Source organism: Rudanella lutea DSM 19387 (assembly GCF_000383955.1).
Taxonomy (GTDB): domain Bacteria; phylum Bacteroidota; class Bacteroidia; order Cytophagales; family Spirosomataceae; genus Rudanella; species Rudanella lutea.
The window spans coordinates 3061194-3118864 of the sequence record NZ_KB913013.1 but is presented as its reverse complement, the minus strand read 5'-3'; the positions used below and the strand labels follow the sequence as shown (position 1 = coordinate 3118864).

Annotated in this window: 49 protein-coding genes and 1 tRNA gene (2 of these 50 cut by a window edge); 28 read left to right on the top strand and 22 right to left on the bottom strand. The window is 54.3% G+C overall.

All coding sequences use genetic code 11. The features are described from left to right. The 3 genes from RUDLU_RS0112850 to RUDLU_RS0112840 form a co-directional block, all read right to left on the bottom strand. A protein-coding gene (locus RUDLU_RS0112850; RefSeq protein WP_019988796.1) for a hypothetical protein crosses the window boundary here: on the bottom strand, nt 1-4873 show its 5' portion. The gene continues 320 nt to the left of window position 1, outside the view; the window shows 4873 of its 5193 coding nt (coding positions 1-4873); the start codon lies at nt 4871-4873; the stop codon falls past the left edge of the window. Between the two features lie 16 nt (nt 4874-4889). After that, nucleotides 4890-5723 (bottom strand): 50S ribosomal protein L11 methyltransferase, encoded by an 834-nt coding sequence (gene prmA / locus RUDLU_RS0112845; RefSeq protein ID WP_019988795.1) that lies wholly within the window; start codon nt 5721-5723, stop codon nt 4890-4892. A 103-nt stretch (nt 5724-5826) separates the two neighbouring features. Next, nucleotides 5827-8505 carry a valine--tRNA ligase gene (locus RUDLU_RS0112840; protein WP_027303015.1) on the bottom strand — a complete coding sequence of 893 codons (2679 nt, stop codon included), beginning with the start codon at nt 8503-8505 and terminating at the stop codon, nt 5827-5829. A gap of 429 nt (nt 8506-8934) precedes the next feature. Here RUDLU_RS0112840 and RUDLU_RS0112835 point away from each other — a divergent pair, with 429 nt between their 5' ends. From RUDLU_RS0112835 to RUDLU_RS0112810, 6 genes are all read left to right on the top strand, one after another. Next, nucleotides 8935-9873: a DUF72 domain-containing protein gene (locus RUDLU_RS0112835; protein WP_019988793.1), complete on the top strand. Its 939-nt coding sequence runs from the start codon at nt 8935-8937 to the stop codon at nt 9871-9873. Nucleotides 9874-10064: 191 nt separating this feature from the next. Beyond that, nucleotides 10065-10415 (top strand): hypothetical protein, encoded by a 351-nt coding sequence (locus RUDLU_RS0112830; protein ID WP_019988792.1) that lies wholly within the window; start codon nt 10065-10067, stop codon nt 10413-10415. A gap of 145 nt (nt 10416-10560) precedes the next feature. Then, complete coding sequence (gene queA, locus RUDLU_RS0112825) at nt 10561-11604, top strand: tRNA preQ1(34) S-adenosylmethionine ribosyltransferase-isomerase QueA (protein ID WP_027303014.1); 1044 nt, start codon at nt 10561-10563, stop codon at nt 11602-11604. A gap of 130 nt (nt 11605-11734) precedes the next feature. Then, nucleotides 11735-12382 carry a 2-C-methyl-D-erythritol 4-phosphate cytidylyltransferase gene (locus RUDLU_RS0112820; protein WP_019988790.1) on the top strand — a complete coding sequence of 216 codons (648 nt, stop codon included), beginning with the start codon at nt 11735-11737 and terminating at the stop codon, nt 12380-12382. Nucleotides 12383-12541: 159 nt separating this feature from the next. Beyond that, entirely contained in the window at nt 12542-14038 is a 1497-nt protein-coding gene (gene glpK, locus RUDLU_RS0112815) for a glycerol kinase GlpK (protein ID WP_019988789.1), read from the top strand. A 260-nt stretch (nt 14039-14298) separates the two neighbouring features. Further along, nucleotides 14299-15489: a hypothetical protein gene (locus RUDLU_RS0112810; protein WP_019988788.1), complete on the top strand. Its 1191-nt coding sequence runs from the start codon at nt 14299-14301 to the stop codon at nt 15487-15489. Here RUDLU_RS0112810 and RUDLU_RS0112805 read toward each other — a convergent pair. Continuing rightward, nucleotides 15479-16237, bottom strand: coding sequence for a copper homeostasis protein CutC (locus RUDLU_RS0112805; protein ID WP_019988787.1), 759 nt, complete (start codon nt 16235-16237; stop codon nt 15479-15481). The two genes, RUDLU_RS0112810 and RUDLU_RS0112805, sit on opposite strands and share 11 nt — an antisense overlap. Before the next feature lie 172 nt (nt 16238-16409). Here RUDLU_RS0112805 and RUDLU_RS0112800 point away from each other — a divergent pair, with 172 nt between their 5' ends. Further along, a complete protein-coding gene (locus RUDLU_RS0112800; protein WP_015329640.1) occupies nt 16410-16631 on the top strand; it encodes a DUF2795 domain-containing protein in 222 nt (73 codons plus the stop codon). Nucleotides 16632-16790: 159 nt separating this feature from the next. Here the strand turns inward: RUDLU_RS0112800 and RUDLU_RS0112795 are convergent, their stop codons facing one another. Both RUDLU_RS0112795 and RUDLU_RS0112790 read right to left on the bottom strand, forming a co-directional pair. Continuing rightward, a complete protein-coding gene (locus RUDLU_RS0112795) occupies nt 16791-18452 on the bottom strand; it encodes a glycerol-3-phosphate dehydrogenase/oxidase (protein WP_019988786.1) in 1662 nt (553 codons plus the stop codon). A gap of 22 nt (nt 18453-18474) precedes the next feature. Beyond that, on the bottom strand, nt 18475-18948 hold the full coding sequence (locus RUDLU_RS0112790; RefSeq protein ID WP_027303013.1) for a sterol desaturase family protein: 474 nt from the start codon (nt 18946-18948) through the stop codon (nt 18475-18477). A gap of 209 nt (nt 18949-19157) precedes the next feature. Between RUDLU_RS0112790 and RUDLU_RS0112785 the strand changes: the two genes are divergently transcribed. Beyond that, nucleotides 19158-19811 (top strand): AlbA family DNA-binding domain-containing protein, encoded by a 654-nt coding sequence (locus tag RUDLU_RS0112785; RefSeq protein ID WP_019988784.1) that lies wholly within the window; start codon nt 19158-19160, stop codon nt 19809-19811. A 70-nt stretch (nt 19812-19881) separates the two neighbouring features. Here RUDLU_RS0112785 and bioA read toward each other — a convergent pair whose 3' ends face one another. Next, complete coding sequence (gene bioA, locus RUDLU_RS0112780; RefSeq protein ID WP_027303012.1) at nt 19882-21153, bottom strand: adenosylmethionine--8-amino-7-oxononanoate transaminase; 1272 nt, start codon at nt 21151-21153, stop codon at nt 19882-19884. A gap of 59 nt (nt 21154-21212) precedes the next feature. Here bioA and RUDLU_RS0112775 point away from each other — a divergent pair, with 59 nt between their 5' ends. The 4 genes from RUDLU_RS0112775 to RUDLU_RS0112760 all read left to right on the top strand — a co-directional run bounded on the left by RUDLU_RS0112775 (nt 21213) and on the right by RUDLU_RS0112760 (nt 23938). After that, the gene (locus RUDLU_RS0112775; RefSeq protein ID WP_019988782.1) at nt 21213-22280 is read left to right on the top strand and encodes a bifunctional heptose 7-phosphate kinase/heptose 1-phosphate adenyltransferase; all 1068 of its coding nucleotides are present in this window, start codon (nt 21213-21215) and stop codon (nt 22278-22280) included. Nucleotides 22281-22426: 146 nt separating this feature from the next. After that, a complete protein-coding gene (locus RUDLU_RS27420; RefSeq protein ID WP_019988781.1) occupies nt 22427-22981 on the top strand; it encodes a hypothetical protein in 555 nt (184 codons plus the stop codon). A gap of 208 nt (nt 22982-23189) precedes the next feature. Next, on the top strand, nt 23190-23426 hold the full coding sequence (locus tag RUDLU_RS0112765) for a hypothetical protein (RefSeq protein WP_157580182.1): 237 nt from the start codon (nt 23190-23192) through the stop codon (nt 23424-23426). A gap of 80 nt (nt 23427-23506) precedes the next feature. Then, nucleotides 23507-23938, top strand: coding sequence for a YybH family protein (locus RUDLU_RS0112760; RefSeq protein WP_027303010.1), 432 nt, complete (start codon nt 23507-23509; stop codon nt 23936-23938). A gap of 4 nt (nt 23939-23942) precedes the next feature. On the opposite strand, the gene RUDLU_RS0112755 is transcribed toward RUDLU_RS0112760, so the two are convergent. Further along, nucleotides 23943-25157 (bottom strand): acyltransferase family protein, encoded by a 1215-nt coding sequence (locus RUDLU_RS0112755; RefSeq protein WP_027303009.1) that lies wholly within the window; start codon nt 25155-25157, stop codon nt 23943-23945. Between the two features lie 103 nt (nt 25158-25260). Next, entirely contained in the window at nt 25261-26304 is a 1044-nt protein-coding gene (locus tag RUDLU_RS0112750) for an isoaspartyl peptidase/L-asparaginase family protein (RefSeq protein WP_019988777.1), read from the bottom strand. 66 nt (nt 26305-26370) lie between these two features. Between RUDLU_RS0112750 and RUDLU_RS0112745 the strand changes: the two genes are divergently transcribed. Further along, nucleotides 26371-26784: a MaoC family dehydratase gene (locus RUDLU_RS0112745; protein WP_019988776.1), complete on the top strand. Its 414-nt coding sequence runs from the start codon at nt 26371-26373 to the stop codon at nt 26782-26784. 82 nt (nt 26785-26866) lie between these two features. Here RUDLU_RS0112745 and RUDLU_RS0112740 read toward each other — a convergent pair whose 3' ends face one another. Beyond that, nucleotides 26867-27049, bottom strand: coding sequence for a hypothetical protein (locus RUDLU_RS0112740; protein WP_019988775.1), 183 nt, complete (start codon nt 27047-27049; stop codon nt 26867-26869). Between the two features lie 144 nt (nt 27050-27193). Beyond that, on the bottom strand, nt 27194-28498 hold the full coding sequence (locus RUDLU_RS0112735) for an aminotransferase class I/II-fold pyridoxal phosphate-dependent enzyme (protein ID WP_027303008.1): 1305 nt from the start codon (nt 28496-28498) through the stop codon (nt 27194-27196). A gap of 263 nt (nt 28499-28761) precedes the next feature. On the opposite strand from RUDLU_RS0112735, the gene accC reads away from it, so the two are divergent. The 4 genes from accC to ggt all read left to right on the top strand — a co-directional run bounded on the left by accC (nt 28762) and on the right by ggt (nt 34271). Beyond that, on the top strand, nt 28762-30258 hold the full coding sequence (accC, locus tag RUDLU_RS0112730; protein ID WP_019988773.1) for an acetyl-CoA carboxylase biotin carboxylase subunit: 1497 nt from the start codon (nt 28762-28764) through the stop codon (nt 30256-30258). A 174-nt stretch (nt 30259-30432) separates the two neighbouring features. After that, nucleotides 30433-31650, top strand: coding sequence for a pyridoxal phosphate-dependent aminotransferase (locus tag RUDLU_RS0112725; RefSeq protein WP_019988772.1), 1218 nt, complete (start codon nt 30433-30435; stop codon nt 31648-31650). A 115-nt stretch (nt 31651-31765) separates the two neighbouring features. Further along, nucleotides 31766-32431, top strand: a complete 666-nt coding sequence (locus RUDLU_RS0112720) for a hypothetical protein (protein ID WP_019988771.1) — start codon at nt 31766-31768, stop codon at nt 32429-32431. Nucleotides 32432-32558: 127 nt separating this feature from the next. After that, a complete protein-coding gene (gene ggt / locus RUDLU_RS0112715; RefSeq protein ID WP_027303007.1) occupies nt 32559-34271 on the top strand; it encodes a gamma-glutamyltransferase in 1713 nt (570 codons plus the stop codon). Between the two features lie 114 nt (nt 34272-34385). Here ggt and RUDLU_RS0112710 read toward each other — a convergent pair. After that, nucleotides 34386-34461, bottom strand: a tRNA-Gly gene (locus RUDLU_RS0112710). A gap of 144 nt (nt 34462-34605) precedes the next feature. After that, the gene (gene rocD / locus RUDLU_RS0112705) at nt 34606-35853 is read right to left on the bottom strand and encodes an ornithine--oxo-acid transaminase (protein WP_019988769.1); all 1248 of its coding nucleotides are present in this window, start codon (nt 35851-35853) and stop codon (nt 34606-34608) included. 118 nt (nt 35854-35971) lie between these two features. Here rocD and RUDLU_RS30020 point away from each other — a divergent pair, with 118 nt between their 5' ends. The 3 genes from RUDLU_RS30020 to rpmB all read left to right on the top strand — a co-directional run bounded on the left by RUDLU_RS30020 (nt 35972) and on the right by rpmB (nt 38312). Beyond that, nucleotides 35972-36139: a C1orf53 family protein gene (locus RUDLU_RS30020; protein ID WP_019988768.1), complete on the top strand. Its 168-nt coding sequence runs from the start codon at nt 35972-35974 to the stop codon at nt 36137-36139. 30 nt (nt 36140-36169) lie between these two features. Next, nucleotides 36170-37915, top strand: coding sequence for a DUF885 family protein (locus RUDLU_RS0112695; RefSeq protein WP_027303006.1), 1746 nt, complete (start codon nt 36170-36172; stop codon nt 37913-37915). Between the two features lie 136 nt (nt 37916-38051). Continuing rightward, nucleotides 38052-38312: a 50S ribosomal protein L28 gene (gene rpmB / locus RUDLU_RS0112690; protein WP_027303005.1), complete on the top strand. Its 261-nt coding sequence runs from the start codon at nt 38052-38054 to the stop codon at nt 38310-38312. A gap of 125 nt (nt 38313-38437) precedes the next feature. Here rpmB and RUDLU_RS0112685 read toward each other — a convergent pair whose 3' ends face one another. Next, complete coding sequence (locus RUDLU_RS0112685; protein ID WP_019988765.1) at nt 38438-39703, bottom strand: aspartyl protease family protein; 1266 nt, start codon at nt 39701-39703, stop codon at nt 38438-38440. Between the two features lie 146 nt (nt 39704-39849). Here RUDLU_RS0112685 and tpiA point away from each other — a divergent pair, with 146 nt between their 5' ends. After that, entirely contained in the window at nt 39850-40614 is a 765-nt protein-coding gene (gene tpiA / locus RUDLU_RS0112680) for a triose-phosphate isomerase (RefSeq protein ID WP_019988764.1), read from the top strand. Nucleotides 40615-40671: 57 nt separating this feature from the next. Continuing rightward, on the top strand, nt 40672-41169 hold the full coding sequence (locus RUDLU_RS0112675; protein ID WP_019988763.1) for a cupin domain-containing protein: 498 nt from the start codon (nt 40672-40674) through the stop codon (nt 41167-41169). Nucleotides 41170-41244: 75 nt separating this feature from the next. On the opposite strand, the gene RUDLU_RS0112670 is transcribed toward RUDLU_RS0112675, so the two are convergent. From RUDLU_RS0112670 to RUDLU_RS0112650, 5 genes are all read right to left on the bottom strand, one after another. Next, nucleotides 41245-42294, bottom strand: a complete 1050-nt coding sequence (locus RUDLU_RS0112670; RefSeq protein WP_019988762.1) for a DUF4097 family beta strand repeat-containing protein — start codon at nt 42292-42294, stop codon at nt 41245-41247. Next, complete coding sequence (locus RUDLU_RS0112665; protein WP_019988761.1) at nt 42278-42937, bottom strand: FlxA-like family protein; 660 nt, start codon at nt 42935-42937, stop codon at nt 42278-42280. The genes RUDLU_RS0112670 and RUDLU_RS0112665 overlap by 17 nt, the downstream gene beginning before the upstream one ends. 48 nt (nt 42938-42985) lie before the next feature. Beyond that, on the bottom strand, nt 42986-43570 hold the full coding sequence (locus RUDLU_RS0112660) for an RNA polymerase sigma factor (protein ID WP_019988760.1): 585 nt from the start codon (nt 43568-43570) through the stop codon (nt 42986-42988). A gap of 254 nt (nt 43571-43824) precedes the next feature. Then, nucleotides 43825-45474: a hypothetical protein gene (locus RUDLU_RS0112655; RefSeq protein WP_019988759.1), complete on the bottom strand. Its 1650-nt coding sequence runs from the start codon at nt 45472-45474 to the stop codon at nt 43825-43827. A gap of 21 nt (nt 45475-45495) precedes the next feature. Further along, complete coding sequence (locus RUDLU_RS0112650; RefSeq protein ID WP_019988758.1) at nt 45496-46062, bottom strand: Uma2 family endonuclease; 567 nt, start codon at nt 46060-46062, stop codon at nt 45496-45498. Between the two features lie 173 nt (nt 46063-46235). Here RUDLU_RS0112650 and RUDLU_RS0112645 point away from each other — a divergent pair, with 173 nt between their 5' ends. Genes RUDLU_RS0112645 through ybeY form a run of 3 tightly spaced genes read left to right on the top strand, consistent with a single transcriptional unit; the run spans nt 46236 to nt 49650 of the window. Further along, a complete protein-coding gene (locus tag RUDLU_RS0112645; protein WP_019988757.1) occupies nt 46236-48572 on the top strand; it encodes an ATP-dependent helicase in 2337 nt (778 codons plus the stop codon). A gap of 39 nt (nt 48573-48611) precedes the next feature. Beyond that, the gene (locus RUDLU_RS0112640; protein ID WP_019988756.1) at nt 48612-49217 is read left to right on the top strand and encodes a Uma2 family endonuclease; all 606 of its coding nucleotides are present in this window, start codon (nt 48612-48614) and stop codon (nt 49215-49217) included. A gap of 1 nt (nt 49218) precedes the next feature. Beyond that, nucleotides 49219-49650 carry an rRNA maturation RNase YbeY gene (gene ybeY / locus RUDLU_RS0112635; protein WP_019988755.1) on the top strand — a complete coding sequence of 144 codons (432 nt, stop codon included), beginning with the start codon at nt 49219-49221 and terminating at the stop codon, nt 49648-49650. A gap of 97 nt (nt 49651-49747) precedes the next feature. On the opposite strand, the gene RUDLU_RS0112630 is transcribed toward ybeY, so the two are convergent. Continuing rightward, nucleotides 49748-50260, bottom strand: a complete 513-nt coding sequence (locus tag RUDLU_RS0112630; RefSeq protein WP_019988754.1) for a KdsC family phosphatase — start codon at nt 50258-50260, stop codon at nt 49748-49750. Nucleotides 50261-50378: 118 nt separating this feature from the next. On the opposite strand from RUDLU_RS0112630, the gene RUDLU_RS0112625 reads away from it, so the two are divergent. The 3 genes from RUDLU_RS0112625 (at nt 50379) to RUDLU_RS0112615 (ending at nt 53705) form a co-directional block, all read left to right on the top strand. Beyond that, a complete protein-coding gene (locus tag RUDLU_RS0112625) occupies nt 50379-51749 on the top strand; it encodes a methyltransferase RsmF C-terminal domain-like protein (RefSeq protein WP_019988753.1) in 1371 nt (456 codons plus the stop codon). Nucleotides 51750-51757: 8 nt separating this feature from the next. Continuing rightward, nucleotides 51758-52786, top strand: coding sequence for an alpha/beta hydrolase (locus RUDLU_RS0112620; protein WP_019988752.1), 1029 nt, complete (start codon nt 51758-51760; stop codon nt 52784-52786). 103 nt (nt 52787-52889) lie between these two features. Then, the gene (locus tag RUDLU_RS0112615) at nt 52890-53705 is read left to right on the top strand and encodes an enoyl-ACP reductase FabI (protein WP_019988751.1); all 816 of its coding nucleotides are present in this window, start codon (nt 52890-52892) and stop codon (nt 53703-53705) included. Between the two features lie 84 nt (nt 53706-53789). Here RUDLU_RS0112615 and RUDLU_RS0112610 read toward each other — a convergent pair whose 3' ends face one another. Both RUDLU_RS0112610 and RUDLU_RS0112605 read right to left on the bottom strand, forming a co-directional pair. Then, entirely contained in the window at nt 53790-56867 is a 3078-nt protein-coding gene (locus tag RUDLU_RS0112610; RefSeq protein ID WP_019988750.1) for an AAA family ATPase, read from the bottom strand. Beyond that, nucleotides 56839-57671, bottom strand: the 3' portion of a protein-coding gene (locus RUDLU_RS0112605; protein ID WP_019988749.1) for an exonuclease SbcCD subunit D C-terminal domain-containing protein. Its footprint extends 424 nt past the window's final position; the window shows 833 of its 1257 coding nt (coding positions 425-1257); its start codon lies beyond the right edge, outside the window; the stop codon is at nt 56839-56841. The genes RUDLU_RS0112610 and RUDLU_RS0112605 overlap by 29 nt, the downstream gene beginning before the upstream one ends.

Genomic DNA, 57671 nt, shown 5'->3' with positions numbered 1-57671 from the left:
ACTGGCTCTGGTATAAAGAGACGAACTGATCTTTCTCGTCGGGGGTGGCTGATACAATCTCAACCGCCGATTTGGCCGAGTTTTTCGAGCCTGCCAACAACTTGTCGTTGATGGCCTGATCGGAGGTCGTGATGGCTAACTGACCACCACCATTACCTCGACTTTTAAACTCATAAAAAGCCCAGACCTCGTCCGACGACTCAACGTACACCGTAGCCTCGTCGCCGTTGGCCGTTTTGCGGATCTCGATAAAGCCGTTCATCATCGCGTTGATGTCGGTGGTACCCAGGTTCGAGACGCCCAACGGCCCGATACTGTAAAACGCATTGGTTTTTTCGGACCAGCGGAGTTCTACATTGGCAAACACCAGCGGAACCGCCAGCTTGGGCGAAGCCAACGCCAGCGACACGTGCTGATTCTGGGCTTTGGCCCGGTACGCATCTACCTCTTTCTGCCCAATCAGGGGCACCATTTTGTCGGAGAGGGCATTCAGGTCGTCGTCGGCGGGTTCGTCGTTTTGTTCTTCCAGATTGGCCTCGACCAGTTTTTTGCCAATCTCGGCGGTGATAGGCTCGGGTACCGGAAACGTGAAAGCCAGCAGGGTGTTGAGCCGGTACTTGGTGCTATCAATGTTGATATTGGCCGACCCCGACGCCAGCAGGTACTCGGCCGGGGCTGTGTTCATGAGTGTCAGCCGCCCTTTGTAGGTCATCGTGCCCTTCGGGTCGTTGAAGGTAAACGCGTTTTCGAGGTCTTCGAGTCCGTCGGCGCCTTTCTGCACAATCCGGAACACCTTGTCTTTCTCGTCGTACCGCATCAGGCCCTGCACCGTGAAAATATCATCGTCGCGCGGGTCTTCTTTGGGCGACAGGAACGTGGGGTATAGGCCGCCTTCACCGCCCCGGTAGTGAATACCGGCCACCAGCGGCTGATCGCCCTCATTCTTGAGGTTTTTGTCGACCTTGATTTCGATGCGCTCCACTACCTTCTCCTTGAACGGAATCCAGCCGCTAATCAAGTCCTGGCGTTTTTTGAGCGACGGCTTGATGAAGCCATCCAGCGCCAGGTCTTTGTCAGGGGCCTGCATCAGAATGTCGCCCTTAAACGTCATGCGCGGAGCCAGTTGAAGGTTGTCGCGCTCGTCGATTTCGGCCCGGGCTACCGTAAAGTACGTGAGTCCGGTCGATGCGGTGCCTTTCCGACGGTTTTTGGGGCCGGGTGTCGGCTGATTCGATGCCAAGGCGGCATTGGCCGGGGCTTCCTTCAGCTCGAAACTGCCCATTTTTATACTCGCTGTGTCGCCCGCAGCCGTGGCAAACTGATAGGTAGCGTCGCCCGTGAAGCGGGTGCGCGACAGAATCTGGATGTTGCCATTTTTGAGCTTGTGGTGCAGCGATACAGTATCGAGTTCGAGCCGGGCGTTTTTGAACGCCATCATTTCACCGTTTCGCTTCACCGACACCAGGCCCTTATCCGGGTAAATCCGGGCATCGGCCGATTTAACGTAGGGCACCCCGCTGATGTTGAGCGTCATTTTCTCCACATCGTACAGGGCCGCCCCGGCATTAAACGTCAGGCCCTCCTGCTCCTCGCCCGTTGCCGTAAAGGTAGAGGTGTTCACATCCCCGGCTTTCATGGCAATCGTTTTGGCGTTGATGTTCCACTGCGCCCGGTTGATGTTGGTCTTGTAGGCTGCGTATGGGAACTCCATGCTGGCGCTCAGGGTGTCGTCGATGGCCGCATTTTTGGTGGGCTTAATGGTCAGCCCTACTACGCCTTTCACCTGATTAAAGTCGACGTCGAGGCCCGTGCCGAGCAAAATAGGCTTGTTGGCCACACCTTTCTGCGCTACGTTGGAGATGATCTTGAACTGAGCATCTTCGGCCAGAAAACCGTCTTTGTTGAACTTAACACTGCGCGACAGGGCTTCTGAGTCGTTTCGGCGGAGGGTACCGTTGCCAAACAAACCACTACTACGGAGTACCAGGTTTCCTTCCAGTTTGGTACTGCCGTTATAAAAATTGAAGTTGCCTTTCTGGGTCATGATGACCATGCTATCGGCTTTGGGCCACCATTTAAGGCTGTAATCGTTCAGCTGCACGGCCGGATAGTACACCTGTTTAGGTGCCTTTCCCGACAGTCCCTCCTTGATTTCGCCCTTCGGCCCCGAGGCCAACAGCGAGTCGGTCATGAACAGAATACCGCCTGTGGTCAGGCTCGCGGTCAGGTGATTCAGCGTGCCCTCGGCGCGTAGCCCGCTTTGGTCCATGCGCAGGTCGCCCGTAAATTTCACATTTGAGCCGCCCGGAGTGGATGCTCCCGGAGTGGATGCTCCCGGAGTGCTCGTGGGCTTGCTGCTGTAAATAGGGTAGCCGCCCGGTGGGGCCTTGTGTACAAACCCAAGCGTGTTGTCGGGCATGGTTTTCAGCTCGGCCTTGAATGGCGGGAAAATACCATCGGAGTAAAACGTGCCGACGAACGAAATGTCGCCTTTGCCGAGGCTGTCATTATCGATGGCCGGGATCTTGAAATAGACCTTCTCGTTGTAGGTGATATTGCCCCGCACCGGCTGGTTGAAGTACACGGTCATGCCCTCGGGCATCACAAGCCGCTGCGTGGTTTTCTTGTCTTTCATCCGGCCCGATTTGTTGTCGGGCGTACCGAGGTACACCAGCCCCGGTTTGTCGTACTTAATGTCACCCCCAACTTCTTCGGTTCGGCCCTGAGCCGCCAATTGCTGGGGCGTAAAGGTGATCGAGTCAATTTTGTTGAGGTTCATGGCAAACTTGTCGTAATCGAAGGCCATGTCGCGACCCGAATACCGGAACGTGCCCGATTTCAGTTGCCCGTTGAGCGTAAAGGCCCGGCCTTTGCCAATGCGGAGGGTCTTGTCTGTCGGGGCTCCGTATATTTTGAGAGAGTCGCTGATGGTAAACGTTTTCACGCCCCGCACCGTCAGAAACTTATCGTTCAGGTTGATGGTGGCATTTTTTACGCTGTCGTTCGACACAAACTGCGACTGAATCTGGAAGTTGTCGTAGTCGCGCTGTTTGTTGTAGGCCAGTACGTACAGAATCCCTTTACGGCTCAGGCGCATCAGGCCGGTGTTGGCGTCTTTGTCCAGATACCCTTCGATCACCATACGGTCAAGAGCCCCGCCCAGTGTTTTGGGGTTCAGGCGGGCAAACTGCGCCAGGTCATCGGCCAGAAACGTCTGGGTTTTGTTTTTGGAGATGTAATTGGCGGCAATCTGCAACGGGTGAAACCCGTAGTCGAGGCTCAGGTCGGAGTAGCGCTCAGGCACAAAGTAATCGAACGATTCGAGCCGGACGGGTACTTCGCGTTTGGCCCCAATCTGGTAGAAATCAACTTTCCGGCGGGCTACATCCCAGCGCAGCACCTCCGGCTGAATGTAAAACTTATGGTACGTATCGGTAAACGGCACCCGCGCATACGGCGACCGTTCCTGCCGGTTCAGCCAGGCCACGCGACCCTCTTTGTCGTACCGAAACTGCACCGATGGGTGCGTGATGGAGTCGGTTTCAATATACCCCGAAAACTGAGCCGCAGCCGCCGTAATGAGCGAGGTAGGTTTGCCGGGTGCGCCCCCCAACGATTCGCCGGGTAGTAGCCCTCCGTTAAACGAGGAGTCGGCCGGGGTGGCCCGCCCGGTTGTGGTAGTAAACTCAAACCGATTACTACGCACCCGAAACGCAGGCTTGCCCCCATCGAGTACGGTAATCACGGCCGGTTGGCCGCTTGCCGACGCGCCCACAATGCGGGCACCCGCCAGCGCAAAGCCCCCTTTGTAGGTTACGTCTTTGCCCAGATCGGGGAGCGTAACATCGCTTTGCCACGACATAAAGCGGGGAAACTGAGCGGCCTGCGGGGTTCCTTTCTTTTTGCTGACGTATTCAAAAACCCCTTTGATGGGCTTGGGCGAAGCCGGGTGCGTGAGTGTCACGTCGTCGGCTGCCAGGCGGGGGTTCATGACCGAGAGGGTGTAGTCGGCGAGGGTGACGAAAATGTCGGGTCGCCCGGCGACCGTCCAGTCGAATTTGCCGCCTTTACCCACAAACACGCCGGAGTTGAGCATCAGGTCGCCCCCCGTGCCGGGAATCACGACCGAGTCGCCGTTGGCAACCATACCCAGAAACACGTCTTTGACCGTCAGCACGGGGCCAACCAGAGCGGGCATCGTTCGTTTTTGGGGAATGAACACCCGGCCGAGTGGCTTGGTCATGGTTGAGTCGCCGGGTAGCGGGTCGTCCCATCCGTCGAAGTTGCTGGCGGGGGCAGTGCTGGCGGTCGGGGCTACGGTTGTACCACTCGCCGGGGCTACGTCGGTTGCTCCGGCTGCCTGCGGTCCGTCGAGGTAGCGGAACGAGAACGTACCTCCTTCGGCGTAGAGCTTGTTATATGTACCGGCATACAGCAGCCGACGCTCCAGAAACTGCCGGGTGGCATTCATCACCTGCCCAAACGCTTTGGCGTCGCCGTTGGTAAACTGCTTTTCGGCCAGGGTCAGCAGTTCGTCCAGGTTGACGGGCTGGGCCGATGGCTTTTGGGTGTAGGCTGCGTTGTAGAACGTTTCGAACAGCGGGGCGAAGTGTGCTGCTGGTTGATACCGTTTTGCATTCATTTTGCGGCTCAGCGCCATCAGTCGGTCGCGTTGGGCGGGTGTAAGCCGATTCTCCGACCAGAGCGCCTGTAGGTTGGTACCGGCTTTGACCGCTGCCGGGCCTCCGGTGGCCATGAGTTTCTGCACATCGGCAATAAACTGATCCGGCGTTTCGGAAAGCTTCACCGCCTGCCCCATAACCGAGATTGTAGTGGCCAGGCTCAAAACCAGCAAAATAGAAATGCGTTTCATCGTATGTGTTGTTGACTTAGGCGGGGTTGGCAAAAACCAACGAGCACCACCCATTCTGTGTTTTTCGGCCAACCGAACGCAAGCCCGCTTCCCGCGCCTTAGCGTCGATATCGGCGGCATCGTGCTCGTAGAAGCCGCTCACCAGTAAGCAGCCGCCGGGATTCATCAGGGCCGCATACGTCGGGATTTCGGTCAGTAGCACGTTGCGGTTGATGTTCGCCAGCACAATATCGTACCGGTCGGCGGTATCAACATCGGCAATGGTGCCCTGAAACACCCGGATGGCTGCGCAATCGTTCAGAGCAGCGTTTTCCTGCGCGTTTTCTACGGCCCACTCTTCAATATCGAACGCAACTACGGGCGCGGCTCCCATGCGGGCAGCCAGAATTGCCAGAATTCCGGTGCCGCTACCCACGTCGAGCACCGATTTGCCTGCATGGTCGATGCTCAGCTGGTGTTCGAGCATCATGGCGGTGGTTTCGTGGTGCCCCGTTCCGAACGACATTTTCGGATTGATGACCAGATCGAATTGGAAAGCCGGGTCGGGTTCGTGAAACGACGCCCGCACCCGCACCGCCTGACCTACTTCAATCGGCTGATAACTCTGCTCCCATTCGGCATTCCAGTTACGCTTTTCTAACGATGTAACCTCATAGACTATTGCGGTTTGCAGCGCGTAGCGGTCAATAACTTCCTGCACGGCAGCCTCGTCGAAATCGGGCTCAATGATGTACGCATTGAGGCCCTCGTCGGTTTCCACAAACGACTCAAAACCCAGCTCGGCCAGCTCGGCTGTGAGGATATCGGCGTAGTCGGGTGAGAGGGTTAATTTTAGTTCGGTATAATTCATAATTGGGAAAAGCCCGAGCTGTCATCTCATTTGGAGAGATGACAGCTCTGAATAAGTCCACTAAAAAGAGCTGTCATCTCTCCAAATGAGATGACAGCTCCGCTTATTTAACCCGCTCTTCCAGCGCCTTGATTTTGGCTTCGGCATCGGCCAGTTTCTGGCGTTCGCGCTCCACCACGTCGGGCTTGGCGTTGGCTACAAACTTCTCGTTGGCGAGTTTTTTCTGTACCGAATCGCGGAAACCGGTGAGGTATTCCAGCTCCTTGCGCGCTTCGGCCAGTTCGGCTTCCTCGTCTACCTCGCCCGCTACGTTCACAAAAAATTCGTCGGACTTAATCAGGAAGGGCGTTCCGGGGGCTTTTTCGGTCACGTACTGAATATCGACCACGTTGGCCAGCTTCGCAAACAGCCCTTCGAGCGGCCGGTAGCGGTCGGGGGTTTCGGTCCGGATGGCCAACGGCAGCTCGATCCGGGGCGACAACCCTTTCGAGGAGCGCAGGTTGCGGATTGTGCTGACGGCCTCGGTCAGAATGGCAAAATCAGCGATGATTTGCGCGTCTACCTCACCGGCTTTCGGGTATGGAGCCACGCAAATGCTGGCACCGGTTTCGCGCTCACCCAGTTGCTGCCAGATTTCTTCCGTAATGAACGGCATAAACGGATGCGCCAACTGCAACAGTTGCTCGAAGAACCCGACCGTAGCCTCGTAGGTAGCCGCATCAATCGGCAGCGACCCATTGGCCTCCTGATCGTAGGCTGGCTTAATCATTTCGAGGTACTGCGAGCAGAAATCGTCCCAAATGAGCTTGTAAATGCTTTGCAGAGCGTCCGAAATCCGGAACTTGCTGAAATGGTCTTCCACCTCAGTCAGCGTCGCATTCAGCCGTGCCCCAAACCACTGAATTGCCATCAGTGCGTCGGACCGTTGCTCGTTGTTCGTTGTCCGTTGTTCGTTGTCAACCGTCCATCCCTTCACCAACCGGAAGGCGTTCCAGATTTTGTTGTTGAAGTTCCGGCCCTGCTCGCACAGTTTTTCGTCGAACAACAGGTCGTTGCCGGCCGCCGAGCTGAAGAGCATCCCCGTCCGGACGCCGTCGGCCCCGAATACTTCGATCAGGTCGAGCGGGTCGGGGCTGTTGCCCAGTTGTTTCGACATTTTGCGGCCCTGCTTGTCGCGTACCATCCCCGTGAAATACACGTTGCGGAACGGACGCTCCTGCCGGTACTCGTACCCAGCCATGATCATGCGGGCAACCCAGAAGAAAATAATGTCGAAGCCCGTAACGAGGTCGTTAGTTGGGTAGTAGTAGTTGATTTCGGCGTTGTTTGGCTCTTTCAGGCCGTTGAACACCGTGATGGGCCACAGCCACGACGAGAACCAGGTATCGAGTACGTCTTCGTCCTGCGTCAGGTCCTGCTCAGTAAGGGCAAACAGCTGATACTCGCGCTGCGCTTTGCGCAGAGCCTCGCGCTTGTTTTTGGCCACGATAATGGTGCCGTCTTTCAGGTAAAACGCCGGAATCTGTTGTCCCCACCACAGTTGGCGGCTAATGCACCAGTCGTGCGGGTTTTCCATCCAGGCCCGGTACATATTTTTGAACTTGGGCGGTACCAGCTGAATCGTGTCGTTCATCACGTTTTCGAGGGCGGGCTTCGCAATCTGATCCATTTTCAGGAACCACTGCAACGACAGCTTCGGCTCAATCACGGCGTTGGTCCGCTCCGAGTACCCTACGTTCGACTTGTATTCTTCGGTCTTTTCGAGGTGCCCCGCTTCTTCCAGCAACGCGATAATCTCTTTGCGGGCCGCAAACCGATCTTTCCCGACCAGAATCTGCGCTTTTTCGTTCAGCGTGCCGTTGTCGTTCAGAATGTCGATGACGGGCAGTTTGTGCTTAATCCCCAACTCATAATCGTTGGGGTCGTGGGCGGGCGTAACCTTGAGGCAACCCGTTCCGAAGTCCATCGTCACGTACTCATCGGCAATAATCGGGATGGGCCGGTTGATGAGCGGAATCAGGGCCTGTTTGCCAATCAGGTGCCGGTAGCGTTCGTCGTTCGGGTTCACACAGATCGCCGAATCAGCCATGATGGTCTCCGGCCGAACCGTAGCGATGGTGATGAAGGTAGAAGAAGGGCCTTCGCTCCCTTTTTCCATTTTCCCTTCTCCTTTTACCTCATATTTAATGTACACCAGCTTCTGCTGGATTTCCTTCATGATTACCTCCTCGTCGGATACGGCCGTGAGCCCTTGTGGGTCCCAGTTCACCATCCGGACGCCCCGGTAAATTTTGCCTTTCTGGTAGAGGTCGATAAATACATCAATGACCGAGTCGTACAGGTCGGGCTCCATCGTGAAGCGCGTCCGGTCCCAGTCGCAGGATGCGCCCAGCTTGCGCAGCTGTTTCAGAATAATGCCGCCGTATTTCTCTTTCCATTCCCAGGCATAGCGCAGAAACTCGTCGCGGGTAAGGTCGGTTTTCTTGATGCCCTGTTCTTTGAGCATGTTCACCACCTTCGCTTCGGTGGCAATACTGGCGTGGTCGGTGCCGGGCACCCAGCAGGCGTTTTTGCCTTCCATGCGGGCTTTCCGAATCAGCACATCCTGAATCGTATTGTTGAGCATGTGGCCCATGTGAAGCACGCCCGTCACGTTGGGGGGCGGAATCACGATGGTGTACGGCTCCCGCTCATCAGGAACCGACTTGAACAGCTGGTTGTCGATCCAGTATTGGTACCACTTTTCTTCGACGTCTCTGGGATTATACGTTTTAGCGATCATGCTGCGCGAAATTGTCCAGAAGCAACACCGGCTCACCGACCGGCCGCGTTCTGATTTACGAATATAAGGTGCAAAAATAACCCCCTCCGACAAATAACCGGCGGTACGGTCGCCCGCGAGGATATAAATGAGCGCAACAGCGGATGGTTGGGAGTTGTTCTTTACGGCCGTCAGACACAATCGCTTACGTAAAGCTCCCCGTACCGATGGATGACACGGGTAGCCCAAAGGCCCCGAGTCGGCCGGTTTTTAACCGATAATTGGTTTTGGAGCGTCGTTGCCGACACCCTAATTTTAGTTCGTAAACGGGCTGTTTTGTCAAAAACAAAAGGTGTAAATTTCTGATTCTTAATAGATGACATCGTTCTGAACGAGAGCGGGGCCGCCCGGTGGTCATCCAGTACGAGCAAACACTTCATCCTCAAAGTCATGGAATTCGGAAAAGCCGCCAACATTGATCAGATCAACTTCGCGTTGCCGCCCGGTCAGGCGTTCAATGCCCAGATCTGGAGTCAGGCCATGCCCGCGCCCCGACCCACGGTCTACATCGGCGGGCCTATCTGGGCCAACCGGCAGTACGTTGGGAAAATATACCCGACTACGGCTAAGGAGCGCGACTTTTTGCACCACTACACCCGGCAGTTCAATACCATTGAGCTAAACCTGACGCACTACCAGATTCCGACGCCCGCCATGATTACCAAATGGCGTACCGAGGCCATTGCCGGTGCCAGCACCCGTACGGCCGAGCAGGGAGGCTTCGTATATTGCCCTAAGTTCCCACAACTGATCAGCCACGAACGGATGCTGGTGGCGTCTGAAGCCCTCACCGATGAGTTTGTGAATGCCATCATGGGCCTGGAAGAAAACCTGGGGATGTCGTTTCTGCAATTGCCCCCTCAGTTTGCCCCCGACAAGTGGCCGATTCTGGAAACATACCTGACCAACCTCCCCGACGAACTCGATGTGGCCGTGGAGTTTCGGCACCCCGACTGGTTTAAAAAAGATGTCTGGCCAACCACGCTCGAAAAACTGCATGGCCTGCATCGGCATGTGGTTATCACCGACGTAGCGGGTCGGCGCGATGTGTTGCATATGGGGCTGAGTAGCCCCGTGCTTACGCTTCGGTTCATTGCTAACGAGGGGCACCCGTCTGACTACACCCGTACCGATGCCTGGGTGCAACGCCTAAAAACCTGGTTCGACAAGGGCCTGCAAACCGCCTACCTGTTTGTGCACGGCGGTGGTGACAACGATACCGCCCCCGAGCTGATCCGGTACTGGGTGCGGCAACTTAACGAATGTTGCGGGCTGAACCTCCGCGAGCCCCAAATTCAGCCGCAACTGGTACAGGGGAGTTTGTTTTAGATGCCTTTTGTAGAGATGTCATCTTTCCAAACAAGATGACATCTCTACAAAAGGCTAGTGAGCGAGTCGGTAAAACACAGAACTGTCATTCTTCTAAATAGGATGACAGCTCTGAAAAAGACCAGTCCGTAACCTTCAAAAACCATCTGGCAGGCTGGTGGTTAATCGGTAAACAACAACGTACCAACGTCATGAATTACTTCACCACCCTAACCGAAGCGATGGAAAACCTCCGCGCTCGGGGCTACAGCTACGAGTTTTCTCCCCATGCCGACTATCTGACCGTAGCCGGTACCGACATGCGTGTGCGGGGCGACGAATTTATGGTCGATGAGTTTCACCGATTTGAAGGCACCTCTGACCCCGGCGACGAAATGACACTATATGCCATTACGACCAAGGCAGGTCAAAAAGGGCTATTTGTATCGGCGCAGGGCACATATGCTAACGAGGTTTCGGCCGAGTTGATGGCTAAGTTCAACGTCGGTGAGCGGCCTACGGTCAATACGGAAGGATCTGTGCAGCCGCTTGGGCACGAGTAATTCCTATTTAAAAAAAGTGAGCGTTTAGAACATAATTGCGAAAATTGCAAGTAAAACCCGGAGAAAAAGAAGCATCCGGGTTTTTGCGTTGTATATTTGCAAACTTTTTGTTATAACGGGTTGATTATTTGGGGCTAATACGCTTATGAAGCTATCTGAATTTAGGTTCGACTTGCCTGAGAGCCTGATCGCAAAGTATCCGGCGGAGCGCGGTGAAGCACGCTTAATGGTAGTGCACCGCAAGACAAAGCAAATCGAACACAAAATGTTCTCTGATCTGCTGAGCTATTTCGACGACGGCGACGTCATGGTGATTAACAACACCAAGGTGTTTCCGGCGCGATTGTACGGCAATAAAGAGAAGACCGGGGCCAAGATCGAGGTGTTCCTGCTACGCGAGCTCAATCGCGAAATGAAACTGTGGGATGTACTGGTGGACCCTGCCCGCAAAATTCGTGTTGGTAACAAACTTTATTTCGGCGACAGCGATCTGGTGGCCGAGGTAATCGATAATACAACCTCTCGGGGACGCACGATCCGGTTTTTGTTCGATGGCTCGCATGAAGAGTTCATGAAAGCAGTTGACGAACTGGGCGAGATGCCACTGCCCCGCGAAATCAAGCGCGAAACCGAAGATGCCGACCGTGAGCGGTATCAGACCGTTTTTGCCGAACATGTAGGCGCTGTAGCGGCACCAACGGCTGGTCTGCACTTCACCAAAGCCATGATGAAGCGTATGGAGATCAAAGGCATTCATTTTGCCCCGATCACCCTGCACGTGGGCCTCGGTACGTTCCGGCAGGTCGATGTAGAAGACCTGACCAAGCACAAGACAGATTCGGAAAACTACGCTATCCCGTCTGACTCGGCTCAGATTGTCAACACCGCCCTCGATGCGGGTAAGCGGGTGTGTGCCATCGGCACTACGTCGCTCAAGGCAATTGAGTCGTCGGTGTCGGCCAATAGCCGGTTGAAGCCCGTTGAAGGCTGGACCGACCGGTTTATCTTCCCGCCTTACGATTTCAAGATTGCCAACGCCCTGCTGACCAACTTCCACCTGCCTGAGTCCATTCTGATTATGATGGCAAGTGCGTTTGGTGGCCATGAGTTCATGAAGGAGGTGTACCAAACGGCCATCAAAGAGAAATACCGCTTCTTCAGTTACGGCGACGCTATGCTGATTATCTAACGTTTAGGAGTGAGGAGATAGAAGTGAGGGCGGGGTCGCCCGGCGGTGAGGAGTTGCTGACGCGAAAGTAATGTTCAGGCGTCAGCAACTCCTCACTTCTCACTTCTATCTCCTCACTCCTTTTTTCCTTATGACCCACTACGCGATCATTGTTGCCGGGGGCAGTGGCAGCCGTATGCAGTCGGCAGTAGCCAAGCAATTTTTGCTGCTCAACGGCAAGCCTATCCTGCAGCATACCCTCGAACAATTTCGGGCCTATTCACCCGATCTGCGCATTATACTGGTGTTGCCCGCCCGCGACCTCGAAACCTGGCAGGCCCTGTGCGCCGAGCATGGGTTCGATGTACCGGTACAAACCGTTATTGGCGGGGCCTCGCGGTTCCAATCCGTACGGAATGGGTTGGCGGCTATCGATGCACCTGAGGGGTTTGTGGCCGTGCACGACGGGGTGCGCCCTTTTGTATCGACCGATATTATCCGCCGGGGCTTTGAAACGGCGGCCCAAACCGGGAGCGCGGTCACCTGCGTACCGGCCAAAGACTCGGTGCGGCTCGTTGATGAAGAGGGGCGAAGTGAGGCCGTAGACCGGAGCCGGGTAAGGCTCGTGCAAACTCCGCAGACGTTCCGGCTCGATTGGTTTCGGCAGGCGTTTGCCGTAGAGGAGCAGCCTTTCTTTACCGACTGCGCCAGCGTACTCGAATACGCTCATTTTCCGATCACCCTGATCGAAGGGGACTACGCCAACATCAAAATCACCACCCCCGACGATTTGCGGTAGCCAATCTGTTTCTTCTCATTCGTTTGGTTGTAACGATTCCCCGCCCACAACGGGTTAGGCGGCCGTGTGCGCATATTGCACGCACGCAACGGCCCGACACTTGATACAGTCCCAAACAATCGGCAAGTTTGTGGTTTAGCAATAAACCCTTACTGACTCATGTCTTACGTTGCCGCTATTGATCAGGGCACTACCAGTACTCGCTGCATTGTTTTCGACCGGCAGGGTACCATTGTGGCTCTGGCGCAGAAAGAACACAAGCAGATTTACCCGCAGCCCGGCTGGGTTGAGCATGACCCCGAGGAAATCTGGAAAAATACCCTCGAAGTAATTGCCCTCGCCCGCATCAAGGCCAAACTCCACGCCAACGATATTGAGGCAATCGGGATTACCAACCAACGCGAAACCACGGTGGTCTGGAACCGGAAAACCGGAAAACCCTATTATAATGCGCTGGTTTGGCAGGATACCCGCACCGGCGATCTGGTCAACTCGTTTTCGGCTACGGGTGGACAAGACCGGTTTCGGGCGCAAACCGGCCTGCCGTTGGCTACTTACTTCAGTGGCCTCAAGCTACGCTGGCTGCTCGATAACGTGGCCGGTTTGCGGGCCGATGCCGAGCGGGGCGATGCGCTCTTCGGGACAATGGACACGTTTGTTACCTGGAATCTGACCGGTGGCCCGCAGGGAGGGTTACACATTACTGATGTGACCAATGCCAGCCGGACCCAGCTGATGAACCTCCGCACCCTTGATTGGGACGATGACCTTCTGCGCGATTTCAATATTCCACGTGCCATGCTGCCGACTATCCGCTCAAGTAGCGAGGTCTACGGCATGGTGGCCTCGGAGGTAATGCCGGGTGTGCCTGTGGCCGGTATTCTGGGCGATCAGCACGCGGCTTTGGTGGGGCAAACCTGCTTTGAGCCCGGTCAGGCCAAAAATACGTACGGTACAGGATGCTTTTTACTGCTCAACACGGGTACTGAATTACGCGAGTCGACCTGCGGACTGCTTACAACCGTTGCCTATAAATTTGGCAATGAGCCAGTCAACTACGCTCTCGAAGGAAGCGTGGCTATTACAGGCGCGTTGGTGCAGTGGTTACGCGATAACCTGGGCATGATCAAAAACAGTGCTGACGTAGAAACGCTGGCCAAAACCGTCGACGATAATGGCGGGGCGTATTTTGTGCCGGCTTTTTCGGGCCTGTATGCACCCTACTGGAAAGCCAACGCGCGCGGGGTGGTGGCCGGCCTGACCCGGTTTGTCAATAAAGGGCATATTGCCCGGGCGGTGCTCGAAGCCACTGCTTACCAGACCTACGACGTTGTTCGGGCGATGGAGCAGGATGCTGGTATGGAACTGAGCTCACTGCGTGTCGACGGGGGAATGACCCTCAATAACCTCCTCATGCAGTTTCAGTCTGATATTCTCGATGTGCCGGTGGTACGCCCAACCATCACCGAAACCACTGCTTTGGGGGCTGCTTACGCGGCTGGCCTGGCGGTAGGGTACTGGAAAAATACCGACGACCTGTGCCTGAATTGGGGAGTCAGCAAAACATACCAGCCGAATCTCGACGAGCCCACCCGCGCGCGCTTGCTACGGGGCTGGAGCAAAGCCGTTGAGCGGTCGTTTGATTGGGAGGATTAAGCGGTTGAGGACTTTCGTGTCTCCATGCTTAAGACGAGGTTCCAGGGAGTAAGATTCCTCACGGCAGGCTTGCCAAAAAAGTTTTATGACAGGATTACAGGATTATTTTTATAAAAGAAAATCCTGTAATCCTGTCGAAAAATAAACTTGTCCTGCACCCAACGGGTAGTCATTCGCGGAGAAGGGGGCCACTCAATCGGCTTTTGCAACGAAATCGAAACCGTGTCGATTAGTATTCAATTGGCCTCAAACCCTCACGAATGACTACCAGTAACCCTAATCAGAACCCTTTTGACTCGTTTTGGTGGGCGGGTTTTGAATGTACCGACCAGTTGAACTGCTTCGGCAATCGGGTCGATTTTCTCGACATTACCGGCCACCTGGTTCTCTGCGATGACGACTATGAGCGGATTCGGGCGTTTGGCCTCCACACTGTTCGGGAAGGAATCGGGTGGAGTAAGGTCGAGAAACGGCCCTACCAGTACGACTGGTCTGAGGTGCAGTACTTGATGGAGCGGGGCCGGGTGCACGGTATTCAGCAGGTCTGGGATATCTGTCACTTCGGTTACGCCGACGATCTGCACCCACTGCATCCGATGTTTGCCCGGCGGTTTGCGGCCCTGTGCCGCGCTTTTGTGCAAATGTACCGCGACAATCGCCCCGATGGCCCATTGGTGGTTACGCCTATCAATGAGGTGAGCTTTATCTCGTGGCTGGGGGGCGACGCCCGCGGTACGCAGCCTTACACCACCAACCAGGGGTTTGCGGTTAAATACGGCCTGATGCGGGCCTACATCGAAGGCATTGCGGCCATGCGCGAAATTGACCCTACAGTCCGTATTCTAACTACCGAGCCGCTGGTGAATATGGTGCCCCCTCTGCACCCTGATCTCGACCAGATTCGACAGGCGGCTGAGGCCCACACGAACCAGTATCAGGCGGTTGATATGCTGGCTGGCCGGATGTGCCCTGAACTGGGCGGTACCGAAGATAACCTCGATATTCTGGGTTTCAATTATTACTACAATAACCAGTGGGTGGTGCCCACGTTCGATTTTTTGCCGTGGGTCAACGAAGGCAACGACCCGCGTTGGCGGCCCCTGCGTAGCCTGCTTATTGAAGCCTACGGCCGGTACAAACGCCCGGTGGCCCTCACCGAAACGAGTCACCCCGGTATCGACCGGCCGGGCTGGATTCGGTTTGTGGGCGAAGAGTGCCGGGCGGCCATTGAACAGGGGGTACCCCTGTGGGGTGTTTGCCTGTATCCGATCATCGACCGGCCCGACTGGGACCATCTGGACCGTGAGTGGCATCATTCGGGGCTTTGGGATGCCGACCTGAGCCGCACTGACCAGCCGCCCGCCCGGGTTTTATACCAGCCTTATGCCGATGCCCTGCGGGATGTTCAGCAACGGGTTGGCCGAAACTTATTTGCCGAGATCAACGGGTAGCGGACGCTCCGTCGGTATAGGCGCGGACCAGCTCGACGACCGGCCGGATTTTTGGCAGACTGGCTCCATGTCGGTCGTATTCGCCCTGCACCGCCGATGCCATACGCACCACCTCCGACCGGTATTGCATGGGGCTGGGCGTTGTTTGTTGCCCACTCAGGTGAAGCGCATCGACGCCGGTTTGGGCGAGCTGTTCGGCGTTTTGGGCGTTTACACCGGCCCCGGCCATAATCTGAATGCGCCCGGCGGCCTGTTGGGCCAACGTTTGCAGCAGCGCGGCTCCGGCTGGGGCATTAGGTTGCTGGCCCGATGTCAGAATCCGCACGGCACCCGTTCGGATGATGGCCTCCAGAGCCGATAGCGGATCGCGGCACACATCGAACGCCCGATGAAACGTAACGGGTAATCCCTGCCCCCGGTCGATTAGCCGCCGGGTGAGTGCTTCATCTACAGAGCCATCGGGTTGCAGGCAACCAAGTACCAGCCCATCGGCACCGAGTTGGCGCGCCAGGTCGATGTCGGCTTCCATAACGGCCACTTCGGCATCATCATACACAAAATCGCCCCCGCGCGGTCGAATCATCACCCAAACCGGAATCTTGACGTGCTCTTTAACGAGTCGGAGCAGCCCCGCGCTGGGGGTCAGGCCGCCGTCGCTTAGGCCTCCGCAGAGTTCAATCCGGTCGGCGCCGGCCTGTTCGGCGGTGTGGCAATCGGTGAGCGAGTAACAGCAGATTTCGATTTGCATGGTGAAAAAGCTTTATTTGAGTGCAAAATAAACAAATGCATAGCCACTCAGTTTATGGCCTAAATGCCGTTTATTCTATCTGAGGGCAGAATTTTACGAAAGGACCCTTGGATATATAAATTTTTTTACTTTTGCACCCTCATAAAGCAAGACTCTAAAACAAGTAATACGTATGTACTGGACACTCGAATTGGCGTCGTATCTGGAAGATGCCCCCTGGCCCGCCACCAAAGATGAACTCATTGACTTCTCGATTCGCTCGGGAGCCCCGCTCGAAGTGGTTGAAAACCTTCAGGAGCTGGAAGACGATGGACAACCTTACGAAAGCATCGAAGAAATCTGGCCGGATTACCCGACCAAAGACGATTTCTTCTTCAATGAAGATGAATATTAATCGGGAGTGAATCCCGCCTTTTATACGCAAACAGGCCCCGTAGCATCTTGTTACGGGGCCTGTCTGTGAGTGATGAGTGATAAACGATGAGGGATGAGTTGGCTGGCGCAAGCGTAAAAAGACGCGCCAGCCAACTCATCCCTCATCGTTTATCACTCATCACTTTAATAGCGGTTCAGGGTGGCTATGCTTCGCCTGCTCGATGTAGGTCTGAATTTGGGTTTTGAAGGCCTGTTGCTGCGCTTGGGCGTGTGCATCTGACCAGCCCAGTTCGGTGCTCAATAGCGCCGTAGCAGTAGGGATAGCCGCTAAAGCCGCCCGCCAGTCGACAAGGCCGAGCCGAATCCGACGTAGTAGCAGGTCTTCGAGGGTCTGGGCCATCTCGTGGCGTGCCGCATAGCAAACTTCGGCCTTCACGAAAGGATGACCCGCCACCAATTCTTCGCCCAGAGCCGGGTCGGCTTCGATCAGGTCGAGCACGACCGTTGCCTGTGTGCCGTACGTCTGGGCCAGGTGCCGGATTGTTTGCGCCGGAATATGCACATGGCGCTTCACCAGCGATTCCACAAAATCGGGTGTGTATCCAGCCCCCCCAAGTAAGGTCAGTTCGTCGGTATGACACTCTTTATGGATTCCCAGCCGCTCGCAGCACACGTCGATGGTGTCCTGCGCCATAAGCCGGTAGGTTGTCCATTTGCCGCCCATAATACTGACCAGTCCCGACTGTTCGTCGACTTCTACTTCGTGGTCACGAACCAGGCTTTTCGAGTCGGCATTGGGGTCGGCTTGCAGAAGGGGCCGTAAGCCGGCAAATCCGCCTGTGATCTGCTCGGCCGAGAGCGGAACGGTCAGGTACTCGCTGACGTGCTTGAGCAAAAACGAAGCCTCGTCGGGTTGTAGATACGGCGTTTCGGTGGGGTCGGCTTCGGTGTCGGTGGTACCGATGAGGTAATGACCCCGCCACGGAATAGCAAATAGCACGCGCCCGTCCGACGTTTCGGGAATGAGCAGAGCGGCCCGTGTATTGCCCACAGCCTGCATGGGCAAAACTACGTGTGCCCCTTTACTGGCGCGCATCCGGTTAGCCTGATTGGGGTTGGCCTCGCGCCGGAGCGAGTCGGCCAATGTGCCCGTAGCATTCACAAATACGCGCGCCCGCAGCCAGAATGTCTCGCCACTAAGCTCGTCGCGCAGCAGCACCGCCCGAACCGCGCCTGTGTCATCGGTCTCAAACCGAATTGCCGAGCAATGGTTGGCTACGGCCGCGCCTTGCCCATCGGCTGTTTGGGCCAGGCCCAGGTTGAAACGGGCATCGTCGAACTGCCCGTCGTAGTACAGCACGGCACTGTGAAACCCTTTCGTTGAAAAGGCCGGGAAGTAATCCAGAGCCTCCCGGTGGGAGAGCCAGCGGCTGGGCGCCAACCGGCGGCTGCCGGCCAGCAGATCATACAGCTTCAGGCCAATGGTAAAGTAGAGGCCAGCAAACCAGTTTTTACAGGGCGTGAGCAGAGCGAGCGGATGGGCCAGGTGCGGAGCCAGCCGCAATACAGTTTGGCGTTCGTATAGGCCCTTTCGGACCATAGAAAGCTGCCTGGGGTCGAGTTTTTTGAAGGCTTGCTCCAGATACCGCACCCCGCCATGCACCAGTTTGGTCGAGCTGCTGGAGGTGGCCGAACTAAAATCGTTGCGTTCGATCAGGGCTGTTTTCAAACCCCGACTGGCTGCATCGAGTGCACAACCGGCCCCAGTGGCTCCACCGCCTAAAATACATATATCAAACTGTTCGGTTCGTAAGCGGTGAAGGTTGGTTGTGCGGTTCATGCGTGTACTCAGAGTTTACCGATTAGGCTTCGGTAGCCGATGTAGTCGACCGAACGTTCCGGTCGTATTTCTTGGGAGCGTACAAAAACCCGAAGGCCTCGGCGCCCTCTTTGGTGTGTACTTTGTGGTGAATGTAATGCGCCCGGATGATTCGCTGCATATACGGGCCAGTAAAGCGGTGTTTGAACTTCACCCGCTGGTGAACAATAATGTCGTGGAAAACGAAGTAGAAGATGCCGTATAGGGTTACGCCACCGCCGATCCAGGCCAGAAAACGGAGCGACTCTACCTCGACACCCGTTACGATCAGCGAGATGGAAACGGCGCTGAAAACGACGGCAAACAGGTCGTTTCGTTCAAAAAAGCCTTTGTGGTGGTTGTGGTGATCGCGGTGCCAACTCCACAAAATACCGTGCATGACGTACTTATGGGTAAACCAGGCAACGCCTTCCATGAACAGAAACGTCCCGATGACTAAGGCAACGTTTAGTAGCATTTTTGTGTTATTAAGTTAGGTTAATCAGACAGGTGGGCCCTGCGACCCTGTTCAGATAACCGATTTTGTGGCCAGAAAGTTGGGCCTTAACGCCATTCGCTCAACTTCGTAACAAGATAATAACATCCGCCGGAAAGCCGTACTTGTGTTTTTAAATACCCGTTGTATATTTAGACAAGTAAGTGCTCCACACAATCAGTAAGCCAATTATGGACTACCGGGCACTCAAAGATCTGGTTCGTCGGGGTGAAGGCCAGCAGATCGAGTTTAAATTGAAAGTCAATCACCCCGAAAAAATTATCCGTGAGGTAGTCGCTTTTGCCAATTCAGAAGGCGGGCTGCTCTTTATCGGTGTGAACGACGACCTGAGTATTCCCGGCCTCAAACATGCCGACGAAGACCTTTACCTGCTCGAACGCGCCATTCAGAAATTCTGCTTTCCGGCCATTCCGTACACCGTAGAGCGTATTCCGTTGTACGACGAGCGCGAAGTTCTGCTGTTTAAGATTCCAGCCAGCCCCGGTCGGCCACATTACGTGGTTCTCGACGCTGATAAGCCCGAGGAGAAAAAAGCCTATGTCCGCGTAGCCGATCGCTCGGTGCAGGCAAGTAAAGAGGTGCGGGAAATTCTGAAAGGGCAGCGGGCCGACCGTAGCGTACGCTTTACTTATGGCGACAAAGAGCGGGTGCTGATGCAACACCTGAGCCAGCACCAGACCATCACGGTCGATGCCTTCGCCAGCCTGGCTAATGTTCCCCGGAAAATTGCTTCCCGCACGCTTGTATTACTGGTACTGGCCAATGTGTTGCAGGTGCACCCTAATGAAGTTGTTGACCGGTACACGTCATCGGTTGAAGTATAGCCGCCCGTGCGGGTCTGTTTAAAATGGCCTGCCCGATGTCATTTCGGCATCGGGCAGGCCATTTTGCCTATCAGAGTATATCGAGTAAGCCGAGAATAGCCGTGTAAGCCTCGTCGAGCTGCCCGTTGGTGGTGCTGTAGGGGGGAAGCAGGTAAAGCACGTTACCCAGGGGTCGCATCAGAATACCCCGGTCAAGTAGGTAGCGGTAGGCCACGTCCCGAATACTGTTGAAATATGAGCTGCCTTCGCCCGAAACCCGCAGATCGAACGCCAGAATCGTGCCGCGCTGCCGTACATTCTCAACTGCCGGGTGCTGCCGTAGCGTTTCGGCAAAGGTTTGGTGCTGTTGCGCGATGCGGGCAATGGCCTGTTCCGTTTCGGGTTTCTGTAATAAATCGAGACTGGCCAACGACGCGGCACAGGCCACCGGATTAGCCGTAAATGAGTGCCCGTGAAACAGGGTCTTGTAGCGGTCGGTCGACAGAAACGCTTCGTAGATGGCCGCCGTGCAGGTGGTTACGCTCAGGGCCATGGTGCCGCCGGTGAGCCCTTTCGACAAACACATTAGGTCGGGTTGTTCGGTCAGGTAGTGGCAGGCAAATGTCTTGCCCGTACGCCCAAAGCCCGTCATCACCTCGTCGGCAATCACAAGGGCACCGTGCTGACGTGCCATGCGGATAAGCGCCTGTAACGGCTCTGGCTCGTACATAACCATGCCGCCGGCCCCCTGCACCAACGGTTCAAAAATAAACGCGGCCACATCGTCGGCAAACAGGTGCCGGGCCTGTTCGAGTACGGCCTCCTCCCGGCCGGGCGTGGGGGCGGGCAGGTATTCAACATCGAACAGAAACGGAACAAACGGAGCCGTAAAGGCACTGCGCCCGCCAACGGCCATGGCTCCGAAGGTGTCGCCATGGTAGGCGTCTTCGAAAGCGACTACCCGCCGACGCGGCTGCCCCAGATTATGCCAGTACTGAAATGCCATTTTCAGGGCTACCTCTACCGCGGTAGAGCCATTGTCGGAGTAAAACACCCGGCGTTGGTTGGAGGGTAGTAGAGGTAAGAGCCGCTCGGCTAGCTGTACGGCCGGTTCGTGCGTAAAATCAGCAAAAATGACATGCTCCAGGGTATTGAGTTGCTCGCTCACACGCTGGGCAATGTAGGGGTGGCTGTGCCCGTGCAGGTTTACCCACCAGGACGAAATCATGTCCAGAAATGACCGGCCCGATGCGTCGAAAAGCAGGCTACCCTCGCCCCAAACAATCGGAATCGGGAGCGGGGCTGTTTGCATCTGAGTGAACGGATGCCAGATAACAGCAGAGTCGCGGTTTGGTAAAGTCATAGGCAAAGGTACATTGGTGCCACGCCTTTTTCGTTTCTTTGCACCCAGAAACAACTCAAATGCTGCTCATGAGTCCTGCACTCGATACGGTCGGGCATGGCAATGCCCAGAACGGAAATGCCTCGCATGGAAATACACCGCGTGAAGTCGCCATCGATGAACTTTTCAATGCATTCAACAACCTCCGGGTGCTGATTATTGGCGATGTGATGCTCGACTCCTACGTGTGGGGCCGCGTTGACCGTATATCGCCCGAGGCCCCGGTTCCGGTCGTGAATGTGGTTCGGCGGGAGTTGCGGCTGGGAGGGGCGGGCAATGTGCTCCTTAATGTGCAGGCATTGGGCGCTGAGGCTATTATCTGTTCGGTGATCGGGACCGACGAGCCCGGTGACCGGCTGGTTGGCCAATTGAATGAGCGTTGTCTGTCGTGCGATGGGCTGATTCGGAGTGAGTCACGGATTACCACGATCAAAGAGCGGATTATTGCCGGTTCGCAGCAGGTGGTACGGGTCGATACCGAAACCGACAAGCATATTACGACTACGGAGCGGGCCCGGCTCATTGCTAAGGCCAAAGAGCTGATTCCGACCTGTCAGGTAGTTATTTTTGAAGATTACGACAAAGGAGTGCTCAACGCCGAGTCGATTGCCGAAATCACGGCCTTCGCCAACGAGCAGGGCGTTCCGACGGTTGTTGATCCCAAAAAGCGCAATTTCCTGAATTACCACCATACCACACTTTTCAAGCCAAACCTGAAAGAATTGAAGGAAGGCCTGAAGCTGGAATTTGATGTCGACGACCCCGCTGAGTTTCAGCAGGCAGTTGATACGCTGAAAGAATCGTTGCAGATCAAGGGCGCACTCATTACCCTGTCGGAGCGGGGGGTGTATATTGACTTCGATAATCAGCAACACCGCTTGCCGGCTCACCTGCGGCAAATATCGGACGTATCGGGTGCGGGCGACACTGTCATTAGCATTGCGGCCTGCTGCGTGGCACTGCGTCAGCCGCCCCAACTGGTGGCCGGTTTGTCGAACCTCGGCGGAGGGCTCGTTTGTGAGTCAGTGGGGGTAGTCCCTATCGACAAGGCAAGGCTGAAAGAAGAAGCTATTCGGCTTAAACTGTAGCGTTTTAAGTATTCACTAATTAGATTTAACTTGCTTTGTGGGGCTTCGAGCTGGCCCGTTCCCTCAATAAAAACGAACATCATCTAAAAGCCGAGGGTTAAGATTTTGGTAAACGACCAAAACTATAGACAAAACAGGTTTTAGTGATGAAAAAGCTAATGATCATGGGCCTCATGCTGGCAGCCGGTATGACCCTGAACGCTCAGGCACAGACAACGAACTCGACGCAAACGCCAACCGGGACCACTGGTACGGGTACCACGAACACGGGTACGATGAACAATCCGTCGAACACGAATACAAACTCAGGCACGTATCAGACGCAGCCATCGAGCACCAACACGAACGCAGGCACGTACCAGACCCAGCCCACCACAACGGGTGGTCAGTACAACACGGGTATTACGCCAACGCAACAGCCAACGGGCACTACGCAGACCAACCCGCAGAATACCAATTCGGGAAATTACAACACGCAGGGCACAACCGGCACTACGGGTACAACCGGCACCGGAAGCACCAATAGTGGTAGCTACTCGACGCAGGAAGACCGGACCATGCAGCAGGGGAATACCCGCCGGAGTCAGAACCGGGTACGCTCAACGGACCGCACCACGAACCAGACTATGGATACGAACTCGAATATGCGAAACGGTCGTCGGAGCAATACAACGAGCCCCCGCAGCACAACGAATCGGTAAACAAGCACTGGAGACGGAATAGATTGCGTTTCTACGTAATCCATAAATACGTAATCCATAAATGTGATGGCCCAGAAAAAGCCGGATGGGAATAGCACCCGTCCGGCTTCTTTTGTTACAGCCCATTTGCTGTTTGGGAGCACGTAATATTCAAAAGAAATCACAAACTAAAATTGATACACTACGTATGAAAACGAGCCTCTTTCTTATGATGAGCCTCCTTGGTCTGTCGTTGACGGCCGGAGCGCAACAGGCGCCGGTAATGAACCAATCGACCTCGACCCCGAATCCCCAGCAGGCCCGCCCGGCGCGTCCGCAGGCAAAACCCGTGAATCCGAATCAGAACCGGGAAGTCCCAATTGATACTACCCGGCCCGGTCGGCGGAAGCTCCGGCCCGATTCGCTCCGGCGGGGAGGAGCCGTTCGGATCGATACGATTCGGTGAGCATAGGAGGGACGGCCATGACCCTGTTTCGGTTTCGTGTGTATATTGTTGCCGAACCTGCAAACGGGTTTGTTTCTGCTATGCGAAAGGTATTTGTTGCGGTATTGTTGTTTTGGGCTGCTGGTGCAGCCACGGCGCAGTCGGCCGCCGACCGCCGGGCTATTTTGGCTATTCTTGACCGCCAGACAACCGACTGGAATGCGGGCCGGGTCGACGATTTTATGAACGGCTACTGGCAGTCGGATTCGCTCACGTTTGTGGGCAAGATCGGGGTGACCAAAGGGTACGAGGCTACGTTAGCCAACTACAAGAAGCGCTACCCCGACCGGGCCTCGATGGGAACGCTCAAGTTTGATATTCTGAAACTCGAATTTCCGGCCCCCAATGTGGCGTACGTGATTGGCAAGTGGCACCTGACCCGCCCGCAGGTAGGCGATGCCGGTGGGCATTACACCTTGTTGTGGCGCAAGCTCAAAGGCCGTTGGGTGATCGTCAGCGACCATTCCAGCTAACAAATCAGTGGACGTTGGCCGTCTCGGTAAGGTGGGGTTCGCGCTTCGACATACGGTCGCGGAGGCTCGTCATGGGTAATTCGTAGTACTTATGCAGCAGGGTCGACAGCCCCAGGCTGACTATCCAGAACAAAACCACCTTGCCGTACCCAACCGTCAGTGAAGTTGTCGGGATGCGGTTGATGAGCAGCCCCATCACGGGCGTCAGGTTGAGCAGGTACAGCGAGTACGAAATCAGACTGACGTGGGTAATGGCGCGGGGAATCCAGCCCGTAGCCGACCGCCAGGCGTCCATCCGCGGAATGAGCAGCATCATGCTCAAACCAATCACCAGAAAGTAAAACGTACGCTTGTAAAATACATACGCTGGGTACACGCCACTGTCGACGTAAAAAGCCAGGATCAGAATCGACGCGGTAAATGCGGTGATGACAGTCATGACCAGTCCCAGCCAGAACGCGTTTTTCTGGGCCATGGGGCTACGCCAGAAAGCGGGGTAATACTGCTTCACGTAAGCCGCCAGTACACCATACGCAATGGCATCGAGCCGGGTGATGACAATGCCCCGAAATCCCAGCTCACCGGCCGAAATTGGCTGCTGTAACGCCAAAACCAGCCGGAGTAGGTTAGTCCCCACAATTACCGTCAGGATAACAGCCAGGACAACCCGCTGCTGCGACCAATGGGCCGGGCGCAGCCGGTGCCAGAGGAGCAAAATAAGCGGAATAAACAGGTACGACCATTCTTCAATAGCCAGACTCCACGTTTCGGGGAAGAAATCGGGTACGTACCAGGCAAAATTCTGTAGAAAAACAAAATAGCTGGCAAGGGTCCATTTGGCTGGTAGCGAGTGATGCTGCCCGGTCAGAAACGCCTGAATCAGATTGATACCGATAATACCGCCCAGCACCAGATAATAGTTTGGTAAAGTCCTGAACCATCGGCGTACCCAGAAATTCATCAGTACGGGTCCGTCCATGCGGCCTTCCTGTTCATAAATTCGGATCAGGATTCCTCCAATCAGAAACCCGCTCAGGACAAAGAACAACTCCACGCCATCGGGCAGAAACTGATGAAGTAACCCGCCCTGATGGTACGACCCCAGCGCGTTGTTGGCGTGTGCATCAACCACAATCAGAATGGCCGCGGCCCGGAGCACATCCAGCCCGAAGACCCGCTTCTGCGATGCGGTGTCGAGCGAAAACAAGCGTTTTAACATAAGCAATAACCGGCCCGCCAGCGGCAGGCAACTGCTCACAAAGCTACGGGGTATTTAGTAAGGTGCCGCGACACACGATAGATTGAGGCCGCGGCTCCTGCATTTACTTGAAATAACTTTTCGATGCCGTTGTCACGTTGTTGATGCCGTCGGCCATAACCGTGTACGAGAAGTTGGGCTGCACCGAATACGCGCCAATTTCGCCCGCTTTGCTCAGCGCAATAAAGCCGACCTGAAATTCTTTGGCCCGGTTGACATCGCGTTTTACAATCCGTTCAATGGCTAGCCGACAAGCCTCCTCGGGGCTTTTGCCCTGCCGCATAAACTCAATGACCAGGTGCGAACCGCACATCCGAATCACCTCTTCGCCTTGTCCGGAGCAGGTTACGGCCCCTACCTCGTTGTCGACGTACAGGCCCGCTCCGATGATGGGTGAGTCGCCAATACGACCCCGCATCTTAAACGCCATGCCGCTCGTGGTACACATACCCGACAAGTTACCGGCGGCATCGAGGGCCACGGTGCCCATGGTATCGTGGTTGGGCGTACCATCGTCGAAGTACGACGGTGCAAACGGTCCGTTGCCTTTGCGGTCCGGTTTGGGCCGGGGTTGGTTTTCAATATTGATAATAGGCTTGTACTCTGATTTTTTAAGCCATTGACGGTACGTACGCTCGGCATCAGCGGAGAGTTTTTGGGGTTCCAGCGCAAAACCATTAGCTACGGCAAACTGCTGGGCACCCTCACCGGCAAGCATCACGTGTGGAGTCGTCTCCATAAGCTTCCGGGCCACCGAAATCGGGTGCTTGATCCGCTCCAGAAACACCACCGACCCACAATTGTACTGATGGTCCATGATGCAGGCGTCGAGAGTTACATATCCGTCGCGGTCGGGGTTGCCATCCAGACCTACGCAGCAGCTGGGTTCGTTTTCGATAAAGATCCCGGCCTGTTCGACCGCATCGAGCGCCGAGCCACCTTTTTGCAACACGGGCCAGGCACCATTATTCGCTGTTTTGCCGCTGTCCCAAGTTGAAACAACAATTGGCTTTTTGGCAACGGGTTTTGCGCCCGGAATCAGCTTAGCCAGTTGAAACTGAGGCAGAGCCAGCGCTCCCCAGCGAAGAAAATGGCGTCGTGAAGTCATAGACATACTATTTGGCGGTTATTTAGCGTCCTGAATCTACGGGAATCACCTCTATAACTCCAACTTATGACGCCTGAATTTGGTCTTCATGCCACGTACAGTCACGCTTTTCGGTTCTCGCAGGCCGATGTAGAAGACTTTGCCCGCGTTACGGGCGACAACAATCCCCTTCATCTGGATGCCGAATTTGCGGCTCAAACTCCCTTCAAACGACCGATTATTCACGGGATGTTGGGGGCAAGTATCTTCACCAAAGTGTTGGGCACCGAATTTCCGGGATACGGTTCGGTGTATCTGGGCCAAACGCTGGAGTTTTTGCGGCCTATGTTTGTTGATACCGACTACGAAGTCACGTTTACGGTGCAGTCAATTGACGAGGCCCGGCACATTGCCGAAATTCTGGGCGAAGTCCGCGATAAGCAAACGGGTAAGGTCACAACGCGCGGTGTGGCCAGGCTCATGCACCGGGAGAAAATCTAAGTCCTGCCTTATTGGTGAAGGGTCTAAAACAAAAGAACCCACTGATTTCCAGTGGGTTCTTTCATAAGGAGAGAACGGGCTATTACTTAGCAGCCGCGTTTTTAGCTTCCTGAACTTCTGAGCGAATTTGCTGGGCCAACGTCTTCAGGTCCTGCATGCCTTTGCGTACACGCGTGCCTGCTGCCTGATTATTCTTCTCGTAGAATTTCTCGAAATCAGCTTCCAGTGACATCACCAGATTCTTTACTTCATCAAATCGTGCCATGATAGTACGGATGAGGTTTAATTGTTAAAAATGCCCTAAATCCGCTAAAAACGCGGTTTTCGGCTGAAATTTAGGCATTCTTATATACAACGCAATAGCTGACCCAAAAAAATAGGAGAAAAATGCAAAAAGCGTTACCTAACCTTATTCTGCGGCAGACTCAGCCGACACTTCAACGGTCTCTTCGGCTACCGGAGAGGCCACCAATTGTCTGTAGAGGCCATTTTTGAGATTTTCGGCCACTTCGCTAAACACATTCAGGGTGTATTCAACGTCTTCCAAGGAGTGGGCAGCCGTTGGAATAACCCGCAACATAATCACGCCTTTGGGCACAACGGGGTACACCACAATCGAACAGAATACACCGTGTTTCTCGCGTAGGTCGCGGACGAGTGCCGTGGCCTCGGCTACGCCACCCTCGCTTTGCAGCAGGACCGGCGTAACCGGCGAGGTTGTATCGCCAATGTTGAACCCACGGGCCCGCAAGCCACTCTGTAGCGCCTGTACGTTTTCCCACAACTTAGCCCGCAGTTCGGGGTGCTGCTGAATCAGGTCAAGACGCTTCATGGCGCCAATTACGTACGGCATGGGCAGGGCCTTAGCGTACGTTTGCGAGCGCATGTTGTACTTGAGGTACATGATGATGTCGTGGTCACCGGCAATAAAAGCCCCGATGGCCGCCATCGACTTGGCAAATGTTGAGAAGTACAGATCTATGCCTTCCTGGCAACCCTGCATTTCGCCAACGCCCGCGCCGGTCTCGCCCATCGTACCAAACCCGTGGGCATCGTCGACCAGCAGACGGAATTCATATTTCTCTTTCAGGGCTACAATCTCGGCGAGGCTACCCACTTTACCCGACATACCGAATACGCCTTCGGTGATAACCAGAATGCTACCGCCTTTTTCGGCGGCTTTCTTCTCGGCCCGCTGCAGGTTTTTCTCCAGGCTGGCCATGTCATTGTGGTTAAACTTATAGTACTCACCCAGCTTGGCTTTATGCAGCCGAATCCCGTCGATAAGGCAGGCATGGCACTCGGCATCGTACACGATCACGTCGCGGTGATCCACTACGGCTTCGATAGCCGACATAACCCCCTGATACCCATAATTGAGCAGGAAAGCGTCTTCTTTACCGACAAATTTGGCCAGACGGGCCTCCAGTTCTTCGTGCAGATCGGAGTTGCCCGACATCATACGGGCGCCCATCGGGTAGGCCAGGCCCCATTCGGCAGTGGCATCGGCATCGGCCTTGCGTACCTCCGGATGGTTGGCTAACCCTAAGTAATTATTCAAGCTCCAGTTGAGCATACGCTTGCCCCGGAACATCATATGTGGACCGAGTTCGCCCTCTAACTTTGGAAATGCAAAATAGTGATGACCACTTAGCTCTTTCGACGAGGAGCCTATCGGCCCCAGGTTCGTACGTAATTTCTCAAATAAATCCACTTTTTAGAGTCGTTTATCCGGTTATGTGCCTGTTATTAAGCGAAATACGGGTGTCGTTAGTTCAATAAGTGCAAAAATACAGGAAATGTTGGCATTGGCCAATTCAACGTCCTAAAATTCAATTTTATGAACATTCCGTACCGTTTGGCTAATTTGCATATTGTACAACGAAGTGGCACTTCGTTGAGCCATTCGGCTACTTTTTCTGTACTTACTTTTCAGGCCTGACGGCCCAACGAAGTGCCACTTCGTTGTACAGACCAATGCCAAGCATCCGTAAACTACTTGTTGCCAATCGGGGCGAAATAGCCCTCCGTATCATGCGCACCTGCCGCGAAATGGGTATCCAAACCGTGGCCATTTATTCCGAAGCCGATCGGCACGCGCTGCACGTCAGGTATGCCGACGAGGCTGTTTGTGTTGGGCCAGCCCCCTCGTCGGAGTCGTACCTGAAAGCCGACACCATTATCGAGGTGTGCCGCCAGTTAGGGGTCGACGCCATTCACCCCGGCTACGGGTTTTTGTCTGAAAATGCCCGATTTGCCCAACTGGTGCGCGAGGCCGGGTTGATCTTTGTGGGGCCTTCGCCCGAAAGTATCGAGGTGATGGGTAGCAAACTGGCCGCCAAAGCCGCCGTGTCGACGTACAATATTCCGATGGTGCCGGGCACGCCTTCGGCTATCTCAGACCGGGCAGAGGCTAAAGTTATTTCGGCGCAGATCGGCTACCCGATTCTGATCAAGGCAAGTGCGGGCGGGGGCGGCAAAGGGATGCGGATTGTAGAGCGCGAAGAAGACTTTGACGAGCAGATGGACCGTGCCGTAAGTGAGGCTATTTCGGCCTTCGGCGACGGATCGGTGTTTATTGAGAAGTATGTGACCTCGCCCCGGCACATCGAGATTCAGGTGCTGGGCGATCAGCACGGCAATATTATTCACCTGTTCGAACGCGAATGCTCGGTGCAACGTCGGCATCAGAAAGTAGTGGAAGAAGCGCCATCGGCTGTATTGACGCCCGAAATCCGGGCCGAAATGGGTCGGTGTGCGGTCGATGTGGCCCGCGCCTGTGGGTACTACGGGGCGGGTACGGTTGAGTTTATCGTCGACGATCAACTGAACTTTTATTTCCTCGAAATGAACACCCGCCTGCAGGTAGAGCACCCCGTAACCGAGCAGATTACGGGCGTGGATCTGGTGAAGCAGATGATTTACATTGCCGAGGGAAAAGAGCTGACTATTAAACAGGAAGACCTCGAAATAAAAGGGCATGCGGTGGAGGTGCGGGTGTATGCCGAAGACCCTACCAACAACTTCCTGCCCGACGTAGGTACGCTGCAAACCTATGTGCGGCCGCAGGGAAATGGCGTGCGTGTGGATGATGGTTTCGAGCAGGGTATGGAGATTCCGATTTATTACGACCCGATGATTGCCAAACTCATCACCTACGGTAACGACCGCACCGAGGCCATCCAGAAAATGATTCGGGCTATCGATGAGTATCAGATTACGGGCGTACAAACGACATTGCCTTTCTGCCAATACGTGATGGAGCACCCAGCCTTTACGTCGGGCAACTTCGATACGCACTTTGTAAACCGGTACTTCACGCCCGACGTACTTAAACCGGCGCCGGATGCTGCTGAGACTCAACTGGCAGCCGTGTTGGCGGCTCAGCTATTTGCCAACCGTAAGCCCGCTGCCACCAACGGAACGGCCGTGACCGAAGCCAAAGTGAGCCGCTGGAAAGCCAACCGGCGGTAGACAGGATACTCGTTGCCGTCGGGTCAGAGGCCCGGCGGTATTTTGGCCCAACGAGAAAGCCCGGCTTGTGGCGTTGTAGAAATTATATTTTGTCAATAATCAGGCCTTTACGATACAATCATAGTATCTTTGCGGTCGATTTGTTGTCAAAATATTAACGTACAATTCACTGTTATGTCTGCAACGCTCAACGCCACCCATCCCTTAGCGGATCGGATCAACGCGCTGGAGGAATCTTCGACGCTGGCGATGACCAAAATGGCCCGTGAGCTGGCTGCTCAGGGTCACGCTGTAATCAGTCTCAGCGTAGGAGAGCCTGATTTCAAAACCCCACAACACATTTGTGATGCGGCCAAAAAAGCCATCGACGATGGTTTCCACGGTTACTCGCCGGTAGCGGGTTACCCCGATCTCCGTAAAGCGATTGCAGACAAGCTGAAACGGGACAACAACATTAACTGGAAACCCGAGAACATTGTGGTATCAACGGGGGCCAAGCACTCACTCGCTAACGTAATCAGCGTGTTGGTGAACCCCGGCGACGAGGTCATCATTTTTGCGCCCTATTGGGTGAGCTACTCCGAAATGGTGAAGCTGGCCGAAGGGCGTTCGGTGGTGATCGACGGAGCCTTTGAGAACGATTTTAAAGTGACTCCCGAGCAACTCGAAGCCGCCATCACCGACCGGACCAAGGTGGTGATGTTTGCATCGCCCAACAACCCAACCGGATCGGTATATTCGGAGGCTGAACTGCGCGCGATTGGGGATGTGATTGCCCGTCACGACAATGTGTATGTGCTCGCTGACGAGATTTACGAATACATCAACTTCACCCCCGAAGGACATTTCAGCATCGGTTCAATCCCCGAAATTGCCGACCGCGTGATTACGGTTAATGGCGTGGCAAAAGGGTTTGCCATGACCGGCTGGCGGATTGGCTACATCGGTGCTGCCAAATGGATTGCCGACGGGGTAGAGAAACTACAGGGTCAGGTAACGTCGGGGACAAACTCGATTGCCCAAAAGGCCACCGTAGCTGCCTTGACGGGTACGATGGAGCCAACCTACGCCATGAACGAAGCTTACAAGCGCCGTCGGGATCTGGTGGTAAAACTGTTGAAAGATATTCCGGGCTTTAAGGTCAACGTGCCTACGGGCGCTTTCTACGCGTTTCCGGACGTGAGTGCGTACTACGGGAAATCGGACGGGACAACAACCATTCAGAACTCGGATGATTTTGCGCTTTGGCTACTCAACAAAGCGTATGTGGCCACGGTAGCGGGCTCTGGCTTTGGTGCGCCTAACTGCCTGCGTATCAGCACAGCAGCTTCCGACGAGAACCTTGTTGAAGCCGTTGGCCGGATCAAGGCTGCGGTTGCCCAGTTGCAATAATTTCAGGCGTGTACACGCATACAGAAGCCCAGCCAATCGGTTGGGCTTTTTTGTTGGGGTTGCATTCCATTGCCCAAAAACCGAAATTGAGGCCCATCCATAAATGTTACAGCCGATGAGAGGCCGAGACCTCGATTTGTACCTGAGCGAAGGGTACTTCCGAATGCAGCAGGACTTGTTTACGTGCCGGTACGTTTTTTTTGAAGACAAACTGTGTCAGGTGTACTGGTTGCGGTTGGTGCTGCCCAACGTGATCTACGGCAAAAGTCAGCTCCGAATTCTGAAAATCAACGGTGGGTTCGAGGTATCTGTAACACCCTTTCGGCTTACGCAGGAGTTGGAAACGCTGTATGCAGACTACAAGGGGGGAATCGATTTCGACGCACCCGAGTCGGTTGAGTCGTGTTTGCTTAATGGATCTGTATTCAATGTGTTCGATACCTACGTAGTGGAGGTGCGCGACGGCGGGAAGCTTATTGCCGCCGGTATTTTCGACAATGGATTGGAGAGTATCGCCGGCATCATGAACTTCTACGACCCGGCCTACCGCAAGCAGAGTCTGGGTAAATTCCTGATGTTGCAGAAGATAGAATATGCCCGTCGGGTTGGCAAAACGTACTACTATCCGGGGTACCTGGCGAAAGACTACCCCAAGTTTAACTACAAGCTATTTGCCTGCGAGCCTGCTACCGAGGTTTTCGACGATTACAACGGGATTTGGTACCCGTTTTCGTGGGAGCGCGTTCAGGGGCTGTCGGGGGATGAATCGGGTATGTTTTAACACCCCTCTCAGGCTTCAGGGTAGAAGAACAGCGCAAATGCCTTGCTGAGAAGGTATCTGTTTTACCCGTATGAAATCCGTTATCACTCTGTCAACTCGCTTGTGTTTGTTGGGGGGCGCTCTGCTCATGCTGGCAGGCGGTAGCCTCGTACCGGTGTCGGCCCAAACACCGGGCAAAGGCGACCGAATCAGTGGTGCCAACTTTGCCACCCGAAGCCCCGTGCTGGGTCGTCACGGCATGGTGGCTACCAGCCATCCGCTGGCTACGCAGATTGGGCTCGATATTCTTAAGCAGGGCGGTACGGCCGTCGATGCGGCTATTGCAGCCAATGCCGCTTTGGGCGTTGTGGAGCCCAATAATGGCGGCATTGGGGGCGATTTGTTTGCCATTGTCTGGTCGGCCAAAGACCGGCGGCTGTATGGGCTCAATGCCAGCGGTCGCTCGCCGATGGGGCTCTCGTACGATAGCCTGCGGGCGCGGCTGGGTGCGCAAAAACAAATTCCGCTGTATGGCCCCCTGTCGGTTTCGGTGCCGGGCACGGTCGATGGGTGGTATGCCCTGCACCAACGCTTTGGTAGAATCCGCATGCCAGCCCTGTTGAAGCCGAGCATCCGGTACGCCCGCGAGGGGGTACCCGTGCCGCAGGTGATTGCCCACTCATGGCAGGTAGCGGCCCGCCGACTAACCGATAATCAGGCTGTAGTGGGTGAGTTTGCGAATTTTCGACAAACATTTCTGGTCGATGGGAACTCTCCGGCAGAGGGGAGTCTGTTTCGGAACCCGCAACTGGCGGCTACCTACGAGGCTATTGCCACCGGGGGGCGCGATGCATTTTACAAGGGTAAGCTGGCTGATGTCATGGACCGGTATGCCCGGAAACATGGCCTGCCTTTACGCAAGGCCGATTTGGTAGCCCACCAAAGCGAGTGGGTCGAGCCGGTTTCGACCAACTACCGGGGCTTCGATGTGCATGAACTACCGCCCAATGGGCAGGGTATTGCCGTGCTGCAAATGCTGAATATTCTGGAGGGCTTTGATCTGAAAGCCCTGAAACACAATAGTGCCGATTATCTGCACGTGCTGGTTGAAGCTAAAAAGCTGGCGTTCGAAGACCGGGCCCGGTACTACGCCGACCCAGCATTTAGTAAGGTGCCGTTGTCGTGGCTGCTTTCCAAAGAATATGCCGCCGAACGGCGAAAGCTCATCAACATGTCGAAGGCTTCCGAACGACTCGATGCGGGCGACCCGGCCCTGCGTACGGGCGATACCGTGTATCTGACCGTGGCCGACGACGAAGGCAACATGGTGTCGTTGATTCAAAGCAATATGCTCGAATTTGGCAGTGGCATGGTACCTGATGGGCTGGGCTTCGTGTTTCATAACCGGGGCACCAGTTTTTCTATGCTGCCGGGCCATGCCAACGTGTACGCGCCCGGCAAACGGCCGTTTAATACCATCATTCCCGGTTTTTTGACCAAGCAGGGGCAACCGATTTTGAGCTTTGGGGTGATGGGCGGAGCCATGCAACCGCAGGGGCATGTGCAGGTGCTCTGTAACCTCATCGACTTCGGCATGAATGTACAGGAAGCGGGCGATGCGGCCCGTTTCAGTCATAGCGGCAGCAGTGAGCCTATCGGTACGGTCATGACCGACGGAGGTCGGGTGGCACTCGAAAGTGGTATTGACAGTCAGGTTCGGGCCGAACTGCAACGGCGTGGGCATCGGTTAGCCGAAACCGACTTCTTTGGCGGCTATCAGGCCATTCGGTTCGATGCCGTCAACCGGGTGTATTGGGGGGCTACCGAAATGCGCAAAGACGGGCAGGCTGCCGGGTATTAGTCGATGATTAGGGCAGAAGTACCGCCAGGTTTTGTCAGACTATCAGACGAAGTATAAACAGCCGATTGGGCACAAAGCAAAAAAGCACCGGGCATGTTTGCCTGATGCTTTCTCTGGAGCGGGAAATGGGTCTCGAACCCACGGCCTGCAGCTTGGGAAGCTGCCGCTCTACCAACTGAGCTACTCCCGCTTGTGGTTGCAAATCTGCAACCCGTTTTTCAAAATGTCAAGTCCATTCGCGCCAAAGAACAAGCTACAAGTAGACCAGCGGGCTTCTGTTTGTGATGCCCAATCCTGTAATCTCGTAAATCCTGTCGAAAAACGAATCCGCTACTCAAAAAGCTAACACCGTTTTCTCGATAATATCGCAGGCCTCGTGCATCTGCTCTTCGGTAATCACGAGGGGGGGCGCAAACCGGATTTTGTCGCCGTGGGTTGGCTTGCAAAGCAGACCATTGTCGCGCAGGCGCAGGCAAAGCTCCCAGGCGGTTTGGTCGCCGAAGGCTGGCCGTGAGGCAATCACAATCGCGTTGAGCAGGCCTTTACCCCGCACAAGGGTAATCAGATCGGATTTGGCGCGGAGGGCATTCATCCGGTCCCGGAAGATTTGCCCCATCGCTTCGGCGTTTTCGGCCAATTGTTCGTCCTGCACTACCTGAAGCGCTGCCATCGTAACGGCGCAGGCCAACGGGTTGCCCCCGTAGGTGCTGCCGTGCTCACCCGGCTTGAGGGTTAGCATCACCTCGTCGTTGGCCAGTACGGCCGATACGGGCATGGTTCCGCCCGACAGGGCTTTACCCAGCACCAGCAGGTCGGGTTTTACGCCTTCGTGGTCGCAGGCGAGTTGGCGGCCGGTGCGGCCAATGCCGGTCTGTACTTCATCGGCAATGAACAGCACCTTGTAGCGGGTACACAACGCGCGCACCCCACGCAGGTAGCCCTCGTCGGGCACTACCACGCCCGCTTCGCCCTGAATCGGCTCGACCATGAAACCCGCAATGTTCGGGTCGGTTTGAAAAAGGCTTTCCAGAGCAGGCAGGTCATTGTAGGGCACTTGCAGATAGCCGGTGAGCAGAGGGCCAAAATCGTTGGTGCTACTGGCGTCGTTGGAGGAGGAGATAGCCGCAATGGTACGCCCCCAGAAGTTCCCCTCGGCAAACACGACCTTAGCTGCATTTTGCGGAATACCCTTCACTTTGTACGCCCATTTGCGGGTTAGTTTCAGGGCGGTTTCGCCCCCTTCCACGCCCGCGTTCATCATCAGTACCTTGTCGTAGCCAAAATATTCGCAGAGAAACTTCTCGCACACGCCCAGCTGATCGTTATAAAACGCACGAGAAGTGAGTGTGAGCCGACCGGCCTGCTCCATCATGGCGCCAATAATGCGCGGATGGCAGTGCCCCTGGCTAACCGCACTGTAGGCCGACAAAAAATCGTAATACCGATTTCCCTCGACATCCCAGACAAAGACACCCTCACCCCGCGACAGGACCACCGGGAGTGGGTGATAGTTGTGAGCGCCATAACGTTCTTCGCGATCAATGGCCTGCTGGCTGAGTGATGTGGACAGGGTAGTTTCCATGAATTTACGATTAAAATTAAGGCCTTAAAGTGGCTCAATTTTACTTTTTGACAACCATATAGCCTAACAAAGGGTTGCCATCAAAATTACAATCTATTTTAGCAACCCCCAATTTCTAATGTCCACCCGCCAGAAGAAGCGAACAGTTCCGGGCCTCAAGGACGAGGATTACTATTATACGCCCGAGGGTTTTCTGGTTTTTACGGCCGCTTATCACCTTAAGCGGGGTTACTGCTGCAAAAACGGCTGCCGACACTGCCCCTATGGGTTTAAAAAAACAGCCTAATTTTAGGAGTCATTTCTGATTCCTAAACGTATGGCTATTCGTTTGCTTCTTAGTGGGGTGCTGTGTCTTGCCACCCTTCTTCCCAGTTTCGCTCAGGCTGTCTCTTCGCTGTATCGCCAAACGAGCGACATGCACCACCTCATGACGCAGTATGCCGCTGATAAGGGGAGCCTGAGCCGGTTTTACACCGTTGAGAACTCCCCCGAACGCCGGGAGCGGTTTGAGCGGCTCACCACCGATTATCTGCAACAACTCGATCGTGTTGATTTCGATAAAATGCCCGTGGGTAGTCAGGTTGATTACCTACTGTTTCGCCGGAGTCTGCTGGTCGAGCAGGCTGAGCTGGCTAAAGAGGCCGCCGAGGTAGGTCAGATTAAGCCCTGGTTTCCGTTTGCTGAGGGGATCTACGCGCTCGAAAAAGTACGTCGGCGTGGAGCATCGCTCAATAGTGAGCAGGTAGCCGCCGATTTGGCGAAGCTGGCCCGGCAAATCGGCGAAACGCGCGCAACAGTCGAGAAGGCAGGACCCATGTCGGCAGCCCTTGCCCAACGGGCCGAAGGAACCGCTCAGGGGCTTCGCTCGGCTCTGAAAAGTGTGTTTGAGTTCTACAACCAGTACGATCCGCAGTTTACGTGGTGGATACCTGCTCCCTACGAGCGTGCCGATAGCCTGTTGGGAGCTTATGCGCGTTTCTTTGCCCAGAAGGCTAAAGCCGCTACGCCCCCGGCCAACGACGGCAGCGGCATTGTTGGTACGCCCGTTGGTCGCGACGAGATTGTGCGACAGCTGGCCTTTGAGTACATCGCTTACTCGCCCGAAGATCTGATCGAAATTGCGAACCGGGAGTTTGCCTGGTGCGACCGTGAGCTACTCCGGGCGTCGCGCGACATGGGTTTCGGCGACAACTGGAAAGCCGCTCAGGAAAAAGTCAAAAACAGCGCGGTACCAGTTGGGAAACAACCCGAAATGATTCTGCGGCTCTACGATGAGTCCATCGCGTTTCTGAAAAACAAAGACCTCATTACCATTCCGCCCATTGCCGAGGAAACCTGGCGGATGATGATGATGTCGGCCGAGCGGCAACGGTTCAGCCCGTTTTTTCTGGGGGGCGAGACACTGCTGATTTCGTACCCGACGGCCGCTATGAGTCAGGAAGAGAAGCTGATGAGTATGCGCGGCAATAACCCCCATTTTTCGCGCTCGACCGTACACCACGAGCTGATTGCAGGCCATCATTTACAGGGTTTCATGAACAACCGCTACAAAACATACCGGCGCTTCCGCACGCCGTTCTGGACTGAGGGCTGGGCGTTGTATTGGGAGATGATTCTGTGGGACATGAACTTCCCGCAGTCGCCCGAAGACCGTATTGGTATGTTGTTCTGGCGGATGCACCGCTGTGCCCGTATCATTTTCTCGCTCAATTACCATTTGGGCAAGTGGACACCCCAACAGTGCATCGATTTCCTTGTCGATCGGGTAGGGCACGAGCGGGCCAATGCTGAGGGGGAGGTGCGCCGTTCATTTGTGGGAGGCTATGAGCCCCTGTATCAGTTGGCGTACATGACAGGCGGGTTTCAGTTCTACGCCCTCAAGAAAGAGCTGGTCGACAGTGGTAAAATGACCTACAAGCAGTTTCATGATGCGGTGATGCAGGAAAATTCGCTACCGGTCGAAATGCTTCGGGCTATTCTGACCGGGCAACCGCTCAACCGCAGCCATAAAGCGAACTGGAAGTTTTACGGCGACATAAACAGCGGGGACAAAAGACGGTGATTTACGGGTCAACGGCTGCCCGGATGCTGCCTAACGTCCAGCATTCCAACGTCTTTTTCGTTTTATACAGCCTTGAGTTGCAGATTATCAGGAAATTCACCATCTTTGCGCCCTCAAAAGGAAAATAGCAACGGTCATGGCCAGAGTTTGTCAATTAACAGGTAAGCGCACGCGTGTAGGGAACAATGTCTCACACGCCAACAATAAAACGAAGCGTAAATTTTTCCCGAATCTCCAGAAGAAGCGTTTCTACATGGAGTCGACGGGCGAGTGGATTACCATGAAGGTAGCCACCTCTGCTATCAAGACGATCAACAAAAATGGTGTTGAAGCCACCCTGCTGAAGGCTGCCGAGCGCGGTACGCTTTCGGGCCGGATTGTTGTTTCGCCGAAGTAATCAGGTAGTACCAGCCTCCGATTGCTGGTTTTCCTGTTGTAGAAAACGCCAGATGCCCGGCATTGAGCGCCTGCCTGTAAACCTTACAGATGAGCGCCCAGTGCCGAGCATCCGGCGTTTTTAATTTAAATAACGCGCTTCAAGACAAACTGAGCCAGCGCAATGTGCCCTTTTCGGCGCACTACCATCGTTACTTCTTTGCCCTCGCCCCGCTGCAAGAGCTTGTAGATATCGCTGATGCTCATGTTGTGGGCCGCCGTGTTGTTGATTAGCAACAACTCGTCGCCCTCAACCAGTCCGGCCAAGTCGGCCGGTGATCCTTCAATAATCCGACCGATGTAGTAATTCTGAAAGCTCTCGCCCCGCGCTTTGAGCTCCAGGCCGCTCATGTCGTGCTCAAACGTTTCCTTCATAATTCGCCGGATCGGCTTCATCACGATAAACCCATCGCGGTAGTTGAAGGTAATTTTAAATCGTCGGAGGAGTTCGCAGCCCACGTTGCCTACACGCTCGGGTGAGTTGGTCAGTTTAGTGCCAAACGCCACACTGTCGGGAAACGAAGCCAGAATATTGTCGAGCTCATAGCGGCCAAAGCGTACTTTGGGTAACCGGCCCATACTGCCGTTGATCACGCCGTTTAGCCCGCGGCCCAGCTGCGCCCGGATAATGCGGTCGGGGAGGGGCAGGTTTTCGGGGTTGCGCGTACGGTCGAGGAGCAGGGCGTGCCCCGCGCCCGTGTCCAGAATGACCCGCAAGGGTGTCACCCGGTTGCCCTCCACGAGCGTCATGGCATCGGTGTATGGCTTGGTATCCTGAATGGTAATGGGGTATTTCTCGCCATGCCGCTGCCGATAGCGGTATTTATCGGGCCGGGTGAGGGTGATCTCGTGCAGCTGAAAATCGATGGTGACCACAAACGTATTGAACAGGTCGTATCCGAATATGCCGTGAATCGGCACGCCTACGTATTCCGAAAGTTTCAGCACATCTTCATCAAGCACGACAATGTTATGGCGATTGGCCCGTAGGTAGCCAATACTGAGCTGATTGTCGATGGCTACCGAAGCCGTCAGATTGCCACCCTCGCCTGCTCCGGCAAGTTTAACCTTACGCGTAAACCGAAGCTTCTGGTTTCGGATGGCTTTCGGATCGGTTACGATGGTGCTGCTGACGCCCGTATCCAGAATAAAGCGTAGCGTGTCGGAATTATTGATCCGGATCGGGATAATAATCAGGTTGGAGTGAAGCTGAAACGGAATGCGGGCCCAGCTACGGTTTCCCGCCAAAAAAAAGCCAAACCGATCTTTATCGGGTACGTGTTTGTCGGGGGTAGCCTGTACCGAGCTACCGAGACAAAACAGCCAACCCATGACCAGTAAAAGCACTTTCATAACTGTTTGTATTACATGGGAAATTTACTAAAAAATAGCCTATTAATGCAGAATGTTTCGACGAACGGTGTATTTGTGCCAAAACCCGGTGTGCAGTGGGTGAAATCCACTAATTTCGCCCGCGGAATTCAAACATTATCAAGAATATGCGGAAGCGAATAGTTGCTGGTAACTGGAAAATGAATAAGACCTACGAAGAGGCTGTAGCGCTGGTTTCGGAGGTTGTAAACATGGTAAAAGACGAGGTGACCGGGAATACCGAGGTGGTGCTTTGCCCGCCCTTTGTGTACCTGACCACCCTGAAACAATATATCCCGGCCGGGGGGCGTATTTCGCTGGGCGCGCAGAACTGCCACGAAAAAGCCTCAGGTGCTTATACGGGCGAAGTGGCCGCGTCGATGTTGCAGTCGATCGGGGTTGAGTACGTCATTCTGGGGCACAGCGAGCGCCGGGAGTATTTTGGCGAAACTAACGCACAGTTGGCCGCTAAGGTTGATGCAGCCCTGGCCAACGGCCTGAAGCCTATTTTCTGCTGTGGTGAGTCGCTCGATATGCGCGAAAACGGTGATTATATCGGTTTTGTGAAAGCGCAAATCACCGAGAGCCTGTTTCACCTGAGCGCCGAGCAGTTTGCCAACATTGTGATTGCCTACGAGCCGATCTGGGCAATCGGTACGGGCCTGACGGCTTCGTCGCAGCAGGCGCAGGATATGCACCTAGCCTTGCGCCAACACCTGGCGAGTCAGTATGGTGAAGAGGTAGCCCAGAATACCTCTATTCTGTACGGCGGTAGCGCCAACGCTCAAAATGCGGCCGAGTTGTTTTCGCAACCCGATGTAGATGGCGGCCTGATTGGCGGTGCCTCACTGAAGTCGCGCGATTTCACGACGGTGGTAAAGGCGAATAACTAACGTATAAAAGGCCGGCTTGCCGGTTGGTGAATGAGTGCCGTTTGTGGCTCCTTTCTTATGACTGCACACGATTTTGTTCAGGCTTACCACATGCAGCCGCACCCCGAAGGGGGCTACTTTGCGGAGACCTACCGCTCGGCAGAAACCATAGCGCACGAGGCTCTGCCCGCCCGGTTTACGGGGGGGCGGGCGTTCAGTACGGCTATTTACTTTTTGCTGGAGAGGCACCATCGGTCGGCGCTGCACCGGATTCAGGCCGATGAGGTATGGCATTTTTACGCCGGTGGCCCGCTGAACGTGTACGTCATCGACCCGGCCGGGGCTTTGTCGGTGATCCGACTGGGAAACAACCCGGCTGCGGGCGAGGTGTTTCAGGCGGTGGTACCGGCCGGTTGCTGGTTCGGGTCGAAACCGGCCGAGGGCGTTTCTTTCTCGCTTGTAGGTTGTACCGTAGCACCGGGCTTTGACTTTGCCGACTTCGAGATGGCCGAGCGGACCGACTTGCTCCGGCATTATCCGCAACACCGCGAGGTAATCGAATTACTAACCGATTAAGCAAACAAAACGAGCAGCCTCAGGCTGCTCGTTTTGTTTGGAACCGATAGGGCGACAAACCCCGAACGATGCTGACTACCGAAAGGTAACGTCGCCGAATTTTGACACGACCCGTACGCGAGGCCCGGAGCCCCGGCCAATTTTACCGATGTACTGCCGACTTTTGCCCGGTCGGTTTTCGTCGTTAGGCTGGGTGGTCAGCAGGAGGTTCTGACCGTTGGGGTATTTGAACCCGCCGTACGTTACCGATACATCGAAGTCGTAGCCGGTTTCGGCATTGATAGGCAGGGCTACCGACGAATAATTGGCCTGAATATCGACGTTGTCGGCTGATTTGAGCTGTTCGATCTGGAACCCGCCCGAGAAGTCGAGCTTCATTTTGCACGACTCCCGCAGGGTGCCGATCCGGGCACCTGAGTAGCTGATGTTCGCGTCGATCTTGCCTACTTCACCAATTTTCAGCTTGCCAAACTTGTTGTTCAGAACCAGCACATTCGCTTTGTCGAGTTCGAGGTTCGAGTACGCAATGGCGAGTTTGCCCGCGTCCATGTTGCGGATGTCGGCATTGCCGAAAGCCACATCGATGTCGTTTTGCCGTCCGCTGAGTTGCTGGGCCGTAAAGTTGCCGTAGCGGGTGTAGATGTTCAGCGGAGCCTGGAACGTAGCCACGTGGGTGTTACCAAACTTATTACGGACCGTAAGCGCGTTGTTGCGGGGCATCTGCACGGTGTAATCAATCCGGACATAGTTCTTTTCGCCATTGCCATTTCCCCAGTTTGTCCAGCTGCCCGACTGTTTCTGCAACTCCGTTTTGAGGGTAATCTGGTCGCCGTCGCGCTTGTCGGTGATTTCTACTGAGTTCAGGAAATCCTGCGCGCGGCTGTCGGTGCTAGCGTTGGCCGTAATCACGATCTGGACCCGAATCTCGTTTTTATCCCACAGATCCACGTTGACTTGCCCGAACTGATTGTCGATCAGAAGCTTGTCTTTCTGGTCCACATCGAACATCTTGATGACGGTTCTCTTTTTCTCAATGGCCCCCTGACCGTCTTCGATTGGGGTGTTGGCTGCTGCCAACGAGAGCGGCAGCAACAACAGGTACGCTACTTTATATAAGGTTTTCATTTGTCTTGTTGTTTTGTCCTTTCATGCGCTGAATTACACGCAGCTGTTCATTCAGGAGGTCAATCTGTAATTGTAAATTCTGAATCATGGCCTGCACCAGCACTTCCTGGTTCGGGGTAGCCGGGAGGTCGGCCTTCAGATTCTGGTAATTGCGCTCCAGGCGGCTCAAATCGCTGGCAAAGGCCTCATAGAGCGACGGGTTACTGGCTGTCATTGACTTCAGCTCCTCACGCTTGGCGTCGACTAAGCGGGTGTACTGCACAAACTCTTTGGCATATGTCGGGCTCACGGCTACCACCTCGGGTTGTTCGGCCACGCCGTAGCGGTAGTTGAGGAGCCAAAAGCTACCTACCAGCAACAGCACGGCTACCGAGGCCGCCATCCAGCGGTTGAAGCCCAACGTATTTTGCCAGCCCCCCCGGTACACAGACCCAAACGGGCGCTTGTTGTGGGGTGTTTGTACGGGTTCGGTCATGAGGTCGGCCAGAAGCCCCGCTTTGGCCGGTCCTGCATGGTCCTGATTCGCCGACGAGTCCGGGATTGTGATGCCCGACTCGATGCGTGCCCACAAATCGAGGGAAGGCTCGTCGGCGTCAAAATCTTCGCGGTTATCGCGGATAAATCGTTCAAGGTTATTTTTCATAGGTCAAATTCTCCAGTTGTAGTGGTTCACCATGTGTCAACATTTTTGTTAGTCTTGCTCATTGGTGGCCAATACAGTCAACAATCGTTTCCGCCCCCGCATAAACTGTGTTCGGGATGTAGTTTCGCTGATGTTCAGAATCTGACCAATCTCTTCGTGGTCATACCCTTCAAACAGATACAGCGACAATACGACCCGGTACCCTTCCGACAGTTGTTGCATCGCCTTGCGTACCCGCTCCACATCGAAATTGATCTCGGTTTCGTCGTACGGCTCCGGCGACGCCCAGTCGAGCGACTCGGCCGACTCGTCGGTGCCGGTACGGGTGGTATCGAGTTCGACAAATTCAACCCGCCTGCTCCGGAGGTGGTTGATGGCCCGGTTTACCACAATCTGCTTCAGCCAGGCGCCAAATGTACTCTGCCCCCGGAAGGAGTGAATGTGGTTGAAAGCATCCAGAAACGCTTCCTGCAACGAATCCTCAGCCTCGGCCGCATGGTTCAGGATTCGCAGACTGACGTTGTACATCGCCTTCGCGTATTGGCGATACAAGTCATACTGGGCCTTGCGCTCGCCAAGCTTGCAGCGTTCAACAAGGTCAACGGTTCGGTCTATGTACAGTTTCGTTTCCAAGCAATCGTTCCGGAGCGGTTGAGGGTCGAACCGCCGAAGCGGGGCGAATTCAAAATAAAGACAACCTAAATACGTTGGTGTTGCACGTGCGCGCAAAAAAATGTGTACTGAGCTTAGAAGATGTACTTACCAAAACGCCATGTATCAGTCAATTACCCCTGCCTGGCGGGTGTTTTGGGAATACGACGGTAGGGACGGTTTCGGATGTTATGGGCGTTGATTTGGAGAGTATATAGAAACCCGGCAGTCAATATCTACCAGCAGGTTTCGGTAAGCCGTCGTTTCCAGTCGTTCAGGTCGTTGTGGTTCAATGATTGCCAATATTCCACTACCGAACCCCTGAAATAACCGACGTTGCCCTGACGCAAACGATCGCGTTTGTTTGTGATTTCGTCGGAGGCTACGTAATCAAACACTTTTTGAACGGCGGCTGCATAGTTGCTGGGCGTACAGCGAAAAACATACGTAGCCCGTTTGTCCTCGACACTTTCCCACAAAATATACACGTAGCGATGGCCGTGGATGGGAAACAGAAAGGCATCTTCGGTCGTAACGGTATCGTTGCTTTCATTACGACGGTGCTCCCGTACGGGTACGATTCGGTAGTTTGACGAGTAGGCCCCGCACAGATGTTTCAGGTAGAGTGAGCGGCTTTCAGGTGCATACGCCCGAATCAGGCGCTCGTTGCTCCAACGACCCAAAAGCGTTCGGGCAAAGTAGTCGGGGTTTTTGATGTCGGCACTGGTCAATGCCTGCTCAATCTCAAGCCGGTCGAAGACTTGGTCGAGAACTTCGGCATTTTTAACCTCAAGGACTTTTTGCGTTTTTGGGTCGACGCGTAATTCCAGACTGGTGTTCCTGAAAACTGATAAATATGGTTTAAGCTGATTGAAAGACTTTTGAGAACGGGGGAGGGATATGGTGTATTGATGAGTTTTAAAAAAGCCGGTATCAAATGTAATTTGACTCCATGGTATTGATAACGCAATTTCTGGAACAGGATATGTCGTATCAGAAATACTTGGCGAATAGGATTGATTTGTCCTTTTACTTTCCTGCTTTTTTACCCATTTTTCAAGTTTGAATTTTGATAAATTATATTTATATTTTAATAGATTTGTTAAGTGCTTAGTGTCTATATTTATGATAAACAAGTCATAACGTGTGCGGTAGTAGTTGAGGGTTTGCAGAGATAGCTTTTCTTCAATTTTTATAGTCGACCTTACAAACTCATTAAACTTTATTAATGATGAGTAGTCTGTAGGGTCTTTTTGAGTTGCTACACGTTTGCTAGCTTTTTTGTGGCTTTTTACAATCAGTTGGCTTTGTTGGTCTACATTATTCTTTAATTTATTAGGCTGGCCTTTTGAGGTAACTGGACTTGGTACAGGCTGCAGGCCGTTGGCTTCTTCCTTTAAAGAAAGAGCCCTAAACTCTTTTGCACTACTTTGAATAGCTTTTGTCTTTAATGCAAGAAGTAAGCGTAAATACTCTTCAATTTCTCCTCCGGCTTTTCGTAAGCGTTTTGGATTAAAGTCCCTACTATAACTGTTGCTACAAATAACGTTATAATTACCATCAACCTTTATACCAATTTTCTCGCTCTTTTTAAACTTTACTCCTGTGAAATAAAGTGCCCGGTCTGCCTTAAGCCTTTGGTTTTTAGGGTGTTGGTTGGCTTTTTTTAAATTAGGCAACTTTGAGGAAGTATCAGCACGCAAAGCAGCTAACTGATTCTCTAACTCTTGGAGCTTGCTCTCTAATAACTGTTTCTCTGCTTCCTTATCTTTGATCTTATTGGCAAGTGAAGCAGTATACTTTGATATTTCAATCCAATTTATGACAAGATTGATATTACGTTTCACAGACATAATTTGATCCTCAATCTCTTTTCTATTTTTCATCTTTCGATAGAAATAAAGTAATCACCCAAACAACTCCTCAACCCGAAACTCAAACCCCGGTACTACCGCTGAAGCCGAAATGAGATCCGATCCTTTGTAAGCCTTCGACTCATCTGGGGAGTTGTACACATAGATCCGTTGCTTGTTGGGGACGATGTACCATACCAACTGAGCGTCGGCGTCGAAATAGTCCTGAATTTTCTCCACAACGTCTTCGAAGGATTCAGAATCGGACAGGATCTCTATAGCAAACCGGGTACTGACCCGCCCACCCCGACGAATAGCTAATAGCTGATCGGCGGTGAAATAAGCGAGGTCAGGGACACGCTTACGGACACCGTCCACGTACGAATCGGCTTCGGGGAGTAATTCGTGGCCTTGTTGGTACGCTTCGGTGCGTGTGAAAAGCCGGGTCAGGAAAGCGGCTATGTAAAACTCGTCCTGTTTCATGGCGGGTTTTGGAATGATTCGCCCCCGAACAAACTCGTAGCTGCCTTCGTGGATGTGCTGCCGCTCCCATAGTTCAAATTCGGCTACGGTCTGTAGATTAGAAGGGAACGATAGGACAGATTGAGTGGGGGTAATCATGACGTTGCGTGGCTTCTGTGTAAGTCAAAGATACGAATTTTCAGACCTGCCCTCAACCAAATTATTTCGTACTTTTGATTGTTATATAAGGACGTTGGACACTGAGTCCTGGGCGTTAGACTGATGCTATGGTCTAAGCGGTTACCACTCAGCTTCCAGCGTCTTCATTATCTATGATCGACTATATTTCGAGCTTAAATGACCCCCAGCGCGAAGCCGTTACCCACGGCAACGGGCCGTTGATGATTATAGCCGGGGCGGGGTCAGGAAAAACCCGTGTGCTTACTTACCGGATTGCCTACCTGATCGAAAACGGGGTCGATCCGTTCCGGATTCTGTCGCTGACGTTTACCAATAAGGCTGCTGGCGAAATGCGGCACCGGATTGAGAAGGTGGTCGGGAGCGAGGCCCGCAATATCTGGATGGGGACCTTCCACTCGGTTTTTGCCAAGATCCTCCGCATTGAGGCCCGGGCCATTGGCTACACCAGCAATTTTTCTATTTACGATACCGACGATTCTAAGTCGTTGCTCCGGTCTATTATCAAAGAGATGGGGCTCGACGATAAGGTGTACCGAGCTAATAGTGTGTTCAGCCGGATTTCGGCGGCCAAAAACCGGCTTATCGGCCCCGAAGATTACCTGGCCAATCCGGTTATCAAGGCCGACGACGAATCGGCGCGGATGCCCGAGGTGGGGCGTATCTACAAAGAGTACGCCCGGCGTTGCTTTGCGGCCAACGCTATGGACTTCGACGATCTGCTGTTCAATACCAACGTCCTGTTCCGCGATCACTTAGATATTCTGAACAAATACCAGCACAAATTTCAGCACGTGATGGTCGATGAGTTTCAGGATACCAACGTGTCGCAGTACCTCATCACGCGGAAGCTCGCGGCTGTTCACCAGAATATCTGCGTCGTAGGCGATGATGCCCAGAGTATCTATGCCTTCCGGGGGGCCAACATCGAGAACATTCTGAACTTTCAGCGCGACTACGGAAAAGACGCTGTTAAGATCGTGAAGCTGGAACAAAATTACCGCTCTACCAGGCACATTGTCGAAGCGGCAAACTCGGTGATTGCCCGCAACCGGAATCAGCTCGAAAAGAACGTTTTCACGGATAACTCGGAGGGAGCCCTGATCGACGTAATCAAGGCGTCGTCGGACAATGAAGAGGGGCGACTGGTGGCGCAGGCTATTTTTGAGGCCAAAATGCAGGACGGCCTGCGCAACAACGATTTTGCCATTCTGTACCGGACCAACGCGCAGTCGAGGGCGTTTGAAGAAGCTCTCCGCAAACTGAGCATCAAGTACCGGATCATTGGCGGTCTGTCGTTTTACCAGCGTAAGGAAATCAAAGACCTGATTGCTTACCTGCGTTTTACGGTCAATCAGCAGGACGAAGAAGCCTTCAAACGAATTATCAACCTGCCCAAGCGGGGTATTGGCGATACCACAGTAGCCAAAATATCGGTACTGGCGTCGGAGAAAAACGTACCGATCTGGGAAATTGTGGGTAACGTGAGCCAGCATATTGCCGGGCGGGCCTCCATTGCCATTGAAGGATTTTCCGATTTGATTAAGAGCTTCAATCTGCTCATCGACAAGAAAGACGCCTATGAGGTTTCGGCGCATATTGCCAAGGCATCGGGCCTGCTGAAAGACCTCTACGAAGACAAAACCGTGGAAGGCCTGGCTCGCTACGAGAACGTGCAGGAATTGTTGAATGCGATCAAAGAGTTTGTCGACAATCCCGAAAACGACGACAAAAGCCTGAGCGCCTTCCTGCAAACGGTGTCTTTGCTGACCACAGCCGACGAGAAAGAGGACGATGGCGACAACGACAAGGTGACACTCATGACCATTCACGCGGCCAAAGGGCTGGAGTTCAAGAATGTACACATTGTGGGTCTGGAAGAAGAGCTGTTTCCGAGTCAGATGATGCTCGAAAGCCGGGCGGATCTGGAAGAAGAACGCCGGTTATTTTATGTAGCCATCACCCGCGCCGAACGGCGGCTGACGATGTCGTATGCCGAGTCGCGCTACCATTATGGCCGGTTAAAAATGTGCGAGCCCAGCCGGTTTCTGATGGAGGTCGATCAGCGACACCTCAAAATGGCCCGGACGCATACCGAACGCAGCGGTTACGGGGCTACCCGGCAGGACGCCCGCGAGGGCAGCCGTACGACGGACCGTACCATTCCCGACCGCGACCGAAACGAGATGCCAACGGCCGGCTCGATGAGTTTTGTGCGGTCGTTGGCGCAGAAAACTGCCCGGACACAGTCGCCCCAGCCTGCGGTGGCACACACACCGTCGGCCGGTTTTGTGCCGAGCGATACGTCTAACCTGGCTGCGGGTATGAAGGTCGAGCATACCAAGTTTGGTTTCGGTACGGTGAAGAGTATGGATATCAACGGCACCGAACGCAAAGCCGTCATTCAGTTCGATACGGCTGGCGAGAAAACGTTGCTGCTCAGCTTCGCCAAGCTGCGGATTGTGGAGTGAGGGTAATATGCTAACTTTACTAATAAACGTAGATCATTCATGACGCTGAGTATTGCCAATATGCCAGACGTGCAGCAAACGATTGTCAAGTTTGCTAACTACCAGATGGATGATCTGGCGTTCTACGAGTTTTGCCGTCAAAATGACCACCTTAAGTTTGAGCGCAACCCCGACGGAACTATTGTAGCGATGCCCAATACAGGCGGAAAAACGGGAAACCGGAACACTAAAATTACCTCACGGCTCGACGCTTGGTCGGAGACACATGGAGGACTGGTTTTTGACTCTTCAACTGCTTTTAAGCTACCCAATGGAGCCACCCGCTCACCGGATGTTGCCTGGGTGAGCGATGCCCGATGGAACGAGCTTACCGAAGATGAACAGGAGCGGTTTCCACCGGTAGCTCCCGAGTTTGTTGTTGAGTTGATGTCTAAAACAGATGTATTGGCTCCTGCAAAAGACAAAATGCAGGAATATATTGCCAACGGTGTGCAGCTTGGCTGGCTTATCAATGTCAAACAACAGGAGGTTTTGATTTATAGGGCCGACGGAACCATTGGCAAGCACACCGATTTCAACGAGCCAATTTCAGGAGAAAAGGTATTACCAGGCTTTACCTTTAATCTGAACTTGCTGATGCGCTAACATGATTCGATTTTTCAACGAAGATACCCCCTACAAACTGCCGCAAAAACAGGCCACGCGCCAGTGGCTGAAGCAACAGGCCGAAGCTGAAGGCTTCCGCATCGGCGACCTGAACTATATTTTCTGCTCCGACGAGCACGTGCTGCAGGTCAACCGTGACTACCTCGATCACGATTATTACACCGACATCATCACCTTTGACCAGAGCGAGGAAGAAGACCTGCTCGAAGGCGATATCTTTATTAGTGTCGACCGGGTGGTCGATAATGCCGCTCAGTTGGGTGTTGCGCCTATTCAGGAAATGCGCCGGGTGTTGGCCCACGGGTTGCTGCACCTCTGCGGCTTCGGCGACAAAACACCCGAAGAAGAACAGGCTATGAGGGCGAAAGAGAACGAATGGTTAGCGGTTTGGAAGGATAGGAACGCGGATTGAACGGATCGAGCGGATTTAAACTGATTTTCTTTTTAATCATAAAGAAAAAATCTGTGCCTATCTGCTCAATCCGTTCAATCCGCGTTCCTATCTACAATTATCTTACCCATTTGCCCTGCGCTTTCATGACCTGCTCAATCACGTCGCGCACGGCTCCACGGCCGCCGGGTTTGGGCGATATATAGTCACAAATAGCCTGAATCTCATCGGCAGCATCGGCCGGGCAAGTGCTGAGGAGAGCCGGGCGGGCCAGAATCTCCCAGTCGGGGAGGTCGTCGCCCATGTAGAGCACCTCATCTTCGGCAACGGCGTCGCGGGTGAGGTATCCCAGATACGCGTTGAGCTTCTGGTCGGAAGGGCCGCCCATGAAAATGTCTTTTATTTTCAGGAATTCCAGCCGTTTCCGAACGCCCTCCTGATTACCGGCCGATACAATCGCGATTTTGTACCCCGCCTTGAGGGCTTGCTCAATACCGTAGCCGTCGCGGATGTTGAAGGTGCGAAACTGCTCGCCAGAGGCTAAAGCATGCACGCTGCCATCGGTCAGCACCCCGTCGACATCAAAAATGAAGGTGCGGACGCGGGCAAAACGTTCGTGTAGTGGGTTCATGGCGTAAAGATATTACTTTGATGGGAACACGGATTGAATGGATGCAACAGATCAGGATGGATAAAAAATCCGTTCCGATCCGCTACATCCGTTCAATCCATGTTCCCATCTTTACAGTATGATTCAACTTCCCCCCGCGTTTCGTGCGCAGATGCAGGCCCAGCTGGCCGACGAATTTTCGGCGTTTGAAGCCGCGCTTGCTCAGGAACCGCCGGTTAGTGTTCGCGTCAACCCGCGCAAACCCGCACTCGATACCACCCACCTGAAGCCGGTGCCCTGGTGCGCCGAGGGGTATTACCTACCCGAACGGCCCGTGTTTACGCTCGACCCGCTGTTTCAGGCCGGTGCGTACTATGTGCAGGAGGCCTCGTCGATGCTGCTGGCCGAAGCCCTGCGGCAGTCGGTTAATCTGAACCGACCGCTTAAAGTACTCGATCTGTGTGCCGCCCCCGGTGGGAAAACTACCCTGATGGCGTCGTTGCTGTCGGACGATAGCTTGCTGATGTGCAACGAGGTGATTCGTACCCGCATCCCGATCCTGCGCGAAAACGTGGAAAAATGGGGCTATCCGAACGTGCTAATCAGCAATCATGACCCCGACGATATGGGGGGACTGGCGGGTTTCTTTGATGTCGTCATGGTCGATGCTCCCTGCTCAGGTGAGGGGCTTTTCCGGAAAGACATCGATGCCGTGCAGGAATGGTCTACCGATGCCGTACAGCTGTGCTCGGCGCGGCAGAAACGGATTCTGGCGGCAGCCGCCCCGCTTGTCGATCAGGGGGGGATTCTGATTTACAGCACTTGTACCTACAATGAGGCCGAAAACAGCGAAAACATGCAGTTTTTGCTCGACAACGGGTTCAAAAATCGGCCGCTCAACCTGCCTGCCGACTGGCAAGTGGTGCCTAAACAGCAGGCCGGGGCGGTGGGCTATCAGTGTTATCCGCACCGGGTAGAGGGTGAGGGGTTTTTTATCAGTGTGTTTGAGAAAACTGATTTTGCTCCCGCTATCAAAAACAACAGCCGCCCCTTTCGCGACTGGAAGCCCCTCCGCCCCCGCGAAACGGCACAGGTGCGGAGCTGGCTGGCCGAGCCCGACCGGTTTTCGTACTGGCAAAAGCCCAATGGGGAGGTAGTGGCTATTCTGACATCGCTCGAAAAAACGCTGTACTTTGTCAATGACCAACTCCGCAACAAAGGGTTTGGCCTGGATTCGGGCACGTTTAAAGGGACCGATTTTGTGCCGGCCCATGCGCTGGCCCTCAGCACAGCGCTGGCCTCCACGGTACCGGGCGTTGAGCTTAGTAAAGAAGAAGCACTTCGGTACTTTAAGAAAGAGAATCTGGTCTTGAATGAGCCAGTTCGAGGGTGGGTGCTGGCGCGTTTCGAGGGGTTGGCACTGGGCTGGATGAAAGGCGTTGGCAACCGGGTGAATAACTACCTGCCAAAGGATTGGCGGATCCGAATGGATATAAAAGAGTACGTATAAAACCGCTTATGAATCGATACCTGAAATGGGTAGGTGTAGGGCTGGCTGCTTTGGGGGCGGCTTATCTGTCGGGGCCTCGCCCGAGTTTTGAGCCGGTAGCCCCAAAGCCGGTTCAGTTGACCTCGTCGCTCGCTGAACTGGAAGCAGTCATTGCCCGCGACGAAGCCGCTGTGCCCCTCAAACCCGACAACGAGGCCCGGATTATCTGGGCCGATAGCACGTCGAAGCAAAAAACGCGGTATAGCCTTGTCTATATTCCGGGGTTTGGTGCCAGTTGGGCCGAGGGCGACCCGGTCAACCGAGCTATTGCGCAGGCCTACGGGTGTAACCTGTACCTGGCCCGTACCGCCGAACACGGCCTGAAATCGCCCGATGCGTTGAAAAACCTTACCCCGGCTTCATACGTGGCTTCGGCAGAGCGGGCGCTGGCCATTGGTAAGGCGTTGGGCGATAGTGTTATCGTGATGGGAACGTCGGCAGGTGGTATGCTGACACTGTATCTGGCGGCCCATCACCCCGAAATACACAGCCTGATACTCTACTCACCCTGTATCGCTACGGCCAACCCGGCCCTTAAGCTAACCACGCGGCCCTGGGGCCAACAGATTCTGAATCGGGTTATGAACGGTGAGCACGTCAACATTACCCGGTATAAACCCGACCGTGCCCAGTACTGGCTTACGCGTTATCACACCAACGGGTTGCTAACGCTCCAGACCCTGATGGACACGTACATGACAACCGAGGTGTTTGCCCGCATTAAGCAGCCCGTGTTTATGGGGTATTATTATAAAGACGACGAGCATCAGGATGAGGTGGTATCGGTACCGGCCATGCTCGATATGTTTGCGCAACTGGGGACGCCGACCACGCAGAAACGCGAGGTGGCTTTTCCCGAATCGGGCGATCATGTGATTGCCTCCCGGTTTACCTCCGGGGATCTTGCCGGGGTAGAGCGCGAAACCCGAAAATTTATGGAAGAGGTGCTGAGAATGAGCCCCCAGCCAGTTACTGTCGCTTCCATCCCCAAAAAATAACCTACTTTTGTCTACGAATGCGCAAGGCGTAATGATGAATGAGCGACCGCGCGAGTAACTTTCATTACGCATTACACATTACTCATTACGCATTTTTAACATTATGGCATACGGACTATTACAAGGAAAACGCGGCATCATTTCGGGTGCCCTCAACGACAGCTCAATCGCTTGGAAAATAGCGCAGCGGGCTAAAGAAGAAGGAGCCACCTTTACGCTCACAAATGCCCCCATTGCTATGCGCATGGGCGAGATCAAAAAGCTGGCGGAAGAATGTAATGCCGAAATTATTCCGGCCGACGCCACCTCGAACGAAGACCTCGAAAAGCTCTTTACCCAATCGCAGGAAATTCTGGGCGGCAAAATCGACTTTGTGCTGCACAGCATCGGCATGAGCCCCAATATTCGCAAAGGCCGCGCCTACACTGACCTCAACTACGAATGGTTTAAGCAAACCCTCGATATTTCGGCGCTGTCGTTTCACCGCATGATGCAAACGGCCTATAAGCTGGATGCCATCAATGAGTGGGGTTCGGTAGTGGGTCTGACATATATGGCCGCCCAACGGACGTTTCCGTTCTACACCGACATGGCCGAAGCGAAAGCCATGCTGGAGTCCATTGCACGGAGCTTTGGCTACCACTACGGTAAATACCGCAAGGTGCGCGTCAACACGGTATCGCAGTCGCCAACGCAAACCACGGCTGGTTCGGGGATTGGTGGGTTCGATAAGTTTTTCGGATATGCCGATGCGATTGCCCCCTTGGGTAACGCTACGGCCGATCAGTGCGCCGATTACTGCATTACGCTTTTCTCAGATTATACGCGTATGGTGACCATGCAGAACCTCTTCCACGACGGTGGTTTCTCAATGACCGGCGTTTCGGCAGAAATCATGGATCTGGTGAATGTGAAATAGAAAGCAGTTTGCAGTGGCAGTAGGCAGTTCGCAGAGCGTACTCAGCAGAACTGCCTACTGCCTACTGCCTACTGCAAACTTCCTTTACTCAACCACTTTCAGCTTGCTGTTGCCGTCGGTTCCTTTCTCTACCTGAATCTGTACCGAAATCCGCTCCTTGATTTCGTGCCGGTGCGAAATAATCCCGATGGTCTTTTGGCTGTCGTGCTGAAGTTTCTCGAGCATGACAATGGCCGTGTCGAGCGATTCGGGGTCGAGGGTTCCAAAGCCCTCGTCGATAAACAGGCTGTTGATCTGCACATTTTGCGAAGCCAGATCCGACAGCCCCAGCGCCAGCGACAAGCTGAGCGTAAATGTTTCACCCCCCGACAAGCTCGATACCGACCGCTCGGCATTACCCTGATACAAATCCACAACGTACAGTTCGTCTTGCCCGTCGCGTGGTTTTTGCAACAAATACCGGTCAGTGAGTTCGCGGAGCCGCCGGTTGGCCAGCCCGATCAGTTGCGAGAGAGTTAATCCCTGAGCAAACTTGCTAAACTCATCACCCTTGGCGCTACCAATGAGCCGGGCCAGTTCGCGCCAGGGCTGAGCCTCCTGCTCCAGGTTGGTCAGCTTTTTGCGCATCGATTGTTGTCGTTTGCGCTCGTCCTGATCGTGTTCAAGTTGCTTCTTCACATAGCCCACACTTTCGGTTACCCGGCGTTGTTCATCCTTGAGCCCTTTGAGCTGCGTATCGATTTGTTCCGCTGTGCCGGTTTCTTTTCGATGGGCCAACGCGTTGTCCCGTTTGGTTGTTTCCTCCTCTGTACGTCGGCTGATCTCATCGGCTTCTTTTTGCAATCCCGTCTCGATTTCCTGTAGCTGCCGGGCCGTTGTGGCATCGAGAAGGCAGGCCCGCGCCGAGTCGGCATCGACAAACCCCCGCTGGGTCAGTACAGGGGTTAGTCCGTGGTGTAATTGTCCAAGCTGTTGCTGGCAGGCTTGCCCTTCGTCCTGCGCCTTCCGAAGGAGCGTTTGTTGGGTGGCTATCTGCTGTTGAACCCGCGCCAACTGGTTGAGGAGGGTTTCACAGTCGGACCGAATATCTGTACCTATATATAAGGACTCACGTCGGGCTTTGATTTCGGCGGCTCGTTTAAGGCAAGCATCCGCCTGTTGCAGGTCCGTCGCTATCCGTTGTAGCATGTCGCGCTGTTGCCAGAGATGCTGCAGCCGGTGCAAATCCTGCCGTTGCAGATTAAGCAGCTTAATGGTGCTTTGCAGTTCGGTGGGTTGAATGTCGGGGTCGAGGGCTACGGCTGTCAACTTAGTTGCGAGTTCGGCCTTGCGTTTTTTGAACTCCTGCCGCAGTTGATCGCGGTAGGTAGTAAAAGATGCCTGATCGGATTGCGACTGAATGAGGGCTCGCTGCGCCTGCTCGTATTGAGCCCGCTTGGCCTCCCAGTCTGCCTGGGCAATCCGGAGTTTCAGGGCCACCTCGCCTGTTTGTTGTACATAGTGCTGGGCATACGGATGCTTCAACGATCCGCAGAGCGGACAAGGCTCGCCCGAGGTCAGCCCTTTGCGGAGTTCATCCAGGTTGGCTTCTGTATCGATTCGACGTTGGGTCGCTTCAAGGGCCACTTTGGTCGCTTCCAGCTGTTCAAGCTCCAATTTTAACCGGGCTTCGGCTTTTGTATTGGCGTCAACCGTAGCGTCGAGTGTTTCGGCCTTTTCTTTGAGGCTCATCCCTTCTGCCAGTCGTTTTTGCTGTTCTTCAAGCAAGGTGACCAATTGGCTGTACTGCGTGGTGCGTTCTACCAGTTGGTTCAACGCATGCTGAAGGGTGTCGGGCGTGATGGACGTGTACTCGGCCGATAGTGTGGCCAGGTCGTTGGCCAGTTTCTGCTGTTGGAGCTGTACTTCCTCTAGAGCCGCTTCGGTGTTGTTTAGCGGTAATTTCCGTAGCCAGGGCTCCTCCGCCGATCGAATGGCCTGCTGTACCGTAGCAAGCGGGCGTTTAGCATTCTGGTGTTCGCTTTGTTCATTCTGCGTCAGCGACACAATCTGCTCCCGGAAGGTATTAACGGCGGGTTCGATAGCCTCAATGGCGAGTGTGCCCTGATGAGTCAATAGCCGGGCTTTGCCCAGCAACTCGTTTAGTGAGGAGTGCAGGGCGGTAAGTGTAGTTGCAGCTTCGGTTTGCTGGGTCGTCAGTTGCGTGCGTTGTTGTTCCAGCGCACGGAGTGTGGTGAGTTCGGCAGTTAGGTCGGCCACGGTGGCATGACGGGCCAACCGGGCGGCATTGGGGGCAAATTCGTCACGGCGACTCGCCAGCTGCTGTTGACGATTCGCCAACCCTGTCAGACTTTGTTCTGCTTCGGCGAGTTGTTTGAGCCACTGTTGTTCGGCTGTAAAATGCTCAATGGCCGTGTCGAGCGTTTTCAACTGGGTACCGATCGCCTTTTGCTGGGCTTTCAACGCGGCAACCTTCTCATCGTCGAGCACGTGAATTAACGAAACCGCCTGTCGCATCGTCTCCAGTTGGGCATCGTAGTCTTTGGCGATGGCATACGCCCGTTGGCTCAGGAGACGGTAGATTTCAGTGCCGGTTATTTTCTCCAGCATTTTGCTCCGTTCGGCCGCTTTAGCTTTCAAAAACTGGTCAAAAGCACCCTGCGCCAGTACAATCGACCGGATGAATTGCTCATAGGTGAGGCCAATCAGCTCTTCGTTTTTTCGGGGGAAATCAGCGAGATTCTTAATCGGAAACAGTTTGCCCTCGGTTTCGCCTTTCGGCAAATGGGCCACCTCCATCTCATAGTTGTTCCAGTTGCCGTTGCGGTTCTTCCGAACCGACCAGCGCGATCGGTATGCTTCACCCGCTACTTCGTACTCTACTTCGGCATAGGCCGCCGTGTTAGGTTCCTGCATAGCCTGTTGATTCACAATCAGGCCTTCGTTCACAAGAACGGTATTCGAAAGCTGACCCGAAATCCGGGGTACCCGGTTGAACAGAGCTAGCGTAATTACGTCGAGTAGGGTAGACTTGCCCGCGCCGGTGGGCCCCGAAATTACAAATAGCCCCGTAGCCGCCAAGGCGCCCTCCGTGAACTGAACCGGCGGGTGCTCGCCGTAAAAGGAGTTTATATTACGAAAGCGTATCTGCCGAATTTTCATGCAAGAAGGGCGAGGCCTGTTCTGTCACAGCCCGGTAAAGTTGTTTGTAGGTTTCGAGAAGTACAGAGCGGTTTTCTGGATCAACAAGCGAACTATCCAGCCGACGCTCGAAAACGTCCAGGTACGATAGGTCTTGCAAGTGGGTATCGGCCACTAACAACGACTCCAGCCCCTGCCGTTTGTTCTGAAACACCAATCTCGCTTTGGCTATCGAAAAAGGAGCCTCCATGTAATCACGATGGAGTTGCTCAAAGTGAAGTCGGGTCGCGTGGCTTTCCTGTGCTTCTTCAACCAGTATTTCGACAAGGGTTGTCAATTGGCCCTCTTCTGCCGTAATCTGCTCAAGCGAATCCCTTACCTGCTCAAGTGTACCGCCTACGTGCTGCAACCGCCGGAACGAAGGCACCCGAATAGAACACACATTGGTCAGAATCCCGTTTTCGAGCGATAACTCAAGCACCTGATGCGCGTTGGCGCGTTCACTGAAGCTAAGCGGAATGGGCGAGCCACTGTACCGAACCATCCCATCGGAGCCCATCGACTGTGGCATATGGATATGGCCCAGGGCTACATAATTGAATCCGCCCGGAAAGTGTTCGGTTGAGAAAGCCGCCTGACCGCCCACACAGTGAATCTCTCGTTCACTTTCCGACACACTCGCTCCGTTTACATACAGGTGCCCCATGGCCAGAAGCGGCACCTGCGCGTATGTTTGATGACAGTAGTCGGCCAGACGCTCATAGTGATTTCGTATACCAGTACGCAACGCTTCAACTCGCTCTTCGTACGACTGTCCAGAGATCG

Excerpts from the sequence above, each read along its gene's own strand:
- prmA (WP_019988795.1), bottom strand. The coding sequence starts at position 5,723 with ATGAATTATACCGAACTAAAATTAACCCTCTCACCCGACTACGCCGAT.
- RUDLU_RS0112840 (WP_027303015.1), bottom strand. The coding sequence starts at position 8,505 with ATGATCGCTAAAACGTATAATCCCAGAGACGTCGAAGAAAAGTGGTAC.
- RUDLU_RS0112835 (WP_019988793.1), top strand. The coding sequence starts at position 8,935 with ATGGAATTCGGAAAAGCCGCCAACATTGATCAGATCAACTTCGCGTTG.
- RUDLU_RS0112830 (WP_019988792.1), top strand. The coding sequence starts at position 10,065 with ATGAATTACTTCACCACCCTAACCGAAGCGATGGAAAACCTCCGCGCT.
- queA (WP_027303014.1), top strand. The coding sequence starts at position 10,561 with ATGAAGCTATCTGAATTTAGGTTCGACTTGCCTGAGAGCCTGATCGCA.
- RUDLU_RS0112820 (WP_019988790.1), top strand. The coding sequence starts at position 11,735 with ATGACCCACTACGCGATCATTGTTGCCGGGGGCAGTGGCAGCCGTATG.
- glpK (WP_019988789.1), top strand. The coding sequence starts at position 12,542 with ATGTCTTACGTTGCCGCTATTGATCAGGGCACTACCAGTACTCGCTGC.
- RUDLU_RS0112810 (WP_019988788.1), top strand. The coding sequence starts at position 14,299 with ATGACTACCAGTAACCCTAATCAGAACCCTTTTGACTCGTTTTGGTGG.
- RUDLU_RS0112805 (WP_019988787.1), bottom strand. The coding sequence starts at position 16,237 with ATGCAAATCGAAATCTGCTGTTACTCGCTCACCGATTGCCACACCGCC.
- RUDLU_RS0112800 (WP_015329640.1), top strand. The coding sequence starts at position 16,410 with ATGTACTGGACACTCGAATTGGCGTCGTATCTGGAAGATGCCCCCTGG.
- RUDLU_RS0112795 (WP_019988786.1), bottom strand. The coding sequence starts at position 18,452 with ATGAACCGCACAACCAACCTTCACCGCTTACGAACCGAACAGTTTGAT.
- RUDLU_RS0112790 (WP_027303013.1), bottom strand. The coding sequence starts at position 18,948 with ATGCTACTAAACGTTGCCTTAGTCATCGGGACGTTTCTGTTCATGGAA.
- RUDLU_RS0112785 (WP_019988784.1), top strand. The coding sequence starts at position 19,158 with ATGGACTACCGGGCACTCAAAGATCTGGTTCGTCGGGGTGAAGGCCAG.
- bioA (WP_027303012.1), bottom strand. The coding sequence starts at position 21,153 with ATGACTTTACCAAACCGCGACTCTGCTGTTATCTGGCATCCGTTCACT.
- RUDLU_RS0112775 (WP_019988782.1), top strand. The coding sequence starts at position 21,213 with ATGCTGCTCATGAGTCCTGCACTCGATACGGTCGGGCATGGCAATGCC.
- RUDLU_RS27420 (WP_019988781.1), top strand. The coding sequence starts at position 22,427 with ATGAAAAAGCTAATGATCATGGGCCTCATGCTGGCAGCCGGTATGACC.
- RUDLU_RS0112765 (WP_157580182.1), top strand. The coding sequence starts at position 23,190 with ATGATGAGCCTCCTTGGTCTGTCGTTGACGGCCGGAGCGCAACAGGCG.
- RUDLU_RS0112760 (WP_027303010.1), top strand. The coding sequence starts at position 23,507 with ATGCGAAAGGTATTTGTTGCGGTATTGTTGTTTTGGGCTGCTGGTGCA.
- RUDLU_RS0112755 (WP_027303009.1), bottom strand. The coding sequence starts at position 25,157 with ATGTTAAAACGCTTGTTTTCGCTCGACACCGCATCGCAGAAGCGGGTC.
- RUDLU_RS0112750 (WP_019988777.1), bottom strand. The coding sequence starts at position 26,304 with ATGACTTCACGACGCCATTTTCTTCGCTGGGGAGCGCTGGCTCTGCCT.
- RUDLU_RS0112745 (WP_019988776.1), top strand. The coding sequence starts at position 26,371 with ATGACGCCTGAATTTGGTCTTCATGCCACGTACAGTCACGCTTTTCGG.
- RUDLU_RS0112740 (WP_019988775.1), bottom strand. The coding sequence starts at position 27,049 with ATGGCACGATTTGATGAAGTAAAGAATCTGGTGATGTCACTGGAAGCT.
- accC (WP_019988773.1), top strand. The coding sequence starts at position 28,762 with ATGCCAAGCATCCGTAAACTACTTGTTGCCAATCGGGGCGAAATAGCC.
- RUDLU_RS0112725 (WP_019988772.1), top strand. The coding sequence starts at position 30,433 with ATGTCTGCAACGCTCAACGCCACCCATCCCTTAGCGGATCGGATCAAC.
- RUDLU_RS0112720 (WP_019988771.1), top strand. The coding sequence starts at position 31,766 with ATGAGAGGCCGAGACCTCGATTTGTACCTGAGCGAAGGGTACTTCCGA.
- ggt (WP_027303007.1), top strand. The coding sequence starts at position 32,559 with ATGCTGGCAGGCGGTAGCCTCGTACCGGTGTCGGCCCAAACACCGGGC.
- rocD (WP_019988769.1), bottom strand. The coding sequence starts at position 35,853 with ATGGAAACTACCCTGTCCACATCACTCAGCCAGCAGGCCATTGATCGC.
- RUDLU_RS30020 (WP_019988768.1), top strand. The coding sequence starts at position 35,972 with ATGTCCACCCGCCAGAAGAAGCGAACAGTTCCGGGCCTCAAGGACGAG.
- RUDLU_RS0112695 (WP_027303006.1), top strand. The coding sequence starts at position 36,170 with ATGGCTATTCGTTTGCTTCTTAGTGGGGTGCTGTGTCTTGCCACCCTT.
- rpmB (WP_027303005.1), top strand. The coding sequence starts at position 38,052 with ATGGCCAGAGTTTGTCAATTAACAGGTAAGCGCACGCGTGTAGGGAAC.
- RUDLU_RS0112685 (WP_019988765.1), bottom strand. The coding sequence starts at position 39,703 with ATGAAAGTGCTTTTACTGGTCATGGGTTGGCTGTTTTGTCTCGGTAGC.
- tpiA (WP_019988764.1), top strand. The coding sequence starts at position 39,850 with ATGCGGAAGCGAATAGTTGCTGGTAACTGGAAAATGAATAAGACCTAC.
- RUDLU_RS0112675 (WP_019988763.1), top strand. The coding sequence starts at position 40,672 with ATGACTGCACACGATTTTGTTCAGGCTTACCACATGCAGCCGCACCCC.
- RUDLU_RS0112670 (WP_019988762.1), bottom strand. The coding sequence starts at position 42,294 with ATGAAAACCTTATATAAAGTAGCGTACCTGTTGTTGCTGCCGCTCTCG.
- RUDLU_RS0112665 (WP_019988761.1), bottom strand. The coding sequence starts at position 42,937 with ATGAAAAATAACCTTGAACGATTTATCCGCGATAACCGCGAAGATTTT.
- RUDLU_RS0112655 (WP_019988759.1), bottom strand. The coding sequence starts at position 45,474 with ATGAAAAATAGAAAAGAGATTGAGGATCAAATTATGTCTGTGAAACGT.
- RUDLU_RS0112650 (WP_019988758.1), bottom strand. The coding sequence starts at position 46,062 with ATGATTACCCCCACTCAATCTGTCCTATCGTTCCCTTCTAATCTACAG.
- RUDLU_RS0112645 (WP_019988757.1), top strand. The coding sequence starts at position 46,236 with ATGATCGACTATATTTCGAGCTTAAATGACCCCCAGCGCGAAGCCGTT.
- RUDLU_RS0112640 (WP_019988756.1), top strand. The coding sequence starts at position 48,612 with ATGACGCTGAGTATTGCCAATATGCCAGACGTGCAGCAAACGATTGTC.
- ybeY (WP_019988755.1), top strand. The coding sequence starts at position 49,219 with ATGATTCGATTTTTCAACGAAGATACCCCCTACAAACTGCCGCAAAAA.
- RUDLU_RS0112630 (WP_019988754.1), bottom strand. The coding sequence starts at position 50,260 with ATGAACCCACTACACGAACGTTTTGCCCGCGTCCGCACCTTCATTTTT.
- RUDLU_RS0112625 (WP_019988753.1), top strand. The coding sequence starts at position 50,379 with ATGATTCAACTTCCCCCCGCGTTTCGTGCGCAGATGCAGGCCCAGCTG.
- RUDLU_RS0112620 (WP_019988752.1), top strand. The coding sequence starts at position 51,758 with ATGAATCGATACCTGAAATGGGTAGGTGTAGGGCTGGCTGCTTTGGGG.
- RUDLU_RS0112615 (WP_019988751.1), top strand. The coding sequence starts at position 52,890 with ATGGCATACGGACTATTACAAGGAAAACGCGGCATCATTTCGGGTGCC.
- RUDLU_RS0112610 (WP_019988750.1), bottom strand. The coding sequence starts at position 56,867 with ATGAAAATTCGGCAGATACGCTTTCGTAATATAAACTCCTTTTACGGC.